The organism is Pseudomonas sp. MH9.2 (genome assembly GCF_034353875.1).
GTDB lineage: Bacteria > Pseudomonadota > Gammaproteobacteria > Pseudomonadales > Pseudomonadaceae > Aquipseudomonas.
In genome coordinates, this window is the sequence record NZ_CP133784.1 from 5,153,914 (window position 1) to 5,210,854 (window position 56,941).

The following is a 56,941-nucleotide window of genomic DNA, read 5'->3' on the forward strand; positions in this document are numbered from 1 at the left end:
GAGGCGCTCTGCTTGATTAGCCAGTGCCAATGGACTGAATGTCAGCAGCAGGTAAATCATCAGATGTCGCATAATGGCCGCGCTTCGTTGAATGCCTACTGACAGGTTAAGTCAATTTTTGCTCGATGCCGGGCTTGCGAGGAATAAATGTGTTCCGATTGGATAGCAGAATCGCGCGCGCTCAATTGCAGCGTTTGGCTCGTCAAGTTTTGGATGCCCTTACTGCTGATGGGCTCCATGGCCGCATGCGGTTCGGGTGATGGCCTGGAACGCTTTGGCGGTCCGACCATGGGCAGTACGTATTCGGTGAAATACATCCGCGGCCCCTCCGGGCCAGACGTTGCGCACGTCCAGCCGGAGGTGGAAGCGATTCTGGCTGAAGTCGATCAGCAGATGTCGACCTACCGCAGTGATTCCGACATTGAGCGGTTCAATGGGCTGCCAGCGAACAGTTGTCAGACGATGCCCGCAGGGGTGTTGGCGTTGGTGCGGGTGGGGGAGCAATTGTCCATCGACAGCGACGGCTCATATGATCTGACGGTGGAACCCTTGCTCGATTTGTGGGGTTTTGGCCCGCAGGCCCGGGTCGAGCAAGTGCCGACGCCTGAGCAGTTGGCCGTGGTGCGCCAGCGGGTGGGGTATGGTCACTTGCATATCGACGGCGATCAGTTGTGCAAGGATGCGCCGGTGGAGGTGGACTTCAATAGCATCGCAGCCGGTTATGCGGTGGACCGCATCAGCGCGCGGATGCAGGCGTTGGGTATCGGCAGTTTTTTGGTCGAGGCGACAGGTGAACTCAAGGCGGTTGGGAAAAAAGCTGATGGTTCGCCCTGGCGTGTAGCGCTCGAAGCGCCCCGGGACGATGAGCGGGTCGTCGAAAAAACCATCGAACTCGATGGTTATGGCGTCTCCACCTCTGGCGACTACCGTAACTATTTCGAACAGGATGGGCACCGTTACTCCCATACCCTTGATGCGTTGACCGGTGCGCCCATTGATCATGCGCTGGCATCGGTCACCGTTATTGATCACTCGACGTTGATGGCTGATGGTTTATCCACTCTGCTGCTGATTCTCGGACCGGAACGGGGTTGGGCTTTTGCAGAGCAGCATAAAATTGCCGCTTTTTTTGTGATTCGTGTCGACAAGCGTTTTATCATCCGCAGCAATCCGGAGTTTGACAGGCTGTTTGCCGGGAAATCGCAGTAGTCCGACAGCGATTTATCACCCAGGCGTGTGATGTAGTGCAGACAGTATTAGCCTACGACGCGACCAAGGGTTAATGTTCGCCGCTTGCGCGCTTGGTTAGACTGCGCACCAGTTTCGATCCTTCATGCCGCTGGCCGCGGCATGATTTAGCCAGAGACGCCAGAGTGGTGCCTCGGCCTGTTCTAAAGGAGTACGCATGGCTGTCTACAACTACGACGTAGTAGTGCTGGGTTCAGGCCCGGCGGGAGAAGGCGCGGCAATGAACGCCGCTAAAGCAGGACGCAAAGTAGCGATGGTCGATAGCCGTCGTCAGGTCGGCGGCAACTGCACTCACCTTGGCACCATCCCGTCCAAGGCGCTGCGTCACTCGGTCAAGCAAATCATCCACTTCAACACCAACCCTATGTTCAGGGCCATTGGTGAGCCGCGCTGGTTCTCGTTCCCGGACGTACTTAAAAACGCTGAAAAAGTCATCGCCAAGCAAGTGACATCGCGTACCGGCTATTACGCCCGTAACCGTGTCGACGTGTTTTTAGGCACGGGCAGTTTTGCCGATGAGCACAGCATCGACGTGGTGTGCCCCAACGGTACGCTGGAAAAGTTGGTGGCCAATCAGATCATCATCGCCACCGGCTCGCGTCCCTATCGCCCGGTCGATATCGATTTCACCCACCAACGAATTTATGACAGCGACACCATCCTCAGCCTCGGGCATACCCCGCGCAAGCTGATCATCTACGGTGCCGGTGTTATCGGTTGCGAATACGCCTCGATCTTCAGCGGTCTTGGGGTGATGGTCGAACTGGTGGACAACCGTGAGCAACTGCTGAGCTTCCTTGATTCGGAAATCTCTCAGGCGTTGAGCTATCACTTCAGCAACAACAACGTAATGGTTCGCCACAACGAAGATTACGAGAAGGTCGAAGGCCTGGATCATGGTGTGATCCTGCACCTCAAGTCCGGTAAAAAGATCAAGGCCGACGCCTTGCTCTGGTGTAACGGCCGGACCGGCAACACCGACAAACTCGGGTTGGAAAACGTCGGGATCAAGGCCAACAGCCGTGGTCAGATTGAAGTCGACGAGAGCTACCGCACCAGCGTACCGACCATCTATGGTGCGGGCGATGTGATCGGTTGGCCTAGCCTGGCCAGTGCGGCTTATGACCAGGGTCGTTCAGCGGCGGGCAGTCTCGTCGACAATGGCAGCTGGCGTTTCGTCAACGATGTACCAACCGGGATCTACACCATTCCGGAGATCAGTTCGATCGGCAAGAATGAACACGAACTGACCCAGGCGAAAATACCGTACGAAGTTGGCAAGGCGTTCTTCAAGGGCATGGCCCGGGCGCAGATCTCCGGCGAGCCGGTCGGCATGCTGAAGATCCTGTTCCATCGCGAGACGCTGCAAGTGCTGGGCGTGCATTGCTTTGGTGACCAGGCGTCAGAGATCGTGCATATCGGTCAGGCAATCATGAACCAGCCGGGTGAGGCCAATACCCTCAAGTACTTCGTCAACACCACCTTTAACTACCCGACCATGGCAGAAGCTTATCGGGTAGCTGCTTACGATGGCCTCAACCGGCTTTTTTGAGCGGCTCCGGCCGGTGGCCTGAGCCGGCCGGGGAGACCGATTTCAGCAATTCCCGAGAGTGGCAGTGGCCAAACCGGGAAAGTCTGTAATCAGGCTATCTACGCCGAAGTCGGCGAGCCTGCGCATCAGCGCGGGTTCGTTGACGGTCCAAACAGATACGTGCAATCCCTGACGCTGGGCTTTCTGCAAGCGCTCGGGGGTGCACAGTGTCCAGTTCAACGCCAGAATCTTGCAGTCATAACTTTGCGCGACCTTCAGTGGGTCGAGCCAGGCGTATTCAGCCACCAGTCCGCGTGACAGGTCGGGTGTCAGGTCCAGCGCTGCGCGCAATACTTCCCGCGAACTCGACGTAACGGTGACCTTGTCCAGCAAGCCGTGACGCTGGGCCAACTCCCGAATTGCCAGCACGGTGGTCGCAGCGCGTGTGCGTGATGCGCTTTTGACTTCCAGTTGCCAATGATCGAAGGCGCATTGCTCGAACAATTCCTCCAAGCGTGGGATCGGGCAGGGATGAATCCAGCCGGGGCCGCCTTTGCGCGCATCAAAAGTCACCAAGTCAGCAGCGTCTTGCTCAATGACTTTGCCGCGCCGATCCGTGGTGCGTTTTAGCGTCGGGTCATGGATTACCATCAATTCGCCATCACGGGACAGGTGCAGATCCAACTCGCAGCGGCGAACGCCGTGCTTGAGGCATTCCTGGAAGCTGGTCAGGGTGTTTTCCGGTGCTTCGCCTTTAGCGCCGCGGTGGCCGTAAATAAGGGTCACGTTTACTCCTTGTGGGTTTTTGCGCTGCTTATTGCCTAAGCGTCTTCGTTACCTGGGTTCGGATGTTTTCACGGGATAGCCGAATTTGTCAGGTATCAAGTCTCTGAGCCATTGTTTTGCTCTCGCGCCAGGCGGCGTTGCTGGGATTGTCGTTGCAAAATATAACGGGCGAGCAGCTGTCGCTGGGCATCCGGCAGGTCCTCGAACTCAGTGCCGATTTCGAAATTTCCGATTTCGCGAGCGTCGCAGTGCGTGACCTTGGCGTTCATCATCAAGCCCAGTGCTTGTGGCATCAGCACCATCTTGATGGACAGTTTTGTGCCTGTGGGAATCGGCAGTGGATGATGAAACAGCACGCCGCCTTCGGAGAGAATCACCAGCTGTGGCTCGCCGATCTTGCCCAGGACGGTGTGTGCCACGACTTGGCCGAGCAAATCGATACGCTTGTTCAGGGCCTTTAGATAACTGCCTAGCGCGCGGTCGTGATCGCCTAACTGGCGTAGCAGATGTTGAGACTCGAACTCGCTGATGTGCAGCTCGCTGAGCAGGTTGAACAGCGTGGACGTGTCCTGCGCTGGCGCCTGATGGGGCGCGTGAGTGTCGGACAAGTGGTTAATTTCCAGTGCGATCGTGTCCTCGATACGGTAGTATTCGCGGCGATCTTCTTCATTTAATGTCGACATGGCGAACCCATGGTAGCGGCGGTGTTCTGAGTGTAAAGCTGCTCGCTGAGCCCCGCCACAAGGACGTTCCCTTTCCTCCGAACAAGCCCCGACATGTTCAGACCTCTTTTTGTATTTATTGGCACGCGTTATACCCGTGCAAAACGCCGCAATCACTTTGTCTCCTTCATTTCCCTGACGTCGATGATCGGCCTCGCCCTTGGCGTCGTCGTGATGATCGTCGTGTTATCGGTCATGAATGGTTTCGATCATGAGATGCGCACCCGTGTGCTGGGCATGGTGCCCCACGCGACCATCGAGTCCGATCAGCCGATCAGTGACTGGCAAAGCCTGGGCGACAAGGTCAAGGCGAACCCCAAGGTTGTCGCGGTTGCGCCGTTTACCCAGATGCAGGGTTTGCTGACCAGCAACGGTCAGGTGCAGAAGGTGCTGCTCAACGCGATTGATCCGGCGCAGGAGCGCAAGGTTTCGATCATCGATAACTTCATGCTGAAGGGGCGTCTGGATGATCTGGCACCCGGTAGCTTTGGGATCGTTATCGGCGACAAGGCCGCCACGAAACTGGGTGTAGGCCTCGGTGACAAACTGACCTTCGTCGCTCCGGAAGTGACGGTCACCCCCGCCGGAATATTTCCGCGGATGAAGCGCTTTACCGTCGTCGGCATCTTTCACGTCGGCGCTGGCGAGCTGGACGGCTACCTCGGCCTGACCAATCTTACCGATCTGGCGCGTCTGCATCGCTGGAAACCGGATCAGGTGCAAGGGCTGCGTCTGAAGTTCGACGACCTGTTCGAGGCGCCCCGGGTGTCATGGGAAATCGCGCAGACGTTGGGTGATCATAATTTCTATGCCCGTGACTGGACCCGGACCCAAGGCAATCTGTATCAGGCGATCCGTATGGAAAAAGCCATGATCGGCTTGCTGTTGTTACTGATCGTTGCGGTCGCTGCCTTCAATATCATTTCCACGTTGGTGATGGTGGTCAACGACAAGAAGGGCGATATCGCGATCCTGCGGACCCTGGGCGCTACACCTGGGCAGATCATGGCTATCTTTATGGTGCAGGGCACTGTCATCGGTGTGGTCGGGACGCTGATCGGTGCCGTGGTGGGGATTTTCGCCGCGCTCAACGTCAGCGCTGCGATCTCCGCGCTGGAAGGTTTGCTCGGGCACAAGTTTCTCAATGCGGACGTCTACTTCATCGACTACCTGCCGTCGCAATTGATGGCCGAAGACGTACTGCTGGTCTGCGGTGCTGCATTGATTCTGAGTTTTCTCGCCACCCTGTATCCAGCCTGGCGTGCTGCGCGCACCCAGCCTGCGGAGGCGCTACGTTATGAGTGAGTCGGGCATGAGTGATAAAGCAGTACTGAGTTGCCGCAATCTGGGCAAATCCTACGAGGAAGGCCCAGAATCGGTGGTGGTCCTTTCGGGCTTGCAACTGGAGTTGCACCCCGGCGAGCGCGTCGCCATTGTCGGCAGTTCGGGTTCCGGTAAAAGTACCTTGCTCAATCTGCTTGGCGGTCTGGATACGCCTTCGCAAGGCAGCGTGTGGCTGGCGGGTGAAGAATTGTCGGCGTTGGGCGAAAAAGCCCGGGGTCTGTTGCGTAACCGGGCGCTGGGGTTTGTGTATCAATTCCACCATCTGTTGCCTGAGTTCACCGCTCTGGAGAACGTCTGCATGCCGCTGTTGATCGGCCGGACGGCGATCCCGGAAGCCCGTCAGCGTGCCACCGAGTTGCTGCAGCGGGTAGGGCTGGGGCATCGCCTGGCGCATAAGCCATCGGAATTGTCTGGCGGCGAGCGTCAGCGCGTGGCGATTGCCCGGGCGCTGGTCAACCGGCCGGGACTGGTGATGCTCGACGAACCTACCGGTAACCTCGATCATCACACGGCGCAGGGCATTCAGGATTTGATGCTGGAGCTCAGTACCTCATCGCAAACGGCGTTTCTGGTCGTGACCCACGACATGGCTCTGGCCCGGCAGATGGATCGGGTGTTGCGTCTAGAAGATGGTCATTTGGTCGCTGATTGATTCAATCAACCCGGCGCCGGTTGTCACAGCGTCGGGGTTTTCATTTTTTCTACGGTGCTCCGCGAATGTTCAGACCGTTATCAATTTTTATTGGCGCGCGCTATACCCGCGCCAAGCGCCGTAATCACTTTATTTCGTTTATTTCGATGACCTCGATGATTGGCCTCGCGCTGGGCGTGTTGGCGATGATCGTGGTGCTGTCGGTGATGAATGGTTTTCAGCGTGAAATGAGTTCGCGGATTCTGGGCATGGTGCCCCACGCCGTTATCGCTGGCGTAACGCCGCTTGACGACTGGAAGCCCGCAGCCGCTGCGGCGATGAAGAACCCCGAGGTGACCGCTGCCGTTCCGTTCACTGAAATGGAGGGCATGTTCTCCTATAAGGGTTCGATGCAGCCGATCCAGATCAGCGGCGTTGACCCCGCGCTGGAGCACAAGGTTTCGATTGTTGCTCAGCACATCACTCAAGGGCGCCTGGAAGACCTCAAGGCTGGCGAATTCGGTGTGGTGGTCGGTGAGATCACCGCTCGACGTTTTCGCCTGAACGTCGGCGACAAGCTGACCCTGATCGTCCCGGAAGCCAGTAACGCGCCCGGCGGCATTACCCCGCGCCTGCAGCGGCTGACGGTGGTCGGCGTGTTCAAGGTGGGTGCCGAACTGGACGGTTCCATGGCTCTGATCAACGTCGCCGACGCTGCGCAAATGCAGCGCTGGCAGCCTGATCAAGTGCAAGGCGTACGTCTGGCGCTGAAGGATCTGTACACCGCGCCGCAAGTCTCGGCTGCCATTGTTGCCGGCCTCGGTGCTGATTACCGCGCCGATGACTGGACTCACACTCAGGGCAGCCTGTTCAGTGCGATGAAAATGGAAAAAACCATGATCGGCCTGCTGCTGTTGATGATTGTCGCGGTGGCGGCGTTCAACATCATTGCCACCTTGATCATGGTGGTTAACGACAAAGGTGCTGACATCGCCATCTTGCGCACCATTGGTGCCACGCCAGGGCAGATCATGATGATTTTCATGGTTCAAGGCACAGTCATCGGGATCGTCGGTACCCTTATCGGCGGCGTTCTCGGTGTGATCGCGGCGTTCAATGTCAGCGAGATGGTGGGTTGGCTGGAGCGCGTCACGGGGCAGCACATCTTCAGTTCCGATGTGTACTTCGTCAACAATCTGCCATCCCAGCTGCAGTGGGCAGACGTTGCGCTGATCTGCAGCGCCGGGTTTATCCTGAGTTTTCTCGCGACGCTCTACCCAGCCTGGCGTGCGGCACAGATTCAGCCGGCGTATGCGCTGCGTTACGAGTGATTGCTGTGCAGTGATTCACGCTTGAACTCAAGCCGGCAACTCAATCACAAAGCGCGTCCAGTCGTCCGCCGATTCGCAGCGAATCTGTCCGCCGTGGGCGCGGATGATTGACTGAGTGATCGCCAGCCCCAATCCCGCGTGCTCACTGCTGCCTTCGCTGCGTGCAGGGTCCGCACGAAAAAACCGATCGAACACATGGGGTAACGCTCGTGCCGGAATAGTTGCGCCGTTGTTTTCGATGCTCAGTTGCACCCCTTGATCCGAGTGGGATATGCGCATTGCGACCTGTCCGCCCGCCGGGGTGAAGCGCAGCGCGTTGTCCAGTAGGTTGGAGATAGCGCGGCGCAGCATGTTGCGATCACCGGCCAGTGTGGCGTTGCCTTCGCGTGACAGCCGCACCTGTGCGTCCTCGGCCAAGGGTGCGAAGAACTCCAGCACTGCGTCCGCTTCGTCTTCCAGTTGCAGGGTTTCCCGCATCGGGTTGAGCAAACCGTGTTCGGCCTTGGCCAGATACAGCATGTCGTTGATCATCTGCGCCATCCATTGCAGCTCCTCAAGATTACCGAGCAAGGCTTCGCGATAATCTTCGGTCGAGCGCGGGCGGGTGAGGGTGACTTGGGTGTGGGTCAGCAGGTTGGACAGCGGTGTGCGCAGCTCATGGGCGATGTCCGCAGAGAATGCCGAGAGCCGCTGAAAGGCGTCGTCGAGGCGCCCAAGCATGGCGTTGAAGGCGTGCGTCAGTTCCGCCAGTTCAGCGGGCATTTCCGTCTGCGGCAGCCGTGTGGTCAGCGAACTGGCTGAGACGCTGGCGGCGATTTCGCTCATCTGTCTGAGTGGGCGCAGGCCACTGCGTGCTGCCCATGCGCCCAGCAGTGCGGTGGCCAGAGCGGAAAAACCGACCGTGAGCCAGATCAAGTGCTGCATGCGCTGAAGAAAGTGTTGGTGATGAGTCACGTCCAGCAACAGCGTCAGCTGCGGTGAATTAACGGCCTCTGGCTCCAGCAAGGCGTGATACGTTCGATACTCAGTCTCTGCGCTGTGCAAGGTGTGCAGGCCGTGCGGAACGGACAATGTTGCCGGGAGCGTCGGCAGGCTGTCGAACCAGATGCCTCCGTCACTGCCGCTGATACGCAGCGCCAAGTCAGGCTGACGGCCGAGTTCGCTTTGCAGCGCCGCTTGTCGACCGATGAGATCGGTTTGGCTTGCAACACCCTTCAATACCGAGCGAAATGTCTGCAACTTGCTGTCGAGTGATTGTTGGTCCAGCTCGATGAAGTGTGCTTCGCTGGCTCGATTGAACAGTACGCCCGCGGTCAACGAAACCACGGCAGTGCAGGCTGCGAACAGCAGTGCCAAACGACTGCTGAGGGACAGGCGAGCCATCACAGGGGGCGCTCTTCAAGGACATAGCCCATGCCGCGCACGGTATGGATCAGTTTGTTTGGGTAATCATCATCGACCTTCAAGCGCAAGCGGCGGATGGCGACTTCGATCACGTTGGTGTCGCTGTCGAAATTCATGTCCCAGACCTGTGATGCGATCAGCGATTTAGGTAGCACTTCACCCTGGCGCCGCAACAGCAGTTCCAGCAGCGAAAACTCCTTGGCCGTCAGGTCGATGCGGTGTCCATTGCGCTCGACACGTCGACGCAGCAGGTCAAGGCGCAAATCCGCCAGTTGCAGATGGGTTTCCTGCGCGACGCTGCTGCCACGACGAAGCAGGCTGCGGACCCGGGCGAGCAGTTCAGAGAAGGCGAAGGGTTTGACCAGGTAATCATCTGCACCCAGCTCAAGGCCTCGAACCCGATCCTCCACTGCATCACGGGCTGTGAGAAATAGCACAGGCGTCTCCAGTCCGGCGCTGCGCACGGCCTGGAGTATCTGCCAGCCGTCGCGGCCGGGCAGCATCACATCCAGGATCAGCAGCGCGTAGTCGCCGCTCAACGCCAAGTGCTGTCCCGTGGTGCCATCGGCCACCAGTTCGGTGATGAAACCGGCCTCGTTCAGGCCTTGGCGCAGGTAATGGCCGGTTTTCGGTTGATCTTCGACGATTAGTAATTTCATGGGCGACTCGTGGCGACGGCGGAGGAGCTTATGCAGCGGTACTTTATAACGCGAATGGCAGATCCAAGGCCGAAGCTGACAAAGTTGTAATCTCCCGGTCAGCTAACTGCCAGCGCTGCCTCTCTACAGTAGGGTGATTGATTGTCGCTTATTTGGAGAAGTCTATGGTTTCGCTTGTTCGTATTGCCGTGGTCGCGGGGCTGCTGGGGTTGAGCCTGCCGCTAATGGCTTCGTCTGCCCATACACTGAACTTCGGTCACGCTGCTCCGGCGGCTCAGGCTACTCGCACGGTCGAGTTGACCTTGGGCGATATGTTTTTCCAGGACAAGGCTATTCAGGTCAAAGCGGGTGAGACGGTGCGCTTCGTCCTCGTCAACAAGGGGCAGTTGCTGCACGAGTTCAACCTTGGCGACGCGGCCATGCACGCGGAACATCAGAAGGAAATGCTCGCGATGCAGCAAGGCGGCATGCTCTCGCCGACGGGTATGAGTCATGAGGCAATGAGCCATGAGGCAATGGATCACGGCAGTATGGGTCATGACAGCATGATGCAAGGTGCAATGAATAATGATAAACCCATGAAACACGACGCCCCCAACAGCGTGCTGGTTGAGCCGGGCAAAACCGCCGAATTGACCTGGACCTTCAGCAAGGCCAGCAACCTGGAATTTGCCTGCAACATTCCCGGGCATTATCAGGCGGGTATGGTCGGCAAGATCAACGTCGTCGACTAGGCGCTGAAAGCTGCGGGCAAACCCTATAAACTTGCGGGGATTATTTAGCCAGGTCCCCGCCATGCATCCCGCAGCCGAACATTCGCCGCTGGGCAAGTCCAGTGAATACATTGCTACCTACACGCCGTCCCTGCTGTTCCCGATCCCGCGCGCGGCGAAATGGGCCGAGCTTGGGCTCACAGCTGAAACGCTGCCCTATCAAGGTGTCGACTTCTGGAACTGTTTCGAGTTGTCCTGGTTGCTGCCGTCGGGCAAGCCGGTGGTAGCTATTGGTGAATTCACCATCCCGGCAGACTCGCCGAATATTATTGAGTCTAAATCTTTCAAGCTCTACCTTAACTCGCTGAACCAGACCGAGTTCCCGGATCGCGCCAGCCTGGTCTCGACGTTGCAGGCGGATCTGTCTGCCGCCGCTGGCAAGCCGGTGGGCGTACGCATTCGCAGCCTGAGTGACGTTGAAGCAGAGGGTGTCGCGGCATTGCCGGGCGTTTGCATCGATGAGCTGGACGTGAGCATCAACAGCTATGAAACGCCGCGCCCAGAGCTGCTGCGTTGCGATGAATCGCGGGTGATCGAAGAAAGCCTGCACAGCCATCTGCTCAAGTCTAATTGTCCGGTCACTAGCCAACCTGACTGGGGTAGCGTTGCTGTGGAATATCGCGGTTCCGCTCTGGATCACGCCAGTTTGTTGGCCTATATCGTCAGCTTTCGTCAGCACTCCGATTTTCACGAGCAATGCGTCGAGCGGATTTTTCTCGATCTGCAACGCTTGCTCAAGCCAGAGAAGTTAACGGTCTACGCACGTTACGTGCGACGCGGCGGGTTGGACATCAACCCTTATCGCAGTACCGAGGCGATCAGTCTGGAAAACCGCAGGCTGGCACGTCAGTAAACGAAAAAACCCGTCTAAATCAGACGGGTTTTTGTGGTGCGTAACCGATGTGTTTCGCGGGTGGGCTTAAATCCCGATATTACCCAAGGTCTGAACAATGCTACGCAATGTTCCGGCAATGGCTGGATGTTCCAGCTCAAAGCGTTCGACGGCAAGATTGACGTTGTCAGCCAAGCTCGAATCCTGAGTCACGGTTTCCAGTTGCAGCTCCAGTTCGATCTTCTGCATCAGATCATGCAGGTGCTCGCGTTCCGATTCGGACAGCGGCGGGTTCTGCTCCAGTTGCTCGCGCAGGGTATTGAGTTGTTCTTGCAGTTCGCGGGCAGGCATAGCGTGCTCCCTTTATGGATAGTCTCTGGCATGGACCTTAGCGCTGAGCTAAAGGTCCTTGATAAGTATAAGACTAATCCACTCCGAAGCTGCATGCATGATCTTGATCAACGGGTCGCGATCAGGGTTTCTCACCCTTGGTGCGGCGCAAGCTGATATCGGCGAGGCAGGAAGCGAGTTCCCCAAGGTGATCGATCACTGAATGCACACCAAGGCCATACAGTTGTAGGGTCGCTTGGCCGCGTCGGTATTCGCGTTCAGTACTGTTCAGCGCTCGCCATTCACTAGGCGACAATCCGCAGAGGGGGCCGCAAGATGCCAGGCCGACGGTCCAGAGTCCGGCATTGAGCCCGGACTGCAGCAGGCGTGGTTCACCGCTGACGAGCACGCAGCCATCGAGTTGTTTCACCTTCAAGGCCATTAACGCCTGCCAGCAGGCATCGGGTGCGGGCCAGGCTGCGCAGGAGGGAGTGGCATGATCGGCCGGTTGAACCCATTCCAGCAGTGGCGCCGCCAAGCGCTGGCTGACCGTGGAGGGGAGATCATCCAGCCATACGCAAGGTACGCCTTGTCGGCTTAGAGTTTGCAGAATATCCAGAGCGCCCGGTGTGACGCGGGCCTGCTCGCTCATCTCGAATTGAATATCCTGCGGCTGTGCGTCGAGTGCGTTTCGGGCCGACACCGCTCGGGCGCGAGCACCAAAGTCGACCAGGCAGCCACTGAGGCCAAAGAGCAGGGCAGTGAAGGTCGGCGAAGGAGAGGGGGCTGGTGTGGCGCGTGGCGCAGGCATGGTGACGTCCCTGAAGTATCCTCACACGCTACGGGTGATAGATGACAGTCGCATGACGACTTAGTCACGAGGGTGGGCCGTTGATTTTGTGCTTTGTCAGCCTCTGGATCCACTAAGCTGCCTAAATAGTCGTGGAAGGCTTTATACTGCGCGTCTTGAGTTGCAGGGCGTAGCGCCCGTCCCATTACTGTCTCTAGGAGTGTCTGCTATGCCCGTGACTGGTGCAGGCTTTATCGATCGTCTGGCTCAATTGTGTATTTGTGCCGGTGTTGCGCTGGTTCCCATGGTTGCTCAGGCCGCTGATGAAGACCCTTGGGAAGGCGTCAACCGAGTCATTTTCCGCTTCAATGACACGCTCGATACCTATGCGCTGAAGCCATTGGCGCAGGGTTATCAGTACATCACGCCGCAGTTCCTTGAAGACGGCATCCACAACATGTTCAATAACATCGGTGACGTTCGCAACTTCGCCAATGATGTATTGCAGGCCAAGCCGTACGCTGCGGGCGTCGACACAACGCGTCTGCTCTTGAATACCACGCTTGGTGTGGCCGGCTTCTTCGACGTCGGTACCAAAATGGGTTTGCAGCGTAACGATGAAGACTTTGGTCAGACCTTGGGTTATTGGGGTTTGCCGAGCGGCCCATATGTGGTGCTGCCGTTGCTCGGTCCTAGCAACGTGCGCGATGGCCTCGCCCTGTACCCTGATACTTACGATGCACCGTACCATTACATGAATGACATACCGGCCCGTAACACCACGTGGGGTGTGGATATTATTGACACCCGTGCGAGCCTGCTGTCAGCTGAGAAGTTGATCCGCGGCGACAAATACACGTTCATCCGTAACGCCTACTTGCAAAACCGTGAGTTCAAGGTGAAAGACGGCAAGGTCAAAGACGATTTCTAGTCTTCCGGCCAGTAAAAAAGGCGACCTTCTGGTCGCCTTTTTTGTTTGATTTTCCCTTCGAAAAAAATCGATTCAATTCATTGAGAGAATAGTCAGGCCTAGCTTCTGACCCCCTTCTTCTTGATCGGTTAGCCACACGACTTCGGTATCTGCTTCCAGCCCCTTGAGCGCCGTATGGTCGGAATCGATCCGCACACTCAGCTTGTCTCCGACCTTGAACACGCGAGGCGTCTCCACTTGCATGCCCGAGCTTGACAGGTCCACGCAGACTGCTGGAATGATCTGGCCGGCGTACAACAGGGTCACGTCGGCATCCACACGCATGCGGATGTAATCTCTCTTTTCCGCGTAGTTCCGATCATTTTGGCTCATGACATGTCCTTCGATTTCGTTGCTGATTTACCTGTTCTTATAACTCCGGGTGATTTGCGATGTAAAGACATCCAGTGACCATCGGCGTGAGCTTGAAACGCCCGGCGTATGGGAGTACCGTCTGCGCCTTGAAGGGCACCTTTGAACAGCGCTGCGCACGACCAAAAGTCTGTCGTTACTGTTCAGAGAGGCTAGAAGCGAATCCAGTACGCGAGTCCGGTAAAAACCGAGCCGCCTACGCCAACCTACTCTGGCGCCGTTTGCCCACATGCAGAAAACCAGTGCCACGCTGCTGATAATCGATGACGACGAAGTAGTGCGAGCTAGCATCGCCGCCTATTTGGAAGACAGTGGTTTCAGCGTCCTGCAAGCGAGCAATGGCTTGCAGGGTCTTCAGGTCTTTGAGCAAAAAAAGCCCGACCTTGTGATCTGCGACCTGCGTATGCCTCAGGTGGGCGGCCTCGAGCTGATCCGTCAGGTAACTACCCTCTCGCCTGAAACGCCAGTGATAGTCGTATCCGGGGCAGGAGTCATGAGCGACGCCGTCGAGGCCTTGCGCCTGGGTGCTGCCGATTACTTGGTCAAGCCTCTAGAAGATCTAGCGGTGCTTGAGCACTCAGTGCGTCGAGCCCTGGATCGTGCGCGGCTGCTTCTGGAAAACCAGCGCTATCGTCAGAAGCTCGAAACGGCCAACCGCGAACTCGAAGCCAGCCTGCATTTGCTCCAGGAAGACCAGAACGCCGGTCGACAGGTGCAGATGAACATGTTGCCGGTCAATCCATGGGCGGTCGATCAGTTCCAGTTCGCTCACGAGATCATCCCGTCGCTATACCTGTCGGGCGACTTCGTGGATTACTTTCGGGTCGACGAGCGCCGCGTGGCGTTTTACCTCGCCGACGTGTCCGGGCATGGTGCTTCTTCAGCCTTTGTCACGGTGCTGCTGAAGTTCATGACCACGCGCCTGTTGTTCGAATTCAAACGTAGCGGTACATTGCCGGAGTTCAAACCTTCGGAGGTGCTGGGTCATATCAACCGTGGACTGATCAACTGCAACCTGGGCAAGCATGTGACCATGGTGGGTGGTGTGATCGACGAAGAAACCGGGAAATTGACCTACAGCATCGGTGGCCATTTACCGCTACCGATCTTGTACACGCCCACGGATGTCCATTATCTGGAAGGCCGTGGCCTGCCGGTCGGGCTGTTCAATGAGGCGACCTATCAGGATCACGTACTGGACTTGCCTGAGACCTTCAGCCTGACTTTACTCTCCGATGGGATTTTGGACCTTTTGCCCGGTGATACACTCAAAGAGAAAGAGGCCATTTTACCTCAGCTGGTAAAAAAGGCCGGCGGCAGCCTGGATGGTCTGCGTCAAGTTTTTGGATTGGCCACGCTAGGAGAGATGCCGGATGATATCGCCTTGTTGGTGTTGAGCAGGAACCTTTAATGAGTACCGGTAGAATCCAGTTCGCTGAGCAAGCAGGCACTTTTGTCCTCAAGTTTGTTGGCGAAGTGCGCCTTACGCTCTGTTCGGCTTTGGATGCAACTATTGAACGTATCTTCACTGCGCGGAATTTTTCGGCAATCGTCATCGATTTGACCGAAACCCGTAGCATTGACAGCACGACGCTCGGCTTGCTGGCCAAGTTGTCCATCTTGTCGCGCCAAAAAGTGGGGTTATTGCCGACGGTCGTCACCACCCACGAAGACATCACTCGACTGTTGCAGTCGATGGGCTTTGATCAAGTGTTCAACATAGTAGATCGGCCGATCCCATGTCCTGAGTGCCTGACCGACTTACCGTCGCAGGATCAGTCCGAAGAAGTAGTGAAGGCCAAAGTGCTGGAAGCGCACAAGATACTGATGGGCTTGAACGACTCTAATCGCGAAGCGTTTCACGACTTGGTCAATGCGCTAGAGCGGCACTGATAGCGGCACTGTTGCGCGGGAATTAAAAAGGGCGGACCTGTGAAGGTGCCGCCCTTTGATGTATTCAGGCCTTGGCGGCGAGTAATGCTTCGAGTTTTTCCTGATCCCGTGCGAACTGACGAATGCCTTCTGCCAGTTTTTCGGTGGCCATCGCATCTTCGTTCGAGGCCCAGCGGAACTGGTTCTCGCTCAAGCTCTGACGTTTCTCACCGGCATTGCCCGGTGCCAGTTTTCGCTCCAGCTTACCGTTGTCATTCGACAGCTGCTCCAGCAAGTCCGGGCTGATGGTCAGACGATCACACCCGGCCAGTAGCTCGATCTGGCTGAGGTTGCGGAAGCTCGCGCCCATGACCACGGTCTTGTAGTCATTGGACTTGTAGTAGTTGTAGATCCGGGTGACCGATTGCACGCCTGGGTCTTCAGCGCCAAAAAAATCACGACCAGCCGATTTTTTGTACCAGTCGTAAATCCGCCCTACGAACGGCGAAATCAAGAACACGCCAGCCTCGGCGCAGGCAATTGCTTGAGCAAACGAGAACAGCAGCGTGAGGTTGGTCTGAATGCCATCGCGTTCGAGCTTCTCGGCGGCACGAATGCCTTCCCAGGTCGACGCCAGTTTGATCAGTATCCGGTCGCGGCCAATGCCGGCATCATCGTAAAGGCCAACCAGACGCTCGGCGCGATTGATCATGGCATCAGTGTCGAATGACAACCGGGAGTCCACTTCAGTGGAAACGCGGCCAGGTACCACGTTGAGAATTTTTTGCCCGATCGCGACGGCAAACCGGTCGCAAGCGAGTCCAATATCGTTTTTGCTACCGCTAAACGCATCGGCGAGCAGTTCGGCGTTGTTCGAACTGGACGCGGCCTTGAGCAGCAGGGAAGGGTTGGTCGTCGCATCCACCGGCTTGAGGCGGGCGATGGCATCAAAATCGCCAGTATCAGCGACCACAGTAGTCATTTGCTTGAGTTGATCCAGCTTGGAAGTCATGAGCGTGCTCTGTCCTGTGCGGTTAGAAGACATTACCCGAGCGCTGCCAGCCACTCAAGGGCGCATCCTTATCGGCACTCCAAGAGGCGGATAAGCGATCCAGAATCCTTTGAACCCGATCCGTACCGGTTGTTCCCCAAGCGACGCGGTAACTACCGACCTTCGAGTAGCTGCGCCGCCTGATCCAGCAACGCCAGCGGGTCTTTCGCCTTATGGATATCGACCGACAGCAATTGCCGAAACCGCCGAGCTCCCGGAAAACCCGTACCCAGCCCCAGCACATGCCGAGTGATGTGATGCATCGAACCGCCGTTGGCAATATGAGCCGCTATATAAGGCCGTAACGTCGCCAGCGACTCCGCCCGGGAAATCACCGGCGCGGTACTGCCAAATAGCTGCTGATCGACCTCGGCCAACACATAAGGGTTGTGATAAGCCTCACGCCCCAACATCACGCCATCGAACACCTGCAAATGTTCACGGCATTGCTCGAGCGTCTTGATCCCTCCGTTGAGAATGATTTCCAGGTCAGGAAAATCCGCCTTCAACTGCGCAGCTATGTCATAGCGCAGCGGCGGAATATCGCGGTTCTCCTTAGGCGACAACCCCTCAAGAATCGCAATCCGCGCATGCACGGTAAAACTCGTGCACCCCGCCTCACTCACCTGTCCGACAAAGTCACACAACTGCGCGTAACTGTCCCGACCATTGATCCCTATCCGATGCTTCACCGTCACCGGTATCGACACTGCATCCAGCATCGCCTTGACACAATCCGCCACCAACCCCGGATGCGCCATCAACACCGCGCCAATCAAATTGTTCTGCACCCGATCACTCGGACAGCCCACATTCAGATTGACCTCGTCATAGCCTACGGCTTCAGCCATACGCGCGCAGGCCGCCAAGTCGGCAGGAACGCTCCCGCCCAGTTGAAGAGCCAGTGGGTGCTCTGCTTCATCGTGCTGCAGGAAACGAGCGTGATCCCCATTGAGAAGCGCGCCGGTCGTGACCATTTCCGTGTAGAGCAGCGCGTTTTTCGACAACAGCCGCAGGAAAAAGCGGCAATGGTGATCGGTCCAATCCATCATCGGCGCAACGCTGAAGCGGCGGGAGAAGGATTGGGGTGGTGCCGTGGCGAGATTTAGGGGCATTGGGTATCTAGGTGGGTGAGGCGGGAGATGAAAGTTTATCAGGAATGGCGTCGGAAGGTGGGTAGGCAGATCCGTGCAGCCGGGTAGCTATCTATACAAACGGGCCCACTGCATTTAAACAATCAATCCAACCCGAAAATTTCGTAGGCATCAAGGTTTAGGGCTGGCCAACGGAATACCGGCAGCGCTCAGTCTCTTGAGTATTTCAAAGAGGAGGTCACTCTTGGTCGCGCTAACAATTCTAGGGCTACTGACATAACCGGTGATGGTTAGCGTGATGCCATCAGGTGTCAGTTTGCTGAATCTTACCCTGGCGCTACACATAACTCGGTTATTTCCTTGCTCAGTCAAACGTACTGTTTATAGCGCTGTCGGTCATGGGCCATTGATTCAGATCAGCTTAAAAGCGAATTTGAAAAACTATAGGCGCCTCTATCTCACACCCGTGCTCGCCCTGGAATTTGGCTACTGACCGAGTCTGCCTAGTGTGTCGCGTATGGGCTCAAGTGATACACCGATCAAACCATCGAGCGGCCTGTTCAGTTCCTCGACCAGAAGAATCGCCGCGGAGGTTGATAGTGCGCACATCATTAGCACGGCCAAAATGGTGCCGTTACGGGGCGCGAACAAGCCAAAGGTGCCGAAGATAATGCACAGCCACGACACCAGAGTCGCAAGCATCGTAAGCGGGATCGAGCCATTTGCCTGAAGGAGTGCCAGCCAGCGGGTAGCAAACACTTCATCCATAACCAGCAAGGCACGTGCCTTGAGCGCGCTCTGAGCATCATTGCCAGGGGAAAGGGCTTCCACCTTGCGCTGCAGCTCTTCAGACCGGTTTATTGCCTCGGGGCTGTCGAGCTTTGCGATCTGTGTCGCATCGCGTGATGCAAGCACTTGCATGACGCCTGCGTAGTTATGCTTGAGCAGGCTGCGGATTTCTTGGGTGTCCGGCCCATATCGGGACAACACTCGGTCGAATTGAACGACCTTGGCCGCCGTTCCCACGAGCTCGGCGCTGGTCGTATCGAAAGTGCCTTTGGCTGACGAGACAAGAAGACCAAGCACCAGGGCGGCCATTGTCGCGATCAGGCCTGTGGCGAGTTTCACTACGCTGATGGATTCATCGCTCAGGTGTTGAGAGGGCAGCCGTCCGCGTAGATACGAACCCAGCAGCGCGCTACCGAACAGACAGATGAAAACGACTGCCGCGATCACCAGATGATTCAAGTTCAACCTCCGTTGTCGTTGTCTTCAGGCTGTTTGGTAGATTCATGATAGTAGACGGCCTGGCTGTTAAGGCGTCGGATAGCGTTTGAATATTCAGCCACCGACAGCCCCGACAGCCACAGCTCAGCGATACCGCCAGCGCTAGAACGGGGTGCTATTCTCGGTTTTTCGGGGTGAAGGTCGAATTTCTTCTGCTGCTCGGGTGTCTGTCTTGTCAGTGTTGGATTTTCGCGGCGCGCGAGCCTTATCGAAGCCTCTTTTTTGGAGAATCGCTCAATGAAAGCTATCAAGATCACGCTGCCTGCGTCACTGAAAAACCTTCAACTGGTCGAGCTGCCCGATCCTGGAAAACCCGCTGCCGGGCAGATTCGTGTGCGCATTCATGCGTGCTCATTGAATTTTCACGATTACGCGGTAGTGACCGGCATGATGCCAACCGCCGATGGGCGTATCCCTATGGCCGATGGCGCGGGCGTGGTGGAAGCAGTGGGTGAGGGTGTCAGTGAGTTCAAGGTCGGCGACCATGTCGTCTCGTGTTTTTTTCCGCACTGGGAAACCGGCGGTGCCGTGATCGCTGACTTCAGCACGACACCCGGCGATGGCGTGGATGGTTATGCCCGCGAGGTAGTGGTCAAGCCAAGTCACTGGTTCACGCTGGCGCCTGCGGGTTACAGCCATGTGCAAGCCGCCACATTGACCACGGCAGGGCTTACCGCCTGGCGGGCACTTGTCGTCGATGGCGGGCTCAAAGCGGGTGACAGTGTGTTGGTGCTGGGGACCGGAGGCGTGTCGATTTTCGCCTTGCAAATAGCTAAGGCGATGGGCGCGACAGTGATTGCCACCTCGTCATCGGACGCCAAGCTGGCCAAGGTTCGAGAGCTGGGTGCAGACCACACGATCAACTACCGCCAACAGCCCGAGTGGGGCAACGAAGTGCTCAAACTGACCGGCGGCCGAGGAGTTGACCACGTCATCGAAGTCGGCGGTCCGGGCACGCTGCCTCAATCAATAATCGCGTGCCGTATCGGTGGGCATATCGCCCTGATCGGCGTCCTTACAGGATGGGAAGGTCCGGTGCCGACGGCGGCATTGATGGCCAAACAACAACGTCTGCAGGGGTTGATCGTGGGTAGCCGGCAGAACCAGCGGGACATGGTGCGCGGGCTTGAAGCGACGGGCATCAAACCGGTGATCGACAGTACCTTCGTGCTGACTGATATCGGTAGGGCCTTTGCCCATGAAGCGTCGGGTGCTCACCTGGGGAAAATCTGTCTCGCGTTCTAAGTACCGCTGATCTGACGCGAAAATTCGGGAGAGCCACCCTGGCAGGTGGTCTTTTCGGATATACATATTGAGATATATCAATATGCAGATTATAGTTGCCGCTGTCATTAATCAGTACCCGTGATCCACAAGGATTCTACGTTGAAACACTCGACTCTATTCAGCAGCACCGAACTCGGCCCCTATACCCTGAAAAACCGGGTGGTCCTGCCACCATTGACCCGCTCTCGTAGCTCGCAGCCAGGCAATGTACCGAATGACCTCATGGCGACCTACTATTCCCAGCGCAGTGGTGCGGGCTTCATGGTCACTGAAGGTACCCAGATTGAACCAAGAGGGCAGGGTTACGCCTGGACACCGGGTATCCACACTGCAGAGCAAATCGAGGGCTGGCGCAAGGTGACAACCAAAGTGCACGCCGATGGCGGAGTCATCTTCGCCCAACTCTGGCATGTCGGCAGGGTCTCGCATGTTTCGCTACAACCTGATGGTGGCGCGCCGGTAGCGCCCTCGGCAATTGCCGCACAAGGGGTCAGCGTATTCATCGAAACAGGACCGGGCACGGGTGAGTTAAGCGCGCCGTCCCAGCCACGAGCGCTGACACGCGAAGAGATCGCAGAGCTGGTTTCGTTCTATGCGCAAGCTGCACAGAACGCGATGGATGCGGGCTTTGATGGCGTTGAGATCCACAGCGCCAATGGCTATCTGATCAACCAGTTCATCTCTCGGCACAGCAACCAGCGTGAGGATGAATACGGCGGCAGCCTGGACAACCGCTTGCGCTTTCTCAGGGAAGTGACCCAGGCTGTAGCTGATCGCGTGGGCAAAGATCGTGTGGGGGTGCGTTTCTCGCCCCTGTTTCAAAGCACCGACGAAGCGCGCGTCTACCTCGGGCTGGTTGAAGACGACCCTCATGCAACCTACGTCGCAGCGATCAAGGTACTGGAGGACATCGGTATCGCCTACTTGTCGCTGGCCGAGGCTGACTGGGACGACGCACCGCAGCTGCCGGAGAGTTTTCGTCACGCTGCTCGCGCTGCGTTCAGTGGGCGCATCATCTACGCAGGCAAATACACGGCAGTGCGCGGTGAGAAAGCCATTGGCGAGGGCTGGAGTGATCTGATCGCATTCGGACGCCCCTTCATCGCCAACCCGGATTTGCCGCAACGCATCGCCAACGGCTGGCCACTGAATCTGGCTGATCCCGCCAGTCTTTATGGCGGCACTGCGATGGGGTATACCGACTATCCTTGCCACGGCGTTTAGGCATCGGATGCGCCACGAGGGGCGGCGCGCTGTATTTTCGGCGTAGATATCGTAATATCTCGAAAAGCAGATGCGAATGACCTATGAGTATTGATATCAGCGAAGCCCTGAAGGCCTTGGACAATCCCACTCGGTTGTCCATTCTTGCGTGGCTCAAAGAGCCCCGTAAAAATTTCCCCGAGCAAGAGGTCAATGCCGATGAGGTTGGCGTTTGCGTGAGCATTATTCAGGCGCGGGCCAACTTGTCGCAATCAACGGTTTCGCTTTACCTCGCCGCGTTGCAAAGGGCTCAACTGGTAACGTCGCAGCGCATTGGCCCGTGGACTTATTACAAGCGCCACGAGCAGAACATCGAACAATTCCAGCAAGCACTTAAAGCGCTTATTTGAGTGTGCTCTTGGGCCGTTGATATTACCTGTAATTGGCCCTGGAGCGTTCAGCGAACACTGTGGAGCTCCGCGCATCGCTTCAATGGATTCGACCTTGATTCGCCGCGATGGTGGCAACATGCTATTGCGCACTTCCTTCATTGAGGCCTGGTCGATATGAACACCGCCAAACTCCCTCCTGAAACCGATAGTGCTGTTTATAAAACCCTGCTTGAGTCGACCAAGGCAATCCCTTGGCGGATTGACTGGAAAACAATGACGTTCAGCTACATAGGACCGCAGATCGAAGGGCTGCTCGGGTGGACGCCGGACAGCTGGATCGGGGTTGATGACTGGGTTGCGCGCATGCACCCGGATGATCGTGACTATGTGGTTAACTTCTGCGTATCGCAGTCCAGGGCCGGCGTTGATCATGAGGCGGATTATCGAGCATTGACCAAGGATGGCGGCTACGTCTGGATACGCGATGTGGTGCACGTTGTGCGCAAGGGTAGTGAAGTTGAAGCCTTGGTCGGCTTCATGTTTGACATTAGCGAACGCAAGAGGACCGAAGATCATCTGATTCGTCTGCAAAAACAACTTGAAGAATTTTCCTTCCAGGATGGGCTGACCGGGATAGCCAACCGACGCATGTTCGACAGGGTGCTCGAACGCGAGTGGAGCAGTGCACAACGGGATCAACGCCCGCTGTCTTTGATTATTTTGGATATCGATTACTTCAAGCAGTACAACGATCACTACGGGCATGTGAAGGGCGATGAAGCCTTGCGGCGAGTAGCCCAGACCTTGTCGCAGGCAGCGAACCGTCCAGGGGATTTCATTGCGCGTATCGGGGGCGAAGAGTTCGTTTGGTTACTGCCTGAAACCACTGCTGAAAAGGCCAGGGATGTGGCGGAGAAATGCCTGCAACTGATCCGCCAACAGCAGATCAGCCATCCAACGTCCGAAGTTTCAGCACTCTTGACCCTGAGCCTCGGAGTTGGCACCACGACCCCCAAGCATGATGACACTGCGCTGCAATTTGTCGAGAAAGTCGACGGGCTGCTCTATCAAGTCAAGCGTAGCGGCAGGATGGGAGCCGAGTACGCTGACTTCAGTGATTGATGCCGCCTTTTGGAGATGGCCGTCCTGTTCCTCGCGGATGTCCATCTTGACCAAGGCCGTTTGAATCCATCGGGTCGTTGAAGAAGCACCAATGCCGCGACACATCCTGTTGTCGGAGTCGGACAATTTCTATTGTTTGAGGGTTGACAGGCGAGCGGGTGAAAAGAAGTCTGGTCGTATCCCGGCCTTACATAGGTCGGCTGGCGGCGCACCCTCCAGAAACAAGCCGGCAGCCCATGCGGAAAGGGCTGGAGACGTTAGAATTCCACTACCGCCTTGGCCTGCCAGCCAGAAGAAATCCGCGTCCTGCGGACTAAAACCGACGACCTGCCGTTTGTCTGGGGCAAAGCTGCGCAGCCCCGCCCATTTGTGAGTGATTCGGTTGACGGGTAGCGTCGTCGACTCTGACAGAAAGTGTGCGGCGTAGGCGACGTCCAGTTCATCGGGCTGTGCGTCGCAAGCCTCGCTCGGCGTTGCATCTGCGGGTGAGACCATGATCCGCCCAGATTCAGGTTTGAAGTAAAACGCCTCTTCGACTTCGTTCACACCTGGCATGGCGGAAATGTCCATGCCTTCAGGCCCATCGACAGTGATTGCCGTGCGGCGGTAGGGCACGATGCCCAGCCGTTCAAGGCCTGCCAGCGCGGCGAAATCATCCGCCCAGGCGCCCGCCGCATTGACGATTTTTCGGCAGAGTATCTCGCCACCCGGCGTTTGCAGACGATAGACACCGTGCTCACGATGGACCGAGGTGACCGGGCTTGCGACCTGCACCTGCGCCCCGGCTTGTCGTGCCAGGCGAAGGTAGCCTTGCAGCAGGCTGTCTACCTCCATATCCCAACTCAACGGATCGTAGAAGGCAGCAGCAACATAGTCCGCCTTCAAAAACGGCACCATCGCCAAAGCGTCGTCTGGATGCAACATGCGTGACTCGGGTGAAGTAGACAGGGCGTGACGAAATGCTGACTCGATCAAAGGCGCCCGCGCGCTCGCCGCAATGATGAGGTTGCCGCGCGGGATTAGAAGATCGATATCTGTGAAGCCGGTTGGGGGGTTGACCAGGAAGTCGTAGGAGTTTTCGGCGAGGGTGCCGACCCATGGACTTTGGAACTGACTGGAAAACTCCGCAGCCGAGCGGCCAGTGGAGTGATAGCCGACATGATTTTCGCGTTCGAGCAGGATCAGCGAGCGCTGACCCGCAACCCGATAGGCGAAAGAAGCACCGGCAATTCCGCCACCGATGACGGCAACGTCAAAAATCTGAGACATATTAAACTCCGGAGCGCGGTGGTGTAGTGCGGATCATTTCGCGGTCTAGCGGGTAGATCGGACGCGGTATTTTGCTGAAGGGCAGGCGTCCATAATCCAATGTGCAGAGTGCACCGCTGTCGCAGACCAGCACGCTGCTGGCAATCGGCTCAAAAGCGGCTCGGAAATGCTGCATCGACTTCAGCGCGACGACACGCTTTGCTGCCGGGTCGATGCCAAAGGCGCGAAATTGCTGGAGATCCAGCATTTGCAATGCAGCACTGGTGACCAGGATTTCGATGCCGTCGACCACCAGCACCGCGCTCGGTCCGAAGCTCTGTTCCAGGCCGCCGATCATCGGTCCATCGCCGATGAAATCACCATTGCTAACCAGCAGGATACGTCCGGTCACGGTCAGCGGTTCGCCGCCGAAACGGGCATCGCTCTTTCCTCCGACTGTTACCGTGACCGTGGTTCCTACACCCTTTTCGCACAGAGTCGCGGCGACCTCTGGATCGACCATCGGGCCGAAGCAGGCGTCCTCTACCCCGGCAGCCAGCAGGGCACGCAGCAGCTCAGTGGAGTCGCCATAAGCACCCGCTCCCGGATTGTCGGCATAGTCAGCGACAATCAATGGACCGTTTTGACGGGGGTAAGCGTGGGCGATCTTCGCCACTTCGTCCACGGTGTAATAGGTATTGATCACTTCGTCGCGGCGGTTCCAGATGTCGTCTGCCAGGTTTTGGGCAAAGGCGCGATGCAGGCGCTCATTGCCTTCATAGGTGACGAGCACGGTAGGCCCGACTTCGGCAATATCGGCTTCTGGAAATGCGCCGTTTATGCTGACTGCGAACGCCCCAGGCTGTTCTGCTTCCCAGGCTCGGGCCTTGGCGATGCGCTCGACCATCGGTCCCGTGTCAGTACGCCCGCCATTGGCCTCTTCGAGCATTGGCAGATGAATACGCAGAGTACGCGGCTTGATTTCGCCCGTCATGGTTCGCTGCAGCAGGTTTCCAGCGTGGCAGGCGGTCTCCTTAAGGTCGATATGCGGATAAGTCTTGTAGGAAACAAGAATTTGCGCCAATGCGCACATGCGTTCGGTCACATTGGCGTGCAGGTCCAGTGTAAGAGCAATAGGTAGATCAGGGCCGACCACTGCGCGCAATCGCGCCAGAAGCTCACCGTCGCCATCGTCGGTATGTTCGGCAACCATGGCGCCATGCAGGCACAACAGAATACCGTCGAATTTTTGCGCCCTGGAGGCGTCGACAATCAACCTCGTCAGGTATTCATAAGCCTCGACTGTTACCGGGCCTGAGGGCTCGCTCCAGGCGCTGACGACATGGTGCATGTCCCAATTGAATTCGGCAGCGCAACTAAGCGCACCCGCCAGTCCGGTATTGGATTCGCCACGTTTCTTCACAGCTTCCTCGCCCAGCATCAAGGTCTCGCGCCGAAACTCTGGCAGACCGGTCTTACGGGTGCTGAAGGTGTTCGATTCGTGCATGAATTCGGCGGTGAGGACTTTGAATGACATTTAGAGCTCCGGGGCAAGGAAAGTCGATTCATGAACGTGGCACGCCACGGCATGGTCGCCAGTCTGGGTTCGAAGGATGGGCAGGCTTTCTCGGCAACGCGGTTGTACTTTTGGACAGCGCCCAGCAAAGGCGCAACCGAGTGGTACATCGTAGCCACTCGGGATTTCGCCGGTGATCCGCACGATCTCGTGTCGCTGGTGCGGGTCGGGAACCAGAACGCTGGCCATCAGCGCCTTGGTATAGGGGTGGATCGGTGTGGCGCCCCGAGGGAGGACCTCGACCACGCGGCCGAGGTACATCACCAGGGTGCGATCGCAGAAATACTGCACCAGCGCCAGGTCATGGGAAATGAACATGTAGGTGAGATCGAGTCGATCGCGCAGATCCTGCAGTAGACGGATCACTTGCGCCTGGATCGACACGTCAAGGGAGGCTGTCGACTCATCGAGCACGATCAGCGATGGATCGAGCGCCAGCGCCCGGGCGATGCCTACCCGTTGCTTCTGTCCACCGGACATCTGATGTTGATAGCTGCCAGCCAGGTGCAGCGGCAGGGCGACCATCGTCAAGAGCGCATCGACTTTGGCGCTGGCCTGTGCAGACGACAGGTGGATGCCCTGCACCTGAAACGGTTCAAGCAACGTATCGCGCACTTTCTGGCGTGGGTCGATCGAGGAATAAGGGTCCTGGAAAACCATCTGGAATTGACGCCGCAGTGGCCGTAAGGCCCGTACCGTAAGGCTGGCGATATCCGTGCCGTCAAACAGCACTTCGCCGCAGGTGGGCGTCAAAAGTCGCATGATGAGGCGGGCAAGGGTCGACTTTCCACAACCGGACTCGCCGACGACGCCCAGGATTTCCCCGCGTTGCACGTCGAACGAGACATCGCTGACGGCGCGAAAGTGACGTCGGGGCTTGAGAATGCCTCCGCCGCTGGTAAAGGTTCGTCCGAGACCGCGTACTGAGAGGATCGGCTTCATGGCAACTGTCCTGCGGTGTGCAGGAAGCAAGAGACGCTGCGTCCGGCCTCATTCATGGGTGTGGGCATTGATTGGCGACATACATCCATAACCCTGTTACAGCGGGTATTAAAGCGGCAACCATTAGGCATGTTGCCGGCCGAAGGCACCACGCCAGGGATTCCCGTCAGGGTTCCAGGCAGCATGCCTGGCCGAGGAATACAGCCGATCAACGCGCCGGTGTAAGGGTGTCGCGGGTGATCGAAAATGGTCGTCACCGAGCCGTATTCGATCACTTGCCCGCAGTACATCACGGCGACCCGGTCGCAGGTTTGCGCCACGACTCCCATGTCGTGGGTGATCAACACCAGCCCAAGGCCGCGTTCGCGAACGAGCTGGACCAGAAGCTGGATGATCTGGGCCTGGACGGTCACATCCAGCGCGGTGGTCGGCTCATCGGCGATCAGCAGCTCTGGATCACCGGCCAAGGCCATGGCGATTACGATTCTCTGGCGCATTCCGCCAGACAGTTGGTGTGGAAACAAATCGTAGGCAAGCGCCGGGTCCGGGATGCGCATGCGCTCCATCAACTCGACCGATCGGGCTTTGGCTTCTTTACGGTCGAGGTGCAGATGCAGTTGCGCCACTTGGTCGATTTGCCTGCCGACGCGAACCACGGGGTCTAGTGAAGTCATGGGGTTTTGCGTGATGAGGGCGATCCGCCCGCCACGCAATGCGCGATAGCTACGTTCGTCCAGGGTAGTGAGTTCCGTGCCATCAAACCGGATACTGCCGGCCTTGACCCGTCCCCCCATCAGTGGCAATAGCCCCATGATGCTCATCGCAGTCATCGATTTGCCAGAGCCGGATTCACCGACGAGCCCAAGAATCTCACCTTTGTCGAGGTCCAGGTCTACTCCAGACAGCGGTTCGAACGGACCGAAACCAATTTTCAGATTTTCAATGGTCAATAGCATGGGCCTAGTGACTCCTCGCTTGAGCCTTGATATCCAAGGCATGCAAGACACCCTCTCCAAAAAGATTGATGAAAATGACAGAGAGGGCGATGAACGCACCGGGCAACAGAATGACCCACGGCGCGCTAAACAATTGCGCCGATCCAGTGCTCATCATGGCTCCCCAGCTGGGCACCGGCGGTTGAACGCCCATGCCGAAAAAGCCAAGGGTCGCTTCCAGGAGAATGGCGTTGCCGGTCGACAACATGGCTACGACGATGACCGGGGCCACCACGTTCGGCAGCAGCCGACGCAGGATGATATGCGTCGGTCCCGCGCCCAGACTCAAGCTTGCCTCCACGAACGTTTGACGTTTCAGGCTTCTGATCTGGGTGCGGGTAAGACGTGTGAACTGCGCCAGGTAGGCGATGCTGATGGCAAGGATCGTACTGGACGAGCCGGGACCGATGATTGCAACGATCAAAAGTGCCAGCACGATTTCTGGAAAGCTCCACGTCAGGTCGACGACAGACATCACCGCGCGATCCACTCGCCCGCCTACGTAGCCGCAAATGGCGCCGATCAGAATGCCAACCGTCACCGAAAGACTAATGGCAATCAGTGACACGCTGAGTGAGGTCCGGGCGCCGAAGATGACGCGCGACAGTACGTCCCGGCCGAACTCGTCGGTGCCGAACCAATGGGCGGTAGACGGGGCCTGGGTGGCGATGGCGAGATGTTGCAGATCGTAGGGGTAGGGCGTCACCCAGGGCGCAGCGCAGGCAATGAGGATCAGAATCAGCAGAGCGACACCCGAGATGGCCGAGCTGAACGTCGGCATCAACACCGTGATGCTCCTCCAGACGGCGGAAGAATGGGCGGTCATTGGGCGGCTTCCTCACGTTGACGCGGGTCCATCGCCGCTTGCAGCAGATCACCCAGCAGCGTGCCCAGCATGACGGCGATGGCGAGGAACAGCAGGCAGCCCTGTATCAGCGGGTAGTCGCGCTGCGCCAGGGCCCGGATTAAAAGTGAGCCCAGCCCTGGCCGGGCAAATACATACTCCACTGTCACCGAGCCGCCGACGATCAGACCGATGCGTAAACTCAGGATCGTGACCACTGGAATGAGGGCGTGACGCAGGATGTGGCGTATCTGGATCGTCCAGCGAGACAGGCCCTTGGCATGTAGCAGCATTACGAAGTCCTCGCGGGCAATTTCAATCATGGAAATGCGTGTCACCCTCGCAACCAGCGCCATGCCGCTTAGCCCAACGGTAATCGCGGGCAAAATCAACGAGGTCCAGTGACGTGCGCCAGACACCGGCACCCAACCGAGTTCGACGGCAAACAGCATGATCATCAAGAGGCCAAGCCAGAAAGTGGGCATCGTCGAACCCAGCAACGACACCCCCATCAGGCTGTGATCAATCCAGCGATTCTGAAAAGATGCGGCAATCGTTCCCGCCAGCACTCCTGCCACTGCCGAGAACATTAATGCCCAGCCGCCCAGCGCCAGGCTGTAGCCGAGATTGCTCATGATGAGGTCGGCCACCGGGCGACGCATGACGATTGCCATCCCCAGGTCGCCGTGAACGATATTGTTCAGCCAGGTGAAGTATTGCTCGGTCAGACTGCGGTCCAGGCCGTAGCGAGCGATGATTTCCGCTCGCTGGGTTACCGACGCTCCCACGCTCATCATGTTGTCGACCGGGTCTCCCGGCACCAGATGAACGATCAGGAAGACGACGCCGGAAACGATGAAAAAGACCGGAATCATCGCCAGCAGCCTCCGAATGAAATAGCTCACCATGTCAGTCGTCTCTGCACCGTCATGTTCTGATCCTTATTTCTTGATGGCGATATCAAGCACGCTCTGGGCTGAAAATTGTGGCCCATCGATCTTCCCCGGCAGTACCAAGTGTTCCTTGTCGAAGACCAAACTCTGTTCCGGCTCGTAGATAGGGGCGAAGGGATATTGGCTGAGCACATATTCGTGATAAGCAAGAAAATTAGCGGTTCGCTCTTCTTGTGTGCGCGAACCGGTCAACGCCTTGGTTCGCAGCTCCTCCGCCTTGGCGTCCTTCCACATCGAAACATTGGGGTAGCCGAGGCGTTCGGCGCTGAAGAACCAATCGAGGATGTCTGCGTTGTTCCAGCCATAGCTGCGCACCGCCAGTTGTTGTGTGCCCTTCTTGTATTCGGCGCGAATCGAACTGGTATCGAAAACCGAGATTTTTGCGTTGATGCCTACGGCTTTCAGTTGTGCCTGGATGACTTCTGTCAGGCGTTTGAACTCGGTATCGCTTTGCGTCACTAACGTCACGCTCAAGGGCGTGCCATTTTTTATACGGATTCCGTCAGATCCGACCTTCCAGCCTGCCTCTTCGAGCAAGGCCTTGGCTTGTGCAGGGTCATGGGAAATATTGAACTTGGGATCGACCTTTGATTCCGGCAGTGAAGAAATCAGAAAGTTGTGCGCGGCTCGTCCCTTGCCGCCGAACAGATTGTCGACGATCTCCTGTTGGTTGATGGCGAGGGCCGCAGCCTTGCGTACCCTGAGATCGGTAAAAGGCTCGACGGTGGTGTTGATTGGCATGTAGTAAATGCCGAAGCCGGACTGGCTTTCAATCGTTGCGTTGTCCAATGTTTTGTACTGCGCCAGGATGTCACTTGGGACATCAATCACCAGGTCAACTCCTCCGGTCTTGAACTCGAGGAAGGCCGTCGAGGAGTCGGCAATTTCACGCAAGGTCAGTTTGTCTATTTTTGCCGGTCCTTTGTTCGCGGAAAGGGCGCCGCCCCACGTGTAGGCGGGGTTACGAACCACTACCGCTTCGGAACCGATAGCAAAACTTTCAAGCCTGTACGGACCCGTGCCGACGGCAACCGTCACGCCGTAATCAGTGCCCGCCTTGTCATAGGCCTTGGGGCTGGGAACCCCCATAAAACCGCTCGACAGGTTGTAGAGGAGGTTGGCGTCGGGATGCTTCATGACGAAATGCACAGTGTGGTCATCGACGACTTCAACTTTGTCGATGGCGCTGACCAGGTAAGCATTTTCGGTTCCGGAAAATTTCGGAATCCACCAGGCAATGGTCTGAGCGTTGAAGGGCTCACCGTCGTGGAACGTGACGCCCTCGCGCAAGTGGAAGACCCAACTCATGCCATCTGCCGTGGTTTCCCAACTTGTCGCCAGATGCGGATGAAATTGCTGATCCGCGCCCTGGTCCACTAAACGGTCATAGATCAGGCCATCGACCAGCGTTACCAGGGAGCTCCGGATCGGGTCCAGAGATGGCGCACCCGCTTGGGAAGATGGCAGCACAAAGGTCGCTTCGGTGTCTGCCGAAGCGGCATTTGATAGCAGTCCTCCGACGCAGATGAAGCTGAGAGCGAACAGCGACCCGTAAAACTTGCCTTTGATTACATTCATGATGTGCGCTCCCCGCGTTGACCCGTCGGTGGGTTGGTTTACTCGGTATTAGTCTTCCTGAGGCGTTCCTACGTATCCGGTGAACGTGTTGTAGCAGGTAAAAATCTGGCTCAAGCGATCCTCGACGGTGGCGCCCAATTGCCCGAAGACACCATTTATCGCCAACTGCACCAGAGAGACGAGTGGGCCCAGAGAGTCCCAAAAGTGGTTGAGCTCAGTCGGTACGGCGAAAACCTCGCTGGCAACCGACGGCCCCCAATCGCAAAAGGTGTCGGTAATGATGGTCACCGGTATGCCGCGAGCCTGAGCTGCAGTCGCCAATAACAGGCTTTGGCGCGAATATCGACGAGTGTCGATGATGACCAACATGATTTTGGAAGGATCGGTTAGCAGCACGTCGACGAAATTGCCAGCGGCCTGATCGACCAGATGCACGCCGTCGCGTAGATATTGCAACTGATGTGCAAGAATCGATGCAACGCCCCGCTCTGTTTGAAATCCCGCGCAGTAGACGGTTTCTTGGGTCGCCAGACGCTTTACGAAGCGTTCGAACTCGGGGCTTTGAGCCATCTCGTAAACGCGAACCATTGTGCTGATTTCAAACTCCAGGCTGGAGGCGAGCTGGTCGTTCCCTGACTGTGCTCGTGTGGCGAACTCTCTGAGCCGATCACCAACCAGCCAAGGGCTGTCGCCGATATTGCCTTTAAGATCGGCTTTCAGCTCTTTGAAGTGGATATAGCCGATAGAGCGACAAAACCGGCCCACAGACATTTCGCCGACGCCAACCTTGGTCGCGATGCTCGCGGCCGTCTCGAATGGCAACTCGTTTAAATTAGCCAGCATGTAGTTGGCGATAGCTCGCCCGGAGGCGGTTGATTGTTCGAGGCTATCGAGCAAACGTTGTTTCACTGTCTTCATTGAGCAATCCGTAAAAATGGTACATTTCTATCTGTAATCACGATGATAATATTTTTATATCATGGATTGGCGGGCAGCTGTCAATTTATTGCGCAATCCATTTGTGGGCGGGAATTTGGTCTTGCCAGTGCTCATGTGCAACGCAGGTACTCATAGAGACTTTCTACCCCCGACACACACGTCAGCCCTGGCCGGGTGGCCTGGAATTTCTGTGTCGAAGATCGGTGTCAGGGTTTCATCCGTTCAAGTCGTCTTGGTGTGGATCTGTCGCTGAGGGAAATGGTCTATGGTTGTTTCACACATTAAGGGAGATTTGAAATGCATAAAATTCTGGTTGCTTTTGATGGCTCGGAGCCTTCGAAACGTGCTCTGCAGTACGTGATTGATCTCTTTCGCGACAGTGCTCGGCCCTTGGAGATTCATGTTCTTAACGCACAATATGGGCCGGTTATCTACGGGGACTACTTTACGAGCCGAATGGTCGAAGACGTCAACGAAGGGCTCTTGACCCAGGCCAATAGCGTACTTGAAGAGGCCGCGATTTTACTGTCGGCGGCTGGCGTTGCCCATGAAACCCACGCGGCCCTCGGCAATGTGGCGGAGCAGGTCAATGAGGCCGTCAAACAGTTGGGGTGCGATACCGTGGTCATGGGGACGCGAGGCTTGGGCAGCTTCGGCGGATTGCTGCTGGGTTCGGTAGCGAACCGGGTCATTCACGAGGTATCGGTTCCGGTGGTGCTGGTGAAGTAGCACGCAGGCTGTTGTGGCATACGCGGGGTAGGGCGGGGATGGCAGTACTGTCCCACGCTATCCCGCGTCAACTTATTGAAACGTTCTAACCGGTTTTGACGCTTCCGCCACGGTGGCGTTATCGCAATTGATAAACAAGGACGAGTTAAGCCAGCGCGGATCGGGGTAATAAGAAAATAGTAACTGGCCATCTTTCATCGAGTCGATGAGTTGATGAGCAATCGCTGGCCGCACGGCCGGGCAACCTAAGCTTCTGCCAATACGGCCGTTCGAACGCGCCAGATCGCCGCTGACATACGGTGCCCCATGAATCACAATCGCTCGGTCAAGGGCATTATCATTGAAGCCGGGTTCTAACCCTTCCATGCGCAATGAGTAACCGTTATGGCCGAGGTAGGTCGCACGCGTTCTGTACAGCCCCAGGCTGGTGGCCATGCTTTGATTCTGGTTGGAAAATTGACGGGCCATGTTTTCGCCGCTGTTTCGGCCGTGCGCAACCAGTTCATGAAACAGTAATGTGCGGCGTTGCAGGTCAAACACCCACAGTCGCTGTTCGGTGGAGGGCAGCGAGTAATCTATGACGGCGAGTCTTTGCGCAGGCGATTCGCCTTGTGCCCGTCTGCACTGAGAGGCATGGACAGCCAACGCAATAACCTTGGCGTTAGCGTCGGGCGCGGCTTTGACCAGCGCGACCTCAAGCGAATCGGCGTACGCTACCTCGGCAGAGAGGGATATCAGAAGCATGAAGGCCATTAAACAGCCAAAGCGGTCGAGCGTCATGTGGGTTGTCTCATGGCTATTTATACGAGCCTAGCAGTGTTAGGAATGCTAGCTTTCCATTGATACGAGAAACTAAGGACGTCCATGCTGCAACTATCAAACTTATCCATGTTAAGCCGCGTCTTTTTTATGGGAGTCCTGATAAGCAACTCAGCGACGGCAGAGCCTTTGCCTGTTTCGGCGACAACCTTAGCACACAGCGTCAGTGACGTTGCGCCAGCCGACGAGGTGGCACAGACGATCCAGGCCGCGCTCGCCCCGTCGGGCGTAACGCCTTCTTCCCCTCTGCCCGTCACCCCACCCCGTCACCAACGGCTGGAGGTCGGTCGTGCGGTCATCGATTTTTATGCTCAACGAAGCTTTCGTGCGGCCTGGACGAACGTTAGCGACGTCGCGCAGCTGTTGAAAAGTCTGAACGACATTCAGGCAGACGGCCTGGATCCCCGTGATTTCCGTATTGATGAGCTATCCAGGGCAGCCGCGTCGATGCATGCAGCGACGCCGTCCCCAACGCAACGCGCGATGTTTGATATTGCGGCTACCCGTGCCTACATCGCAGCGCTGCTCCAGTTGCGGCGCGGCAAAGTCGACCCCTCGCGTTTGGAAATACACTGGAACTTCGACCCGGTCGGTGTCGACCCTCGTGACGATCTCAAAGAATTGTTTGTTGCCGTCGAAAACCATGACGTCGCACGCGCATTCAAACAGGCGCCGCCACAAAATGCGATTTACAGCCGGCTGCGAGAGGGGTTGGCGCAACTGCGCCGGCTTCGAGACTCAGGTGGCTGGTCACTGATTCCTGTCGGGCAGGCACTTAAGCCAGGCGTTGCCGGTGCTTCAGTCTTGGCGTTGCGGGCCCGTTTGGCGGCAGGGGGTTATCTGGACAAGCAAGTGGCAACCCGGACTGACTACGACGACGTCGTTAAAGCGGCGGTTAAACGGTTTCAGTCCGAGCACTACCTTCCCGTGGATGGCATTGCCGGTGCGGCGACACTTGCGGCGCTGAATATACCCATAGGTGCGCGTATAGACCAAGTCCGCGTGAACATGGAGCGCGCGCGTTGGCTATTGTATAAACTTCAGGGCACGTTCGTCGTTGTTGATATCGCCGGGTACAAGATTGCATTCTACCGTGACGGCAAGGTTATCTGGCGTTCTCGTGTGCAGGTCGGTAAACCCTTCCGCAGCACGCCGGTATTTCAATCCGAAATTACGCACATAACGTTTAACCCCACCTGGACAGTTCCACCGACCATTCTCACTAATGATGTTCTTCCCAAGATTCTAAAGGACCCTCATTACCTTGACGCAAACCGTATTCGTGTCCTTGACCGTCAAGGGACTGTCTTGAATCCATCAACCGTTGATTGGCATAACCCTGGCGGCATCACACTGCGCCAGGATGCAGGCCCGGACAGCTCTCTTGGTCAGGTTGCCATACGGTTTCCAAATGAGTATTCGGTGTATCTCCACGACACGCCGCATCGCGAGTTATTTGCCCAGGCACGCCGCGCGACGAGTTCAGGCTGTATCCGGGTTGAAAACCCGCTTCAGTTGGTCGAGTTGTTGTTTAACGACCCGGGTCGCTGGAACGCCGCCGGTATTCAGGCTCAACTGGCCAACGGCATTACAGAAAATATCAGGCTCCCTGTGAAGGTGCCTGTGCTGCTGGCCTATTGGACAGTGGGCCTGAGTGATGATGGTCGAGTGACGTTTAAACCTGACGTATACGGGTACGACTCTCCAGTGCTGCGGGCGCTGAATCAACCTGTAGATCCGTCCGTTTTGGCGTTGCCCCGTGTAGGGTTTTCTGAGGCGGCGACGTTGCAAAACGAAGCCCCGAAGCCCTCTCGATAACCGTCGGCACGGCCTTGACTGAAGTCGGTGCATGATCTAGGTCAGGTCTCGGTGTTGGTGTGGCGCATTGTCGACAATAGTCTAATGACATTTGACATTTATGGGGATTGGTCGTAGTTTTCCGCCATCTAATTGCCAATGTGTCGACAATGTAATGGAAGTTCTTGCAGAAACCCAGGTTGTAGGCGAGGAGTCCGGTACCCTCTCCGAGCATGTGTTCCGGCGTATCCAGTCGGCCATCGTGCGTGGAGAGATCGCACCCGGCAGCAAGATTTCCGAGCCAGAGCTGGCGCGCGCCTACGGCATCAGCCGCGGACCGCTGCGTGAAGCGATCCATCGCCTCGAAGGGCAACGCTTGTTGGTGCGTATCCCCCATGTGGGCGCTCGTGTGGTTTCCCTGAGCCACGCCGAGCTCATCGAGTTGTATGAAATTCGCGAATCGCTGGAGGGCATGGCTTGTCGTCTGGCCGCCGAACGCATGACCGTCGAAGAGATCGACGAATTGCGCCGCGTCCTCGATACCCATGAACAAGATGCCGCTTTTAAGGCCGGTGTGGGCTACTACCAGCAAGAAGGCGATTTCGATTTCCATTACAGGATCATTCAAGGCAGCGGCAACCGCACGCTGACCCAAATGCTCTGTGGCGAGCTTTATCAACTGGTGCGCATGTACCGCATCCAGTTCTCTGCGACGCCCAATCGTCCGCGTCAGGCGTTTGCCGAACACCACCGTATTCTTGATGCCATTGCCGAGCGTGACGGCGAACTGGCCGAACTGTTAATGCGCCGCCATATCAGCGCATCCAAACGCAACATCGAGCGCCATTATCAGGCCGCTCCCCAACCGACAGCCCGAGGTGAAAAATGAGTACCGCCAAAACTACTCCCGGTCAACGTTTCCGTGATGCCGTCGCCAGCGAACATCCATTGCAAGTGGTAGGCGCGATCAATGCCAACCACGCACTGCTGGCCAAGCGCGCCGGTTTCAAAGCCATCTATCTCTCGGGTGGCGGCGTGGCAGCAGGTTCGCTCGGCTTGCCGGACCTGGGCATCACTGGCCTGGATGACGTGCTGACCGACGTGCGTCGTATCACCGACGTCTGCGACCTGCCATTGCTGGTGGACGTAGACACCGGTTTCGGCTCTTCCGCGTTCAACGTGGCGCGTACGGTCAAGTCGATGATCAAGTTCGGCGCAGCGGCGATCCATATCGAAGATCAGGTCGGCGCCAAGCGTTGCGGCCATCGCCCGAACAAAGAAATCGTGTCCCTGCAAGAGATGGTCGACCGTATCAAGGCCGCCGTCGATGCGCGCACCGATGATAGCTTCGTGATCATGGCGCGTACCGATGCACTGGCCGTCGAAGGGCTGGAGTCGGCACTGGAAAGGGCTGCGGCCTGCGTTGAAGCGGGCGCTGACATGGTGTTCCCGGAAGCTATCACCGAGCTGGCGATGTACAAGCTGTTTGCTGCCCAGGTTGGCGCGCCGATCCTGGCCAACATCACCGAGTTCGGTGCTACACCGTTGTATACCACTGATGAGCTGGCGTCGGCCGATGTCTCTCTGGTGCTCTACCCGTTGTCAGCGTTCCGCGCCATGAACAAGGCTGCAGAGAACGTCTACACCGCGATTCGCCGCGACGGCACGCAGAAGAATGTCATCGACACCATGCAGACCCGTATGGAGCTCTACGACGCCATTGATTACCACATCTTCGAGCAGAAACTCGATGCGTTGTTCGCGCAGAAGAAGTGATTCTGGGTGCCGGTCCAGGCGTAACGTCGTCTGGACCGGATTGCCGATTCCCAAATAAATTCAAGATTGGAGAAAGCAATGGCTGAAGCAAAAGTGTTGAGTGGGGCTGGCCTGCGAGGCCAGGTGGCGGGGCAGACCGCATTGTCCACTGTTGGGCAGGCCGGAGCCGGCCTGACCTACCGTGGTTACGACGTGCGTGAATTGGCCGCCGAGGCGCGTTTTGAAGAAGTGGCTTACCTGCTGCTTTACGGCGAGCTGCCGACCAAGACCGAACTTTCGGCGTACATGAACAAGCTGCAAGGTTTGCGTGATCTGCCGCAAGCCTTGAAGGAAGTGCTTGAGCGCATTCCTGCCGAGACCCACCCAATGGACGTCATGCGTACCGGTGCTTCGATGCTCGGCACCCTGGAGCCAGAAGCGAGTTTTGCGCAGCAGCATGACGTCACGGATCGCCTGCTGGCGGCGTTCCCAGCCATCATGTGCTACTGGTATCGGTTCAGTCATGACGGCGTACGCCTTAATTGCGTGACGGACGAAGAGTCCATCGGCGGGCATTTCCTGCACCTGCTGCTGGATAAAAAACCGAGCGAACTGCACCGCAAGGTGATGGACGTTTCGTTGATTTTGTACGCCGAGCATGAATTCAATGCCTCGACTTTTACCGCACGGGTTTGTGCCTCGACGCTGTCGGACCTGTATTCCTGCATCACCGCAGCCATTGGTTCATTGCGCGGCCCGCTGCATGGCGGCGCCAACGAAGCAGCGATGGAAATGATCGAGCGCTTCGGTTCTGCCGAAGAAGCCGTTAAAGGCACGCTGGGCATGCTTGAGCGCAAGGACAAGATCATGGGCTTCGGTCACGCGATCTATAAAGAGTCCGACCCGCGTAACGAAGTGATCAAGGGTTGGTCGAAAAAACTGGCCGATGAGGTGGGCGACACCGTGCTGTACCCCGTGTCCGAAGCCATCGACAAAACCATGTGGGAACAGAAAAAACTGTTTCCGAACGCTGACTTCTACCATGCCTCGGCCTACCACTTCATGGGTATCCCGACCAAGCTGTTCACGCCGATCTTTGTTTGCTCACGCCTGACCGGCTGGGCCGCTCACGTGTTCGAACAGCGTGGCAATAACCGCATCATCCGCCCGAGTGCCGAATACATCGGCGTCGAACAGCGCAAGTTCGTGCCCATCGAACAACGCTGATTGGGAAAAGGGGAGTGGACCGTGATCTTCGGTGCTCCCCGCCCATCCCTGAACATTCCGTGATTGAGTCCCAACGCCATGAACACTGAATACCGCAAATCTTTACCCGGCACCCGATTGGATTATTTCGACACGCGCGCGGCGGTGGACGGAATCAAGCCTGGGGCCTTCGACACACTTCCTTATACATCGCGCGTGCTGGCCGAGAACCTGGTACGCCGTTGCGACCCGGCTACGTTGACCGCATCGCTGAACCAGCTTATCGAGCGCAAGCGCGATCTCGACTTTCCGTGGTTCCCGGCCCGTGTGGTGTGTCACGACATTCTCGGTCAGACGGCGCTGGTCGACCTCGCCGGCCTGCGTGATGCGATCGCCTCCCAAGGCGGCGATCCCGCGCTGGTCAACCCGGTCGTGCCGACCCAATTGATCGTCGACCACTCCCTGGCCGTTGAGTCCGGCGGCTTCGATCCCAAGGCGTTCGAAAAGAACCGCGCCATCGAAGATCGTCGCAATGAAGACCGCTTCCACTTCATCAACTGGACCAAAAAAGCCTTCAAGAATGTCGACGTGATCCCGCCGGGCAATGGGATCATGCACCAGATCAACCTGGAGAAAATGTCTCCAGTGATCCAAGTGCGTGATGGCGTGGCGTTCCCCGACACCTGCGTCGGCACCGACAGCCACACCCCGCACGTCGATGCGTTGGGCGTGATCGCCATCGGTGTCGGTGGCCTTGAAGCCGAAAGCGTCATGCTCGGCCGTGCCTCCTGGATGCGCCTGCCTGAAATTGTCGGCGTCGAACTCACCGGCAAATTGCAACCGGGCATCACCGCCACTGACATGGTGCTGGCGTTGACTCAGTTCCTGCGCCAGCAAAAGGTAGTCGGCGCCTGGCTGGAGTTCTTCGGTGAAGGGGCATCAAAGCTGACTCTTGGTGATCGCGCGACCATCTCCAACATGGCCCCGGAATACGGCGCCACCGCAGCGATGTTCTATATTGACCAGCAGACCATTGACTACCTCAAGCTCACCGGCCGTGAAGACGAGCAGGTGAAACTGGTCGAGAGTTACGCAAAACTGACCGGCCTTTGGGGCGACAGCCTGAAGGGCGCCCAATACGAACGTGGGCTGACCTTTGATCTGTCCTCGGTGGTTCGCAACATGGCGGGCCCGAGCAACCCCCACGCCCGTGTGGCCACCTCGGACCTCGCGGCCCGAGGCATCGCCGGCCATTGGGATGAGGTGCCTGGGCAAATGCCGGATGGTGCGGTAATCATCGCGGCGATCACCAGTTGCACCAACACCAGCAACCCACGCAACGTCATCGCCGCTGGCCTGCTGGCGCGTAACGCCAACAAGCTGGGGCTGACCCGTAAACCTTGGGTCAAGTCTTCCCTGGCGCCCGGTTCGAAGACCGTTGCGTTGTACCTGGATGAAGCCGGCCTGACTAGCGAACTGGAGCAATTAGGCTTCGGTATCGTGGCTTTCGCTTGCACCACCTGTAACGGCATGTCTGGCGCGCTGGATCCGGTGATCCAGCAGGAAATCATCGATCGCGACCTGTATGCCACCGCGGTACTCTCGGGTAACCGTAACTTTGACGGGCGGATCCATCCGTACGCCAAGCAGGCATTCTTGGCTTCGCCGCCGCTGGTGGTGGCTTACGCGATTGCCGGGACCATCCGCTTTGACATCGAGAAGGATGTGCTGGGCCTGGATGCCAACGGCAAGGAAATTCGCCTGAAGGACATTTGGCCGACCGACGAAGAGATCGACGCAGTGGTCAAGGCCTCGGTAAAACCGGAGCAGTTCCGCCAGGTCTACATCCCGATGTTCGCTATCCAGGAAGACACCGGTCCCAAAGTAAAACCGCTGTACGACTGGCGCGAAATGAGCACCTATATCCGCCGTCCGCCGTACTGGGAAGGTGCGTTGGCTGGCGCTCGTCCGCTCAAGGGTATGCGCCCGCTGGCGGTGCTGCCGGACAACATCACCACCGACCACTTGTCGCCGTCGAACGCCATCATGCTCGACAGCGCGGCCGGTGAGTACCTGGCCAAGATGGGCCTGCCAGAGGTGGACTTCAACTCCTACGCGACTCATAGGGGTGACCACTTGACCGCGCAACGCGCCACGTTCGCCAACCCGAAGCTGTTCAACGAGATGGTTCAGGAAAACGGCAAGGTCAAACAGGGTTCGCTGGCCCGCGTCGAGCCAGAAGGCAAGGTCATGCGCATGTGGGAAGCTATCGAGACCTACATGGAGCGCAAGCAGCCGCTGATCATCATCGCCGGTGCTGACTACGGTCAGGGCTCTTCCCGTGACTGGGCTGCCAAGGGCGTACGTCTGGCTGGCGTGGAAGCCATCGCGGCTGAAGGCTTCGAGCGCATTCACCGCACCAATCTGGTCGGCATGGGCGTGTTGCCACTGGAGTTCAAGGCGGGCGTTGATCGCAAGACACTGGGCATCGACGGCACCGAAACCTTCGACGTCATCGGCGAGCGTACCCCGCGTAACACGCTGACCCTGGTGATCAATCGCAAGAACGGCGAGCGTGTCGAGGTGCCGGTCACCTGCCGTCTCGACACAGCCGAAGAAGTGTCGATCTACGAGGCTGGCGGTGTCCTGCAGCGTTTCGCTCAGGACTTCCTTGAATCGACGGCAGCTGTCTAAGCAACATACTCAGGCGCGACGGCAACGTTGCGCCTGAGTCTTATCAGGACACTATTTCTATGGCTTACGTACCCCAGATCAAGATCCCCGCCACCTACATGCGTGGCGGTACCAGCAAAGGTGTGTTTTTCAACCTGCAAGACCTTCCCGTCTCCGCACAGGTCCCCGGCGCGGCGCGCGATGCACTGTTGTTGCGCGTGATTGGCAGCCCGGATCCTTACGGCAAACAGATCGACGGCATGGGCGGGGCAACCTCGAGCACCAGCAAAACGGTCATCCTGTCCAAGAGCAAAAAAACCGATCACGATGTCGATTACCTGTTCGGTCAGGTGTCCATCGATAAGCCGTTCGTTGACTGGAGCGGCAACTGCGGCAACCTGTCTGCCGCCGTCGGCGCGTTCGCCATCAGCAGCGGTCTGGTTGACGCCAGTCGCATCCCGCACAACGGCATGGCGACCGTGCGCATCTGGCAGGCCAATATCAGCAAGACCATCATCGCGCACCTGTCTATCACCGATGGTGCTGTCCAGGAAACCGGTGACTTCGAACTCGATGGCGTGACCTTTCCCGCTGCCGAAGTGCAGGTGGAATTCATGGACCCGGCAGCCGACGAAGAGGGCGCGGGCGGCTCGATGTTCCCCACCGGTAACCTCGTGGACGATCTTGAAGTGCCGGGTGTTGGCACATTCAAGGCCACGATGATCAATGCTGGCATCCCGACTATCTTCGTTAACGCGCAAGACATCGGCTATACGGGCACCGAGCTGCAGGACGCGATTAACGGCGATTCCAAGGCACTGGCGATGTTCGAGACGATTCGCGCTTATGGCGCGTTGCGTATGGGCCTCATTCAGGATATTGCTGAAGCCGCCAAGCGCCAGCACACACCGAAGATCGCCTTCGTCGCCAAGCCAGCCGAATACGTGTCGTCCAGCGGCAAACGGGTGACTGCCGGTGACGCCGACCTGCTCGTGCGTGCGCTCTCAATGGGCAAACTGCATCACGCCATGATGGGCACGGCCGCCGTGGCCATTGGTGCCGCTGCGGCGATTCCGGGCACGCTGGTGAACCTGGCAGCTGGCGGTGGTGCACGTAGCGCTGTGCGCTTCGGTCACCCCTCGGGCACCCTGCGCGTGGGTGCTGAAGCCAGCCAGGTCAATGGTGAGTGGACGGTGACCAAGGCCATCATGAGCCGCAGTGCTCGCGTATTGATGGAAGGATGGGTCCGTGTACCCGGTGATGCGTTCTAATGTGCGCCATCGCTGAATTCTGGGCACCTGTCAACGGTTGAACAATGCTATCGCGCCGGTTCTCTTTGGCGCGATACATTGCCACATAGCAGCCTCTGTTTTCGATCCAGGCCGTCATAGGGCATAAGTCCTGGATAGTTAATGGCGAACTGATAGCAAACTCTGCCTTTGCGCCTGTTCCAGTGCACAAAAAACGCGGCTCCTCGGGTAAACTCCCAAGATGCCAAAAAAATATTATGTGCGCACAAGCCTTCCCCGCATTTTCAATAGCATCGTTACTCGGCTGTTGGTACTGGCGCTGTGCATTGTGATCTCTGGTGCAGTCGTTCGCTATTTCGTGCTGACTCATTTTTTGCGTGAGGATTTGAGCGCGGTAGTGGAAAACCAACAATTAGCGTTGGCGACTTATGTTGCCCACGATATTGATGGGAAGATTGTTCAGCGCCAGGTCTTGCTTGGACGCCTTGCCGCCGCCTTGCCGACGCGTTTGCTTGCGCAGCCTGAGCAACTACATGCATGGCTGAAAGAGCACTTCGACTACCAAACGTTGTTCTCGGCAGGTCTATTCGTGGTAACGCCTAATGGCGTTCCAATCGCGGATTATCCTGTTCTGCGTGATCCACTGACGATCAACTATTCTGACCGTGACTATATTAAAGCTGGATTAGGCGGTGCTTCGTTTGTCGGTCGTCCTGTGGTTGGCCGTTCTGCAAAAGAACCGGTTCTGCCGATCTCTGCTCCGGTCAGAAGCGAAAACGGTGAGGTTCAAGCTGTTTTGGTGGGTGTTACGGCACTGGCTGCCCCCGGGTTTCTTGATTCGTTACTCCAGAGTCGAATTGGTAATGCAACGGGTGGGTTCTTGCTTGTCTCCCCGAGAGATAAGTTATTTGTCGCCTCCTCTGAACTTGATAGTGTGCTCAAACCCACACCGCCCCCCGGCGTCAATGTGCTTCATGATCGGGCCATGGCGGGCTTTCGCGGTACCGGGATAACGGTCAACGAGCAGGGTGTTGAAGAGGTCGCTGCGATGGTGTCTGTCCCGAGCACGGGCTGGTTTGTCGTCGGCCGAGTGCCGAGCAGTGAGGCGTTTGCGACGGTGGGGCGGATGCAGCATTTTTTGATTAAAAATGCAGTCTTCGCTATTTTGGTATTCGCTATTCTCTCCACTACCGGGCTGTATTTCGTCCTCCGCCATTTGTTTTATGCGGCAGAGCATGCCGACCGCATGACGCGGGACGAGTTGCCGCTCGAACCCTTGCCTGTCGTCCGCGATGATGAAGTTGGGCACTTGATATCGGCGTTCAATCGTTTATTGATCAAACTCAACGACCATCAAACTGAACTTACCCGCATGGCTCATCACGACACGCTGACGGGGTTGCCCAATAGAGCGCATCTTTCTGAGCGGCTTCGTCAGGTATTAGCGCGCGCGCCGTGATGAAACACAGGTCGGCCTATTATTCATGGACCTTGATGGTTTCAAGAATATCAACGACACGCTCGGCCACGAGGCTGGTGACGAGGTGTTGCGGCAGGTTGCGAAGCGCTTCGCCAGTACTCTGCGAGAGTCCGATACCCTGGCGCGTATTGGTGGTGACGAGTTTGTTTTGCTGCTCAGTGACCTTGAGGACAATGCCGAAGAGGCTGTCAGCACCATCGCCGCTAAATGTATCGATGCACTGAAAACTCCATTTTTTATTTTCGGCACATCGTGCATCGTGGACGTTTCGATCGGGATAGCACTGTGGGACAGGGAAAGCTCTGCGGATAATCTCCTGCGCGCCGCAGACAGAGTGATGTATCAAGCTAAAAAGACCGGGCGCGGCAAATATATGATCTACAAACATTAGCCAATGATGACCTGAGGCCCAATACGGCTCTGTCGTCAGTTGGGTCCGGTTGTATTCTTTTTTGATCGGTCGGAATAACGGTCAGTTTAATGCCCGCGAATATACTGTTCCAGTTTCCGGATCAGGTCAGCCTGCTCGGCTATCGCCTCTTTAATCAAGTCACCAATGGACAGCAGGCCGAGCAGTTGTCCGTCTTCCACGATGGGTAAATGGCGCAGGTGGCTATCGGTCATAACCCCCATGCACGTCTCGATACTTTGGTGGGAGTTCACCGTCACCACGGGCGAGCTCATGATGGCTCTGACAGACGTGCCGATGGAGGAGCGGCCCTGGAGAACGATCTTGCGTGCGTAGTCTCGCTCGCTGATTACGCCCACCACTTGACCGTCTTCTATCACCGGTAGAGCGCCGATATTTTTCTCGGCCATCACCCGCAGCGCCTCTAGCACCATCTGGTCTGGAGTGATGGTATGGACATGTTGATTGTGGATGGCTTTTAACTTGAGCAGTTGCGCAACGGTCTTCATGCGGGTTTCTCCACTACCATTCTTATAGGTGGCCGCGAACCGCCCTGACGCTGCGGCACAGGTCGTAGGGTCAGGACTGTTTCCACTGTTTAAAGCTAGCGCGCTGCGCTTACTCCGATCTCTACGGCATCCCCGTTCAAACGTACGGGCCAGACACGCAGGCTCTGCTCTGGATATTCCAGGCAGCTGCCGTCTTCGAGACGAAAGTGCTGTTTGTACAGGGGTGAGGCAATCACCAACTCGCCCTTAAGGTTGCCGACGATGCCACGGCCAATGACGTTGGCGCCTGACTTTGGGTCGAGGTTGTCGATGGCGTAGAGGGTCTTGCCCAGACTGTCAGGCAGGTGAAATAACGCGACCTGGGCGCCATCGAGCCAGGCGACGACGCCGGAATTGGCCACCAGGTCTTGGCGGCTGCACAGCATCTGCCATTGCGCAGGGCTTTCAATAGCGTGGCGGGGTTCGATACGGACGACGTTTGACTGGCTCATCAGAGCACCTCCTGGGTAACGGGAATCAGGTGGAGTTCGTTAGCATGCACCGGGCGGCGCTGGCCTCGTTCTTTGACGAAATGGATATCCGGGTCACCGCGCTCATCGTTGACGAAGGTCCGGAAGCGCTTGAGCTTTTCCGGGTCATTGATAGCGTTTGCCCATTCGCATTCGTACCGGTCAATGACCAGTTGCATTTGCGATTCCAGCTCAGCCCCAAGCCCCAGACTGTCGTTGATGATGACGTCTTTGAGGTAGTCCAGGCCGCCGTCCAGGCTTTCGCGCCAGACAGAGGTGCGTTGCAGTTTGTCGGCAGTACGGATGTAGAACATCAGGAACCGGTCGACGTAGCGCAATAGGGTTTGGTCATCCAGGTCCGTGGCTAGTAATTCGGCGTGACGCGGGCGCATGCCTCCGTTGCCACAGACATAGAGATTCCAGCCTTTCTCGGTAGCGATCACCCCAACGTCCTTGCTCTGCGCCTCGGCGCATTCGCGGGTGCAGCCGGAAACCGCAAGCTTGAATTTATGCGGTGCGCGCAGGCCCTTGTAGCGGTTCTCCAGGAGCAGCGCCATGCTCACGCTGTCCTGAACGCCATAACGACACCATGTGCTGCCGACGCAGGATTTGACCGTACGCAATGACTTGCCGTAGCCGTGTCCGGTCTCGAAACCGGCCTCGATCAGTTCGCCCCAGATGTCCGGCAACTGATGCAATTGGGCGCCGAACAGATCGATGCGCTGGCCGCCAGTGATCTTGGTGTAGAGGTCGTATTTCTTCGCGACAGCGCCCAGGGCGATCAACTTGTCCGGGGTGATTTCGCCGGCGGCGATGCGCGGGATGATCGAATAGGTGCCGTTCTTCTGCATGTTGGCCATGAATGTGTCGTTGGTGTCCTGCAGGTGCACCAACAATGGGTCCATGATCGGCTGGTTCCAGCATGAGGCGAGAATCGAGCCCACAGCGGGTTTGCAGATATCGCAGCCGGTGTGGCCACGTCCATGTTTGGCGAGCATTTCGTCGAAGCTAATGATGCCTTCCACCCGTACCAGGGCGTACAGTTCCTGACGGGTATGGGCGAAGTGCTCGCAGAGGCTTTTGTCGACGGCGACGCCACGGGCACTGAGCTCGTGCTCGAAGACCTGCTTGAGCAGTGCGCTGCAACCGCCGCAGCCAGTGCCTGCCTTGGTCTTGCCCTTGAGTTCGCCGAGGTCGGTGCAACCTGCGTCGACCGCACAGCACACCGCGCCCTTGGTAACGTTATGGCAGGAGCAAATAGTGGCGGTGTCCGGCAGCGCATCGGCACCGAGTGTCGGTGCGCCGTCTGACAGCGGCAGGATCAGGCTGGACGGGTCCTTGGGCAGCGCTATGCCGTTCTGCGCGTATTGCAGCAAGGTGTCGTAATAGCTGTTATCGCCGATCAGTACCGCGCCCAGCACATGCTTGCCATCGGCAGAGACCACCAGGCGGCGATAGCTGGCGCTGGCCTCGTCGATAAAGCGGTAGCTCTTGGCGCCGGGAGTCGCCGCGTGAGCGTCGCCGATAGAACCGACATCAACGCCCAGCAGCTTGAGCTTGGTCGACATGTCTGCGCCGGTAAAGGGGTCGTAATGCTGACCCGCGAGTTGCGCGGCAACGTTACGCGCCATGCTGTAGCCCGGCGCGACCAGACCAAAGATGCTGCCGTTCCAGGACGCACACTCGCCGATGGCGAAGATGTAGGGGTCGCTGGTGCGGCAATGATTGTCCACGACCAGGCCGCCACGCGGTGCCACGTCCAGCCCGGCGCTACGGCCGATAGCGTCCTGCGGGCGGATCCCGGCAGAGAATACGATCAGGTCGGTTTCAAGGAATTCGCCACCGTTGAAGTTCATGCGGTAGGCATACTCTTCACCGATAACGATCTCCTGGGTCGCTCGCGAAAGGTGCACACCGACGCCCAGGGTCTCGATCCGTGCCCGCAGTGCTTCGCCACCTGAGGCGTCCAGTTGCACCGGCATCAGTTGTGGGGCGAATTCAACGACATGGGCTTCCAGCCCCAGGGACTTCAGTGCATTGGCGGCTTCAAGGCCGAGCAGGCCGCCACCTACCACCACGCCACGTCGGGCATTGGTAGCCGCCTCGCGGATGGCGTCTAGGTCGTCCAGAGTACGGTAGACCAACCGGGAGCGGCCTTCGGCACCGGGGATCGGCGGCACAAAGGGATAGGAGCCGGTGGCCAGCACCAATCGGTCATAAGCCTGGCGTCTGGCGCTGGTGACTACTTCCTTGCGCTCGCGGTCGATGTCGAGCACTTGCACGCCGAGGTGCAGCTGCACACCGTGGCGGGCATACAGATCGGCCTCACCAAGTGCGAGGGACTCTGCATCACGACCGCCGAAGTACTCTGAGAGGTGGACGCGGTCGTAGGCACGCTGCCGCTCCTCACCGAACACATGCACGTGATAGTGGGCGAGCGCGCCATGCTCGATCAACTGCTCGACGCAATGATGGCCGACCATGCCGTTGCCGATGACGACCAGTGTTTCGCTCTTGATCGGGGTGGCGGTTGCGTTCATAACCTTTCCTCAGTCGAAGCCGCTGCCGTGGCATGGCCAGAAAAAAAAGCAAAAAAAACGCCTGGAGCCGTGTGACGGCTCCAGGCGTCTTTGCCTGGTATTCATGGATGTGTGGTGGGGTGATTAACCGAAGCCGCGCTGCCTGGTTCACCCGTCCTGCGCCAGTACTGGAAGGTGGTCGTCGGTGACCACGCCTGGACGTCCTATAGGAGATTTCTACAGGTTTGTCAGGACTAAAGCAGGTTTCATGCCAGTGTCGGATGGACGTCTTTCTATCCAGAGATCGCTAAGCGGAGGAGGGTTGAAGCGCTACACAGCGGGTCTTTTTCAGGTGCTCTCTACGCACCGGGAAACATGATCGGGTCATATGCTAATGAGTACATTGAACCAGAAGGGTGCGGATAAGTTTCCCGGTTCCCTTATTTGGGGCAATGTAGGTCGTGGGCAATAGAGTCGTCATGGTATGACCATGCCCCCTGCAAGCTGCTGCGCAGTCTGGAAAAGCGGGGGGAGTGCTGATTACCCTTATTTAGGCATATAAGCCAGTTGCCAGCGGCGTGGGATTTTCAGTGCGGCAAACCCCAAAACGGCAGAAAGCAAGCCGCTGAACAATAGAGCTTTCATACCCAGTTGCTGCTCAAGCAGGGCGCCGATCACCGCACCTGCAAACATGCCGGTCCAGGGTATCAACTGAACTCGCCATCCATTTCTTCGCTCTCCCAGCATCCACCGGCCTAATCCTCTGCCGAATCGTGAGAGTGCGCCTGTCACGTAAGTCAGGCCAATAGGGAAGCCATTGACCTCTTCGACGGCGGCGTTGAGCATGCCCATGGCGATAATAGCGGCCAACAGTGCTGGCAGTTGAGCGGTCAATGGCAAGGCTGCCGCAGCGGATAACAACGCAGCGATGCACAGCAGCAAGGGAAGGGCGCGTCGCCCCGTCATTCGGCTTACGACAATGCCCAGTGTATTGCCGCCGATAAACGTGGCAACGACGATAAGCAGTCGCAGCATAAGCCCGAAGTCGCCTTCGCTTATGGCCACGGCCAGGCGGGTGGTGTTGCCGCTCATGAACGATACGAAGTCACCGGTTGCCATAAAACCGATCGCATCCGTCATGCCTGCCAATACCGAGAGACCGGCAACCAGGCACAGGCCAACGCGCCCACGCCATTTCTGTGTGTGCAGCCGCGCGGGATTGGTAAGGATTTTAAGGGGGGAAGGCAGCATCAGCGTATCGGGCTCCTTGGGGGGATTCGTGAGGTCAAGGTGCTGGTATCGTCATATCTCAGCGCAGAGTATGAGGCAAAGCCCAGTGGATTTGAATTCGACGAATGCCTCTTCAAGGATTCCTTGCTTTTCGAGCGGGAGTTTTCGCGGTTGCGCCAACAGTCAACCTGTTCATTTTAAGGCGGCTTACCCACGCGAAGCATGGGTAAGCCGGATTACGTCGCCTTGACAGCGTTCATGCCTGGCTGTGTATTACCACAGCGGTACGATATAGCTCACGTAGAAGCGATTTTCGTCCTGCAGGGTCTGCCCGGTAATACTCGGGTTGGCCCTGGCGTTCTTCCAGGTAACACCCAGGCCCTTCAGTTTCCCCTCAGGCACTTGGTAGCTCAACGCAAGGTTGCGTTCCCATTCGCTGTCACCACCGCTGGCCACTCTGATCTGATCACCATGGGCATAAGTGGCTGCGAAGCCCAATCCTTTGACGCCCAACTGGCCAAAATCATACTTGTACTGCGCAAGCCAAGTACGCTCGCCGGCGTGTTGGAACTTGTTCAATTGCATGTTGGTCAGCGCTGGGGTGTCAGCGCCCGCACCCGGTCCCTGACGGGCGTCACCGCTGTTCAGGCCTGAGTCCAGATAAGGGAAGTCGCTGTCGCCGGTGTTTTTCTGAAGGCCCAAACCTAAGGTGTGGCCTGCCAGGCTATAGCTTTCCATCAAGCTAATAGTCGACTGGTTGATCCGCCCTTTGCTCAGGCCATTACCGTAGTAGCCATTGGTTGCAAAGTCACTGTCGCCATTGGCGTTGCCGCCTATGCCCAGGCTGCGGTAACCACGGAAATCACTGGCGAGGCTACCGACGGGTAGTTGAGTGATGTGCTTGGCACCGATAAAGGCTTGCTGATAGTAATCCTGCAGGTTGGAGTACCACAGGCTCAATGTGGTGTCGGCAATGCCCGTGTAATCGGCGCCGCCATAGAGGAAGCGATCACTGAGTTTGGCGCCGCCACCGGTGATCATGCCACTGTCGTTGGTTTCGTTGCGGATTTTCGTCCGAATGATATCGCCACCGGTAAAGGTGAAGTCTGACAAATCCTTGGAAACCAACTGCGCCCCGGTATTGGTCTGGTGGTACAGACGCCCATCGGTATTGGCCAGCATCGGGTTGTTTTGATACAGCCCGCCCACACGCAACTCATCTTTAAGGAAGCGCATTTTGAGGGTAGGGGTCAGCACGGCGAAGTCATTGGCGGACTTGCCGTTATCCAGCGGGAACATGCTACCAGGGTAACGGCTTTGATTGCTCTTGTCGTTCAGGTCGCCGCCGGAGTCGAGTTTGAGGCCATAGAAGCCCTCAACATCCAGACCAACGCCAACGGCGCCTTCGGTGTAGCCAGACTTGAAGTTGAGCTGAAAGCCCTGCCCCCAGTCCCGGTAGCTTTTGGCTGCTTTACTAGGATTGTTATTGCCATCTATACCGCGACCCTGCTGATTAAGGTAGCGATTGAGCAACGTAAGGTCGGCATGGCTGTCGTCGATAAAATCCGCTTGAGCAGACATCACTACGCTGCCCAATATGGCGCCGACAATGGGTTTGTGCAGTTTCTTGATCATCATGGGTCTCGTTCACAGGGGTATTCAAACTGCCGATCAGCTACTCAAACGGCAGTATTGCGATGCTGGCGGTCAACGCCTTTATCTGTGCAATATTTTGAAACGCATTAGGAAACAATGACATGACAATCATGTGACAGGACGCTAAGAGGAATGTCGCATTGACCGATGCCTGAAAATCGAGGTTGGTAGGGGTAAAGCGGAGGGCGTTCTTTTAATTTTCCTTGCAGGGGATCTGATGTAACTAAATCCCCTTTAACCTGACGTCAATGTTTAGAGGCAGGTCGCCAGCGCGCTAAGCCTGCGCTCTGCAATCGAATTACTCAGTGCCTGGTAATAATTGACAGTTGTGCCGGACGCTCCACTGAGCACATCAACGAAGTACTCCGAGCCCCTTGTGTAGACCGTGAGTTCTTTCTGGCTACCGGAATGTATAAACGCATCACCCTCTACGCCAAAAACTGACTCATCCTGCCAGGCGAACTGGATACATTGGGCGACGAGCTCGCCTGACTTCTGAGATAAAAACGTCTTGTACGGGCCTTGGGATCTGGCCTCATTCATGGCCGGCGCTGTACATCCCGCCAACATCCCCAAGGTCAGGGCAGCTATGAGCATCCGCATTATGCTTCCTCGTTCTGAAAGTGCCGACTTTAGCACTCCGCAGTCATGAGTCCACTTACTCCATGCACCCTTGCTTTTTTTGACCCAAATCAAGCCACTCACGGTCACCCGATATATGTTCACGTGACGCACGGACGCAAACTCTGAACACGAGTAGAGTCAAGCGGATGGTCAGATCAAGCACGACAACTACCCCCCACAGACACCCGCGTTTCGAGACCGCCGCACGGCTGACTTCGGGTGTGTTTATTGTCGTGAGTGTCGATCCGTGTTCCCGACCCGACCTTAATCATGAAAGGCCTGTTAAACAGGACATACGATGAAAGATTTCTCGCCTCTGGAGGCGAACGCCACTGCTGAGGTGGGCCTGAGCGAGTGTGAGGCCCAACTTCGTCTTGGCCGGGATGGCCCGAACGAGATGCCGGTTTCGCAACCACGAAGCGTGCTGCGTCTGGTTCGCCAGGTCGCGACTGAGCCGATGTTTCTGCTGTTGCTGGCGTGTGGGGCGCTCTACATGGTGCTGGGGGATGCCCAGGAAGCCTTGATGCTTCTGGGCTTCGTCTTTGTGGTCATGGGCATGAGCTTTGTCCAGCAGCGGCGCAGCGAGCGCTCGCTGGACGCTCTGCGCGATCTGTCCAGCCCGCAAGCCCAGGTCCAGCGCGACGGCCTAATACGCCGGATCGCGGCCAGAGAGCTGGTGCTGGGCGACATCGTGCTTCTCGCTGAAGGCGACCGGGTGCCTGCCGACCTGCAACTCATCGACGCACCGAACTTCGCGGTCGACGAGTCACTGCTGACAGGAGAGTCGGCATCGGTGGACAAGCATGCGTCGCCTTTGAACGTGATCGATGACGATAGGGCCATCGCACAGGATACAGCGGATCTGTCGCGGGCCTTTTCGGGCACGCTGGTCACGCGCGGCACTGCGCGTGGGCGGGTTATCGCTACTGGCGAGCGCAGCGCGCTGGGGCGCATCGGCCAATCGCTCGCGGGGATCGTAGTCGAGGCCACACCGATCCAGCAGGAGACGCGTTGGGTTGTCAAACGCGTGGCGCTCGTCGGCCTGGCACTGGCCGCTTCCCTCGCCGTTACCCACGCACTTATCCTCGGTAGCTGGTTGCAGGGTTTATTGGCCGGACTTACGTTGGCGATGGCCATCCTGCCCGAGGAGCTGCCGGTCGTGCTGACGCTCTTTCTGGGGCTGGGTGCCTGGCGTCTGGCTCGCGAGAAGGTACTGGCGCGTAGCATTCCCGCCATTGAATTGCTGGGGGCGACGACGGTGTTGTGCGTTGACAAGACTGGCACGCTGACCGAAAACCGAATGACGGTGCGGCGTCTGTGGTCCGAAGAGGCAATTTATGACACCTCGCAGGCGGGGGGAGCGGCACCGCTGCAGGACGAGTTGCATGGCCTGCTGGAGTACGCGGTGCTGGCGAGTCATCGCCGTGCGTTTGATCCGATGGAGTTGGCCATTGGTGAAGCCGGCCAGCGCCTGTTGGCGAATACCGAACACCTGCATGGCAACTGGACGCTCGTCGACGACTATCCGTTATCACCCGAAATGCTGGCAATGTCTCGGGTATGGCAAAGTCCGGACAAGGGCTCACCTGCCCGACTCATTGCGGCCAAAGGCGCGCCGGAGGCCATCGTCGATCTATGTCACCTGGATGCCACGCGCAGTGCTGTGATCGCCAGGCAGGTCTTGGCGATGGCGAGCGACGGCCTGCGCGTGCTGGGTGTCGCGCAGGCCACGTTTGATACAGAGGCGCTGCCGAAACTGCAGCACGACTTCGATTTCCAGTTCCTCGGGCTGGTTGCTCTGGAGGACCCGGTGCGGCCCGATGTGCCGCAGGCCATTGCGGAGTGCAAAGCCGCAGGCATACGCGTCGTGATGATGACGGGCGACCACCCGGCCACTGCGATCTCGATAGCGCGGCAGGCGGGCTTGAGTGCTGAGGCGCCAGTCATCACCGGGACTGAAATCGCTACATTGAGCGATGAGGCTCTGACTGCGCGCCTTGCCGACACGCACATCTTCTGCCGTGTGCAGCCCGATCAGAAGCTGCGCCTCGTGCAGGCATTCCGCGCTCGGGGCGATGTGGTCGCGATGACGGGCGACGGTGTCAACGACGCCCCGGCGCTGAAGGCCGCCGACATCGGCGTTGCCATGGGCGCGCGAGGCACCGAGGTCGCGCGCGAGGCCGCTGCACTGGTTTTATTGAACGACGACTTTGCCTCACTCGTGACGGCCGTTCGTTATGGTCGCCGGGTGTTCGCCAACCTGCGCAAAGCGATTGCCTTCGTGGTGGCGGCGCATGTCCCCATCGTCGGGTTGTCGATCCTGCCTGTATTGATCGGCTTGCCGATGCTGCTGATGCCGGTGCACATCCTCTTCCTGCAACTCATTATCGATCCCGCGTGTTCGGTAGTGTTCGAAGCCGAGGCGCTGGAGGCGGACGCGATGAAGGTTGCGCCACGGCGGACGGATCAGCGCCTGTTCGACAGGGCCTTGATGGTGCGTGGATTGTGGCAGGGGGGCGGTTTGCTGGTGTTGTTGCTGGGGACTTACGCGAGTGCGCACTTAATAGTGCCTTCTGATGCCGGTCGTGATGACATGGCGCGGGCGCTGACATTTGTCGTGCTGGTGCTATCGAACCTCGCCCTGATACAGGCCAATCGCTCTTGGGTCCATACCTCGTGGCACAGCAGCAGTGCCTCCAATCGGCAATTCGGCTGGATCGCGGCGGGAACGATCGCCATGTTGTGTGGGGTGCTTTTCGTACCCGCCATTAGCCGGCTGTTTTCGTTCGTGACGCCAACGCCTGTGTTGCTCGCGGCGGCACTCGGCGTCTCGATCGTGAGCCTGATCTGGTTCGAATGCGTCAAGTGGGGCCTTCGTGCCCGTTCAACCAACGCCGTTAAACCGAGCTGTCTGGATTGAGTATCAATACACTGCCGGGCATCTTGTAAAGAATGCGCTCTGCCGTGCTTCCGAGCAGATGCCCCAAGCTTCGGTGGTGTATCCGGCCCATAACGATAACGTCGATGTCTTGGCTCTCGGCAAAGCGGGCTAACACCTTGGAAGGGCTTCCCAACATAAAGTGACGGTTCTCCACCGGAACACCGTTGCGTTCAGCCAATGTATCGAAGGCTACGTTTTCCAGTTCGTACAATGTCGGTGTGGTCGGTGTCAGGTTTGAATCGAACATCATCGAGGCACTGGCGTAGCTATAATCCGCCGCATCAATCATCGACAGGTCATAGGCATACACCACATCAACTTGAGCGTTGCATTGAATGCCCAGTTTTAACGCTTCGTGAATGATCGTGTCATTGAACCCCGAATACTGATCATCGGGATGGAGTAGATCAACCGCTGCAACGATTCTGCGAGGCGTAGGGTTATGGCTCTTTGCAACGAAGTGCAAAGGGTAGGGACACTCGTGAAGCAACTGCAGGTCCAGGGTGGTAAATACAGCACGCTTTAATAACGACTCGTGTTGCAAATCCTTGATCACCAGATCAACAGGCATCTCGTGCAGGTATGTAAGCATTTCCTTCAGGGGATGTTCAGCCCACACCACTTCTGTCGTGACCTCTATGCCCAGATGACGTAGCGGATGCGCTTGCTCTTCCAGCCATTGACGATGGCGCTCGACATAGCTGTAGCGCATTTCTTCCAGTGCCCGTTCGTTGACCAGTCCGGCGGTCGCCAAGCCTTCCAGATAATCAAAGGCAACAATGTGCAGCGCAGCACCTTTGGCTTTTGCCAATGCTGTGGCGCGCTCAAACGCCGGGGTTTTATCCAGCAAAGGAGGAACAATGAGCATGAGTCGCTGTTGGTTGGTCATGATGCACCCCGGCGAAAAAGTCGTTAGTTGCCAGCGATAATAGCCGTTTAACGCAAGCATGTTCCGAGTCGTGGCGCAGTATTTGATGTGGATCAACCTTAATATAGCCAGTTGCGCAATCAACCTGATGTTCGCGGCGCTGATGATCCCGAACAGGCTCCAGGCCAACGGGCGCGTGGGCAGGCGAGGCTCGTCAGACATGCGCCAAGGGCAAGGCCCAATTTGGATAAGGCTGTATATCCATACAGATAAAGGTTGCTTCAACCCCCAACACTGCGCATGCTGCACCTCACCCCTCGACGCAATGAACGATGACGACCATGCGGCTCTTCCTGTGTGAAAAACCTTCCCAGGCCAAAGACATTGCCAAGGTGCTGGGCGCTAACAGGCGCGGCGATGGCTGCTGGGTGGGATCAAACGTCACGGTGACTTGGTGCATCGGTCATCTATTGGAGACCGCACCGCCAGACGCCTATGACGCCCGGTACAAACGTTGGGTCCTGGCCGATCTGCCGATCATACCCAAAGAGTGGAGAATGCTGGTCAAGCCGAAGACCGCAAGCCAGTTCAAGGCTGTCAAACGTCTGCTCGGTGAGGCCCGCGAGCTGGTCATTGCGACGGATGCCGATCGTGAAGGTGAAATGATTGCCCGCGAGTTGGTGGAGTACTGTCGGTATCGCGGGCCGATTCAACGGCTCTGGTTATCAGCCCTCGACGATGCGTCGATCCACAAGGCGCTGGCGGCGCTCAAGCCCGGTGCCGAGACATTTAGTCTCTATCATTCGGCGCTGGGCCGCTCGCGCGCTGACTGGTTGATTGGGATGAACATGAGTCGGTTATTCACCCTGCTTGGGCGCCAGTCCGGCTATCAGGGCGTGCTGCCGGTAGGGCGGGTACAGACACCGACCCTGCGTCTGGTGGTGGACCGCGACCGCAGCATTGCCGTTTTTGTGCCGGTTCCGTATTGGGCGATTGATGTGCAGCTACTCTGCGACGGCACGTATTTAACCGCCCAGTGGCGCGCGCACGAAGACACATGTGACGAGCACGGTCGCTGCTTGAACCAGGCACTGGCTCAAGAGGCTGCAGCCGCCATGACCAATGCCGCCAGCGCACGGGTGATCAAGTTGCGCACCGAGCGTATGCGCGAAGCACCGCCGTTGCTGTTCGATTTGGGTACTCTTCAGGAGGTGTGCTCCAAGAAACTGGGCTTTGGCGCTCAAGAAACCCTGGATATCGCCCAGGCACTTTATGAAACCCATAAAGTCATTACCTACCCGCGCAGTGATTGCGGCTATCTGCCGCTGAGCCAGCACAGCGAAGCGCCAGCGATCCTGGCAGCCTTGGGCCGTGCCGATCCGGGCTTGGTGGACCTGCTGAAACACGTAGACCCCAAGCGCCGCTCGCGGGCGTGGAACGACGCGAAGGTCAGTGCCCACCACGGCATCATCCCGACTGCCGCAACGATAGACCTTGGGCGCTTGGTAGGTAAGCATCGGGCGGTCTACTCCTTGATCCGGGCGCGCTATCTGGCGCAGTTTCTGCCGAACCACGAATACGACCGAACCCAAGCCGATTTTGATTGCGCCGAGCAGGCGTTGCGCGCGGTGGGCAAGGTGATCGTGGAGCCCGGTTGGCGGCGTGCACTTCCGCAAGCCGTGGCCCCCGCCAAAGGCCGCGAAGCGCCTCCCGCCCAAATTCTGCCGGCCCTGACCGAAGGGCAAGAGTGTGACGTAGCGGACGTGACGCTGAAAGACCTCTGGACCCAGCCGCCCAAGCCCTTCACCGAAGGCGATCTGATCAAGGCGATGAAGAACGTCGCCAAACTGGTAGACGATCC

Annotated in this window: 52 protein-coding genes (2 of these 52 running past the window's edge); 25 read left to right on the forward strand and 27 right to left on the reverse strand. The window is 57.5% G+C overall.

Going from position 1 to position 56,941, the window contains the following annotated elements; translation table 11 throughout:
- Nucleotides 1-72, reverse strand: partial view of a chalcone isomerase family protein gene (locus RHM55_RS23720; RefSeq protein ID WP_322178588.1) — the 5' end (the start) only. 489 nt of this gene lie to the left of the window's left edge; the window shows 72 of its 561 coding nt (coding positions 1-72); its start codon is at nt 70-72; the stop codon falls past the left edge of the window.
- A gap of 141 nt (nt 73-213) precedes the next feature.
- Between RHM55_RS23720 and RHM55_RS23725 the strand changes: the two genes are divergently transcribed.
- Complete coding sequence (locus RHM55_RS23725) at nt 214-1,209, forward strand: FAD:protein FMN transferase (protein WP_322178589.1); 996 nt, start codon at nt 214-216, stop codon at nt 1,207-1,209.
- Nucleotides 1,210-1,405: 196 nt separating this feature from the next.
- The gene (gene sthA / locus RHM55_RS23730; RefSeq protein ID WP_322178590.1) at nt 1,406-2,800 is read left to right on the forward strand and encodes a Si-specific NAD(P)(+) transhydrogenase; all 1,395 of its coding nucleotides are present in this window, start codon (nt 1,406-1,408) and stop codon (nt 2,798-2,800) included.
- Between the two features lie 42 nt (nt 2,801-2,842).
- On the opposite strand, the gene RHM55_RS23735 is transcribed toward sthA, so the two are convergent.
- Nucleotides 2,843-3,565, reverse strand: coding sequence for a glycerophosphodiester phosphodiesterase (locus RHM55_RS23735; protein WP_322178591.1), 723 nt, complete (start codon nt 3,563-3,565; stop codon nt 2,843-2,845).
- Nucleotides 3,566-3,660: 95 nt separating this feature from the next.
- Nucleotides 3,661-4,248, reverse strand: a complete 588-nt coding sequence (locus RHM55_RS23740) for a PilZ domain-containing protein (protein ID WP_322178592.1) — start codon at nt 4,246-4,248, stop codon at nt 3,661-3,663.
- A 93-nt stretch (nt 4,249-4,341) separates the two neighbouring features.
- Between RHM55_RS23740 and RHM55_RS23745 the strand changes: the two genes are divergently transcribed.
- The 3 genes from RHM55_RS23745 to RHM55_RS23755 all read left to right on the forward strand — a co-directional run bounded on the left by RHM55_RS23745 (nt 4,342) and on the right by RHM55_RS23755 (nt 7,593).
- Entirely contained in the window at nt 4,342-5,592 is a 1,251-nt protein-coding gene (locus RHM55_RS23745) for a lipoprotein-releasing ABC transporter permease subunit (protein WP_219063169.1), read from the forward strand.
- Nucleotides 5,593-5,599: 7 nt separating this feature from the next.
- A complete protein-coding gene (gene lolD, locus RHM55_RS23750) occupies nt 5,600-6,283 on the forward strand; it encodes a lipoprotein-releasing ABC transporter ATP-binding protein LolD (RefSeq protein ID WP_219063168.1) in 684 nt (227 codons plus the stop codon).
- A gap of 65 nt (nt 6,284-6,348) precedes the next feature.
- The gene (locus RHM55_RS23755; RefSeq protein WP_322178593.1) at nt 6,349-7,593 is read left to right on the forward strand and encodes a lipoprotein-releasing ABC transporter permease subunit; all 1,245 of its coding nucleotides are present in this window, start codon (nt 6,349-6,351) and stop codon (nt 7,591-7,593) included.
- 27 nt (nt 7,594-7,620) lie between these two features.
- Here the strand turns inward: RHM55_RS23755 and RHM55_RS23760 are convergent, their stop codons facing one another.
- Together RHM55_RS23760 and RHM55_RS23765 are read right to left on the reverse strand one after the other, a co-directional pair.
- The gene (locus RHM55_RS23760) at nt 7,621-8,976 is read right to left on the reverse strand and encodes a heavy metal sensor histidine kinase (protein ID WP_322178594.1); all 1,356 of its coding nucleotides are present in this window, start codon (nt 8,974-8,976) and stop codon (nt 7,621-7,623) included.
- The gene (locus RHM55_RS23765) at nt 8,976-9,656 is read right to left on the reverse strand and encodes a heavy metal response regulator transcription factor (protein WP_322178595.1); all 681 of its coding nucleotides are present in this window, start codon (nt 9,654-9,656) and stop codon (nt 8,976-8,978) included. The genes RHM55_RS23760 and RHM55_RS23765 overlap by 1 nt, the downstream gene beginning before the upstream one ends.
- 164 nt (nt 9,657-9,820) lie before the next feature.
- Between RHM55_RS23765 and RHM55_RS23770 the strand changes: the two genes are divergently transcribed.
- Nucleotides 9,821-10,390: a cupredoxin domain-containing protein gene (locus tag RHM55_RS23770; protein WP_322178596.1), complete on the forward strand. Its 570-nt coding sequence runs from the start codon at nt 9,821-9,823 to the stop codon at nt 10,388-10,390.
- Between the two features lie 61 nt (nt 10,391-10,451).
- The gene (queF, locus tag RHM55_RS23775; RefSeq protein WP_322178597.1) at nt 10,452-11,282 is read left to right on the forward strand and encodes an NADPH-dependent 7-cyano-7-deazaguanine reductase QueF; all 831 of its coding nucleotides are present in this window, start codon (nt 10,452-10,454) and stop codon (nt 11,280-11,282) included.
- Between the two features lie 66 nt (nt 11,283-11,348).
- On the opposite strand, the gene RHM55_RS23780 is transcribed toward queF, so the two are convergent.
- Complete coding sequence (locus RHM55_RS23780) at nt 11,349-11,612, reverse strand: DUF4404 family protein (protein ID WP_322178598.1); 264 nt, start codon at nt 11,610-11,612, stop codon at nt 11,349-11,351.
- Nucleotides 11,613-11,733: 121 nt separating this feature from the next.
- Nucleotides 11,734-12,402, reverse strand: a complete 669-nt coding sequence (locus RHM55_RS23785) for an HAD family phosphatase (protein WP_322178599.1) — start codon at nt 12,400-12,402, stop codon at nt 11,734-11,736.
- Between the two features lie 208 nt (nt 12,403-12,610).
- Here RHM55_RS23785 and RHM55_RS23790 point away from each other — a divergent pair, with 208 nt between their 5' ends.
- Nucleotides 12,611-13,312 carry a VacJ family lipoprotein gene (locus RHM55_RS23790; RefSeq protein ID WP_322178600.1) on the forward strand — a complete coding sequence of 234 codons (702 nt, stop codon included), beginning with the start codon at nt 12,611-12,613 and terminating at the stop codon, nt 13,310-13,312.
- Nucleotides 13,313-13,384: 72 nt separating this feature from the next.
- Here the strand turns inward: RHM55_RS23790 and RHM55_RS23795 are convergent, their stop codons facing one another.
- A complete protein-coding gene (locus tag RHM55_RS23795; protein WP_322178601.1) occupies nt 13,385-13,684 on the reverse strand; it encodes a PilZ domain-containing protein in 300 nt (99 codons plus the stop codon).
- Between the two features lie 268 nt (nt 13,685-13,952).
- Here RHM55_RS23795 and rssB point away from each other — a divergent pair, with 268 nt between their 5' ends.
- Both rssB and rssC read left to right on the forward strand, forming a co-directional pair.
- Nucleotides 13,953-15,134: a two-component system response regulator RssB gene (gene rssB, locus RHM55_RS23800; protein ID WP_322178602.1), complete on the forward strand. Its 1,182-nt coding sequence runs from the start codon at nt 13,953-13,955 to the stop codon at nt 15,132-15,134.
- Complete coding sequence (gene rssC, locus RHM55_RS23805; protein ID WP_219063157.1) at nt 15,134-15,616, forward strand: anti-sigma factor antagonist RssC; 483 nt, start codon at nt 15,134-15,136, stop codon at nt 15,614-15,616. Before rssB ends, rssC begins: the two co-directional genes overlap by 1 nt.
- 64 nt (nt 15,617-15,680) lie before the next feature.
- On the opposite strand, the gene tal is transcribed toward rssC, so the two are convergent.
- From tal to RHM55_RS23820, 3 genes are all read right to left on the reverse strand, one after another.
- Nucleotides 15,681-16,607, reverse strand: a complete 927-nt coding sequence (gene tal / locus RHM55_RS23810; RefSeq protein WP_322178603.1) for a transaldolase — start codon at nt 16,605-16,607, stop codon at nt 15,681-15,683.
- A gap of 152 nt (nt 16,608-16,759) precedes the next feature.
- Nucleotides 16,760-17,761 (reverse strand): tRNA dihydrouridine(20/20a) synthase DusA, encoded by a 1,002-nt coding sequence (dusA, locus tag RHM55_RS23815; RefSeq protein WP_322178604.1) that lies wholly within the window; start codon nt 17,759-17,761, stop codon nt 16,760-16,762.
- A 465-nt stretch (nt 17,762-18,226) separates the two neighbouring features.
- Complete coding sequence (locus RHM55_RS23820) at nt 18,227-18,988, reverse strand: hypothetical protein (RefSeq protein ID WP_322178605.1); 762 nt, start codon at nt 18,986-18,988, stop codon at nt 18,227-18,229.
- A gap of 276 nt (nt 18,989-19,264) precedes the next feature.
- Here RHM55_RS23820 and RHM55_RS23825 point away from each other — a divergent pair, with 276 nt between their 5' ends.
- From RHM55_RS23825 to RHM55_RS23840, 4 genes are all read left to right on the forward strand, one after another.
- Complete coding sequence (locus tag RHM55_RS23825; protein ID WP_322178606.1) at nt 19,265-20,272, forward strand: NAD(P)-dependent alcohol dehydrogenase; 1,008 nt, start codon at nt 19,265-19,267, stop codon at nt 20,270-20,272.
- Nucleotides 20,273-20,413: 141 nt separating this feature from the next.
- Nucleotides 20,414-21,538: an alkene reductase gene (locus RHM55_RS23830; RefSeq protein WP_322178607.1), complete on the forward strand. Its 1,125-nt coding sequence runs from the start codon at nt 20,414-20,416 to the stop codon at nt 21,536-21,538.
- Between the two features lie 83 nt (nt 21,539-21,621).
- On the forward strand, nt 21,622-21,927 hold the full coding sequence (locus RHM55_RS23835) for an ArsR/SmtB family transcription factor (RefSeq protein WP_219063147.1): 306 nt from the start codon (nt 21,622-21,624) through the stop codon (nt 21,925-21,927).
- 156 nt (nt 21,928-22,083) lie between these two features.
- Nucleotides 22,084-23,031: a diguanylate cyclase domain-containing protein gene (locus tag RHM55_RS23840; RefSeq protein WP_322178608.1), complete on the forward strand. Its 948-nt coding sequence runs from the start codon at nt 22,084-22,086 to the stop codon at nt 23,029-23,031.
- Between the two features lie 129 nt (nt 23,032-23,160).
- Here RHM55_RS23840 and RHM55_RS23845 read toward each other — a convergent pair whose 3' ends face one another.
- From RHM55_RS23845 to RHM55_RS23880, 8 genes are all read right to left on the reverse strand, one after another.
- A complete protein-coding gene (locus RHM55_RS23845; RefSeq protein ID WP_322178609.1) occupies nt 23,161-24,300 on the reverse strand; it encodes an FAD-dependent oxidoreductase in 1,140 nt (379 codons plus the stop codon).
- 1 nt (nt 24,301) lies between these two features.
- A complete protein-coding gene (locus RHM55_RS23850; protein WP_322178610.1) occupies nt 24,302-25,816 on the reverse strand; it encodes a M81 family metallopeptidase in 1,515 nt (504 codons plus the stop codon).
- Nucleotides 25,817-26,797, reverse strand: a complete 981-nt coding sequence (locus RHM55_RS23855; protein WP_322178611.1) for an oligopeptide/dipeptide ABC transporter ATP-binding protein — start codon at nt 26,795-26,797, stop codon at nt 25,817-25,819.
- Nucleotides 26,794-27,753, reverse strand: a complete 960-nt coding sequence (locus tag RHM55_RS23860; RefSeq protein WP_322178612.1) for an ABC transporter ATP-binding protein — start codon at nt 27,751-27,753, stop codon at nt 26,794-26,796. The genes RHM55_RS23855 and RHM55_RS23860 overlap by 4 nt, the downstream gene beginning before the upstream one ends.
- 4 nt (nt 27,754-27,757) lie before the next feature.
- Nucleotides 27,758-28,618: an ABC transporter permease gene (locus RHM55_RS23865; protein WP_322178613.1), complete on the reverse strand. Its 861-nt coding sequence runs from the start codon at nt 28,616-28,618 to the stop codon at nt 27,758-27,760.
- Nucleotides 28,615-29,511: an ABC transporter permease gene (locus RHM55_RS23870; RefSeq protein ID WP_322178614.1), complete on the reverse strand. Its 897-nt coding sequence runs from the start codon at nt 29,509-29,511 to the stop codon at nt 28,615-28,617. The genes RHM55_RS23865 and RHM55_RS23870 overlap by 4 nt, the downstream gene beginning before the upstream one ends.
- Nucleotides 29,512-29,577: 66 nt before the next feature.
- Nucleotides 29,578-31,167 (reverse strand): ABC transporter substrate-binding protein, encoded by a 1,590-nt coding sequence (locus RHM55_RS23875; protein WP_322178615.1) that lies wholly within the window; start codon nt 31,165-31,167, stop codon nt 29,578-29,580.
- Between the two features lie 48 nt (nt 31,168-31,215).
- Nucleotides 31,216-32,085: a MurR/RpiR family transcriptional regulator gene (locus tag RHM55_RS23880; protein WP_322178616.1), complete on the reverse strand. Its 870-nt coding sequence runs from the start codon at nt 32,083-32,085 to the stop codon at nt 31,216-31,218.
- 318 nt (nt 32,086-32,403) lie between these two features.
- Between RHM55_RS23880 and RHM55_RS23885 the strand changes: the two genes are divergently transcribed.
- Nucleotides 32,404-32,835 carry a universal stress protein gene (locus RHM55_RS23885; RefSeq protein WP_322178617.1) on the forward strand — a complete coding sequence of 144 codons (432 nt, stop codon included), beginning with the start codon at nt 32,404-32,406 and terminating at the stop codon, nt 32,833-32,835.
- Nucleotides 32,836-32,907: 72 nt separating this feature from the next.
- On the opposite strand, the gene RHM55_RS23890 is transcribed toward RHM55_RS23885, so the two are convergent.
- Nucleotides 32,908-33,615 (reverse strand): murein L,D-transpeptidase catalytic domain family protein, encoded by a 708-nt coding sequence (locus RHM55_RS23890; RefSeq protein ID WP_322178618.1) that lies wholly within the window; start codon nt 33,613-33,615, stop codon nt 32,908-32,910.
- 84 nt (nt 33,616-33,699) lie between these two features.
- On the opposite strand from RHM55_RS23890, the gene RHM55_RS23895 reads away from it, so the two are divergent.
- The 8 genes from RHM55_RS23895 (at nt 33,700) to RHM55_RS23930 (ending at nt 44,206) form a co-directional block, all read left to right on the forward strand.
- Complete coding sequence (locus RHM55_RS23895; protein WP_322178619.1) at nt 33,700-35,472, forward strand: L,D-transpeptidase family protein; 1,773 nt, start codon at nt 33,700-33,702, stop codon at nt 35,470-35,472.
- Nucleotides 35,473-35,626: 154 nt separating this feature from the next.
- Entirely contained in the window at nt 35,627-36,340 is a 714-nt protein-coding gene (locus RHM55_RS23900; RefSeq protein ID WP_322178620.1) for a GntR family transcriptional regulator, read from the forward strand.
- Nucleotides 36,337-37,227: a methylisocitrate lyase gene (prpB, locus tag RHM55_RS23905; protein WP_322178621.1), complete on the forward strand. Its 891-nt coding sequence runs from the start codon at nt 36,337-36,339 to the stop codon at nt 37,225-37,227. The genes RHM55_RS23900 and prpB overlap by 4 nt, the downstream gene beginning before the upstream one ends.
- Nucleotides 37,228-37,305: 78 nt before the next feature.
- Nucleotides 37,306-38,433, forward strand: a complete 1,128-nt coding sequence (prpC, locus tag RHM55_RS23910) for a 2-methylcitrate synthase (RefSeq protein ID WP_322178622.1) — start codon at nt 37,306-37,308, stop codon at nt 38,431-38,433.
- 78 nt (nt 38,434-38,511) lie between these two features.
- Nucleotides 38,512-41,106, forward strand: coding sequence for a Fe/S-dependent 2-methylisocitrate dehydratase AcnD (gene acnD, locus RHM55_RS23915; RefSeq protein WP_322178623.1), 2,595 nt, complete (start codon nt 38,512-38,514; stop codon nt 41,104-41,106).
- Between the two features lie 59 nt (nt 41,107-41,165).
- Nucleotides 41,166-42,356, forward strand: a complete 1,191-nt coding sequence (gene prpF, locus RHM55_RS23920) for a 2-methylaconitate cis-trans isomerase PrpF (protein ID WP_322178624.1) — start codon at nt 41,166-41,168, stop codon at nt 42,354-42,356.
- A gap of 220 nt (nt 42,357-42,576) precedes the next feature.
- Nucleotides 42,577-43,794 (forward strand): cache domain-containing protein, encoded by a 1,218-nt coding sequence (locus RHM55_RS23925; protein WP_322178625.1) that lies wholly within the window; start codon nt 42,577-42,579, stop codon nt 43,792-43,794.
- A 25-nt stretch (nt 43,795-43,819) separates the two neighbouring features.
- On the forward strand, nt 43,820-44,206 hold the full coding sequence (locus tag RHM55_RS23930) for a GGDEF domain-containing protein (RefSeq protein ID WP_322178626.1): 387 nt from the start codon (nt 43,820-43,822) through the stop codon (nt 44,204-44,206).
- Between the two features lie 86 nt (nt 44,207-44,292).
- On the opposite strand, the gene RHM55_RS23935 is transcribed toward RHM55_RS23930, so the two are convergent.
- The 6 genes from RHM55_RS23935 to RHM55_RS23960 all read right to left on the reverse strand — a co-directional run bounded on the left by RHM55_RS23935 (nt 44,293) and on the right by RHM55_RS23960 (nt 51,250).
- Complete coding sequence (locus RHM55_RS23935; protein WP_322178627.1) at nt 44,293-44,733, reverse strand: CBS domain-containing protein; 441 nt, start codon at nt 44,731-44,733, stop codon at nt 44,293-44,295.
- A 95-nt stretch (nt 44,734-44,828) separates the two neighbouring features.
- Nucleotides 44,829-45,224 carry a nitrite reductase small subunit NirD gene (gene nirD, locus RHM55_RS23940; protein ID WP_322178628.1) on the reverse strand — a complete coding sequence of 132 codons (396 nt, stop codon included), beginning with the start codon at nt 45,222-45,224 and terminating at the stop codon, nt 44,829-44,831.
- Entirely contained in the window at nt 45,224-47,782 is a 2,559-nt protein-coding gene (nirB, locus tag RHM55_RS23945; RefSeq protein ID WP_322178629.1) for a nitrite reductase large subunit NirB, read from the reverse strand. The genes nirD and nirB overlap by 1 nt, the downstream gene beginning before the upstream one ends.
- Before the next feature lie 525 nt (nt 47,783-48,307).
- Nucleotides 48,308-49,012 (reverse strand): YoaK family protein, encoded by a 705-nt coding sequence (locus RHM55_RS23950; protein WP_322178630.1) that lies wholly within the window; start codon nt 49,010-49,012, stop codon nt 48,308-48,310.
- A gap of 252 nt (nt 49,013-49,264) precedes the next feature.
- A complete protein-coding gene (locus tag RHM55_RS23955; protein ID WP_322178631.1) occupies nt 49,265-50,626 on the reverse strand; it encodes an OprD family outer membrane porin in 1,362 nt (453 codons plus the stop codon).
- Between the two features lie 273 nt (nt 50,627-50,899).
- A complete protein-coding gene (locus tag RHM55_RS23960; protein WP_322178632.1) occupies nt 50,900-51,250 on the reverse strand; it encodes a hypothetical protein in 351 nt (116 codons plus the stop codon).
- A 319-nt stretch (nt 51,251-51,569) separates the two neighbouring features.
- On the opposite strand from RHM55_RS23960, the gene RHM55_RS23965 reads away from it, so the two are divergent.
- On the forward strand, nt 51,570-54,191 hold the full coding sequence (locus RHM55_RS23965) for a cation-translocating P-type ATPase (protein WP_322178633.1): 2,622 nt from the start codon (nt 51,570-51,572) through the stop codon (nt 54,189-54,191).
- On the opposite strand, the gene RHM55_RS23970 is transcribed toward RHM55_RS23965, so the two are convergent.
- Nucleotides 54,169-55,101: a universal stress protein gene (locus RHM55_RS23970; protein WP_322183093.1), complete on the reverse strand. Its 933-nt coding sequence runs from the start codon at nt 55,099-55,101 to the stop codon at nt 54,169-54,171. The genes RHM55_RS23965 and RHM55_RS23970 overlap by 23 nt on opposite strands.
- Before the next feature lie 320 nt (nt 55,102-55,421).
- Between RHM55_RS23970 and RHM55_RS23975 the strand changes: the two genes are divergently transcribed.
- Nucleotides 55,422-56,941, forward strand: the 5' portion of a protein-coding gene (locus tag RHM55_RS23975) for a DNA topoisomerase III (protein ID WP_322178634.1). 418 nt of this gene lie beyond the right edge of the window; the window shows 1,520 of its 1,938 coding nt (coding positions 1-1,520); it begins with the start codon at nt 55,422-55,424; its stop codon lies off the right edge, out of view.

Excerpts from the sequence above, each read along its gene's own strand:
- queF (WP_322178597.1), top strand. The coding sequence starts at position 10,452 with ATGCATCCCGCAGCCGAACATTCGCCGCTGGGCAAGTCCAGTGAATAC.
- RHM55_RS23885 (WP_322178617.1), top strand. The coding sequence starts at position 32,404 with ATGCATAAAATTCTGGTTGCTTTTGATGGCTCGGAGCCTTCGAAACGT.
- RHM55_RS23930 (WP_322178626.1), top strand. The coding sequence starts at position 43,820 with ATGGACCTTGATGGTTTCAAGAATATCAACGACACGCTCGGCCACGAG.
- RHM55_RS23865 (WP_322178613.1), bottom strand. The coding sequence starts at position 28,618 with ATGACCGCCCATTCTTCCGCCGTCTGGAGGAGCATCACGGTGTTGATG.
- RHM55_RS23935 (WP_322178627.1), bottom strand. The coding sequence starts at position 44,733 with ATGAAGACCGTTGCGCAACTGCTCAAGTTAAAAGCCATCCACAATCAA.
- RHM55_RS23890 (WP_322178618.1), bottom strand. The coding sequence starts at position 33,615 with ATGACGCTCGACCGCTTTGGCTGTTTAATGGCCTTCATGCTTCTGATA.
- RHM55_RS23725 (WP_322178589.1), top strand. The coding sequence starts at position 214 with ATGCCCTTACTGCTGATGGGCTCCATGGCCGCATGCGGTTCGGGTGAT.
- RHM55_RS23900 (WP_322178620.1), top strand. The coding sequence starts at position 35,627 with ATGGAAGTTCTTGCAGAAACCCAGGTTGTAGGCGAGGAGTCCGGTACC.
- acnD (WP_322178623.1), top strand. The coding sequence starts at position 38,512 with ATGAACACTGAATACCGCAAATCTTTACCCGGCACCCGATTGGATTAT.
- RHM55_RS23740 (WP_322178592.1), bottom strand. The coding sequence starts at position 4,248 with ATGTCGACATTAAATGAAGAAGATCGCCGCGAATACTACCGTATCGAG.
- nirD (WP_322178628.1), bottom strand. The coding sequence starts at position 45,224 with ATGAGCCAGTCAAACGTCGTCCGTATCGAACCCCGCCACGCTATTGAA.
- RHM55_RS23755 (WP_322178593.1), top strand. The coding sequence starts at position 6,349 with ATGTTCAGACCGTTATCAATTTTTATTGGCGCGCGCTATACCCGCGCC.
- prpB (WP_322178621.1), top strand. The coding sequence starts at position 36,337 with ATGAGTACCGCCAAAACTACTCCCGGTCAACGTTTCCGTGATGCCGTC.
- RHM55_RS23895 (WP_322178619.1), top strand. The coding sequence starts at position 33,700 with ATGCTGCAACTATCAAACTTATCCATGTTAAGCCGCGTCTTTTTTATG.
- RHM55_RS23795 (WP_322178601.1), bottom strand. The coding sequence starts at position 13,684 with ATGAGCCAAAATGATCGGAACTACGCGGAAAAGAGAGATTACATCCGC.
- RHM55_RS23860 (WP_322178612.1), bottom strand. The coding sequence starts at position 27,753 with ATGCTATTGACCATTGAAAATCTGAAAATTGGTTTCGGTCCGTTCGAA.
- RHM55_RS23870 (WP_322178614.1), bottom strand. The coding sequence starts at position 29,511 with ATGATTCCGGTCTTTTTCATCGTTTCCGGCGTCGTCTTCCTGATCGTT.
- prpF (WP_322178624.1), top strand. The coding sequence starts at position 41,166 with ATGGCTTACGTACCCCAGATCAAGATCCCCGCCACCTACATGCGTGGC.
- sthA (WP_322178590.1), top strand. The coding sequence starts at position 1,406 with ATGGCTGTCTACAACTACGACGTAGTAGTGCTGGGTTCAGGCCCGGCG.
- dusA (WP_322178604.1), bottom strand. The coding sequence starts at position 17,761 with ATGCCCCTAAATCTCGCCACGGCACCACCCCAATCCTTCTCCCGCCGC.
- rssB (WP_322178602.1), top strand. The coding sequence starts at position 13,953 with ATGCAGAAAACCAGTGCCACGCTGCTGATAATCGATGACGACGAAGTA.
- RHM55_RS23765 (WP_322178595.1), bottom strand. The coding sequence starts at position 9,656 with ATGAAATTACTAATCGTCGAAGATCAACCGAAAACCGGCCATTACCTG.
- RHM55_RS23845 (WP_322178609.1), bottom strand. The coding sequence starts at position 24,300 with ATGTCTCAGATTTTTGACGTTGCCGTCATCGGTGGCGGAATTGCCGGT.
- RHM55_RS23760 (WP_322178594.1), bottom strand. The coding sequence starts at position 8,976 with ATGGCTCGCCTGTCCCTCAGCAGTCGTTTGGCACTGCTGTTCGCAGCC.
- RHM55_RS23745 (WP_219063169.1), top strand. The coding sequence starts at position 4,342 with ATGTTCAGACCTCTTTTTGTATTTATTGGCACGCGTTATACCCGTGCA.
- RHM55_RS23770 (WP_322178596.1), top strand. The coding sequence starts at position 9,821 with ATGGTTTCGCTTGTTCGTATTGCCGTGGTCGCGGGGCTGCTGGGGTTG.
- RHM55_RS23840 (WP_322178608.1), top strand. The coding sequence starts at position 22,084 with ATGAACACCGCCAAACTCCCTCCTGAAACCGATAGTGCTGTTTATAAA.
- rssC (WP_219063157.1), top strand. The coding sequence starts at position 15,134 with ATGAGTACCGGTAGAATCCAGTTCGCTGAGCAAGCAGGCACTTTTGTC.
- RHM55_RS23825 (WP_322178606.1), top strand. The coding sequence starts at position 19,265 with ATGAAAGCTATCAAGATCACGCTGCCTGCGTCACTGAAAAACCTTCAA.
- tal (WP_322178603.1), bottom strand. The coding sequence starts at position 16,607 with ATGACTTCCAAGCTGGATCAACTCAAGCAAATGACTACTGTGGTCGCT.
- RHM55_RS23965 (WP_322178633.1), top strand. The coding sequence starts at position 51,570 with ATGAAAGATTTCTCGCCTCTGGAGGCGAACGCCACTGCTGAGGTGGGC.
- RHM55_RS23785 (WP_322178599.1), bottom strand. The coding sequence starts at position 12,402 with ATGCCTGCGCCACGCGCCACACCAGCCCCCTCTCCTTCGCCGACCTTC.
- RHM55_RS23875 (WP_322178615.1), bottom strand. The coding sequence starts at position 31,167 with ATGAATGTAATCAAAGGCAAGTTTTACGGGTCGCTGTTCGCTCTCAGC.
- RHM55_RS23955 (WP_322178631.1), bottom strand. The coding sequence starts at position 50,626 with ATGATCAAGAAACTGCACAAACCCATTGTCGGCGCCATATTGGGCAGC.
- RHM55_RS23835 (WP_219063147.1), top strand. The coding sequence starts at position 21,622 with ATGAGTATTGATATCAGCGAAGCCCTGAAGGCCTTGGACAATCCCACT.
- RHM55_RS23950 (WP_322178630.1), bottom strand. The coding sequence starts at position 49,012 with ATGCTGCCTTCCCCCCTTAAAATCCTTACCAATCCCGCGCGGCTGCAC.
- RHM55_RS23850 (WP_322178610.1), bottom strand. The coding sequence starts at position 25,816 with ATGTCATTCAAAGTCCTCACCGCCGAATTCATGCACGAATCGAACACC.
- RHM55_RS23970 (WP_322183093.1), bottom strand. The coding sequence starts at position 55,101 with ATGACCAACCAACAGCGACTCATGCTCATTGTTCCTCCTTTGCTGGAT.
- lolD (WP_219063168.1), top strand. The coding sequence starts at position 5,600 with ATGAGTGATAAAGCAGTACTGAGTTGCCGCAATCTGGGCAAATCCTAC.
- RHM55_RS23855 (WP_322178611.1), bottom strand. The coding sequence starts at position 26,797 with ATGAAGCCGATCCTCTCAGTACGCGGTCTCGGACGAACCTTTACCAGC.
- RHM55_RS23925 (WP_322178625.1), top strand. The coding sequence starts at position 42,577 with ATGCCAAAAAAATATTATGTGCGCACAAGCCTTCCCCGCATTTTCAAT.
- RHM55_RS23880 (WP_322178616.1), bottom strand. The coding sequence starts at position 32,085 with ATGAAGACAGTGAAACAACGTTTGCTCGATAGCCTCGAACAATCAACC.
- nirB (WP_322178629.1), bottom strand. The coding sequence starts at position 47,782 with ATGAACGCAACCGCCACCCCGATCAAGAGCGAAACACTGGTCGTCATC.
- RHM55_RS23960 (WP_322178632.1), bottom strand. The coding sequence starts at position 51,250 with ATGCGGATGCTCATAGCTGCCCTGACCTTGGGGATGTTGGCGGGATGT.
- RHM55_RS23790 (WP_322178600.1), top strand. The coding sequence starts at position 12,611 with ATGCCCGTGACTGGTGCAGGCTTTATCGATCGTCTGGCTCAATTGTGT.
- RHM55_RS23780 (WP_322178598.1), bottom strand. The coding sequence starts at position 11,612 with ATGCCTGCCCGCGAACTGCAAGAACAACTCAATACCCTGCGCGAGCAA.
- prpC (WP_322178622.1), top strand. The coding sequence starts at position 37,306 with ATGGCTGAAGCAAAAGTGTTGAGTGGGGCTGGCCTGCGAGGCCAGGTG.